Origin of the sequence: Virgibacillus chiguensis, assembly GCF_900129865.1 — a bacterium.
In the GTDB taxonomy this organism is placed as follows: Bacteria; Bacillota; Bacilli; order Bacillales; family Amphibacillaceae; genus Virgibacillus; species Virgibacillus chiguensis.
The window spans coordinates 229670-287340 of record NZ_FQXD01000004.1; the positions used below are offsets into that span (position 1 = coordinate 229670).

Genomic DNA, 57671 nt, shown 5'->3' on the forward strand with positions numbered 1-57671 from the left:
AATATTTCAATCCACGCACCTATACAAGGTGCGACTGGAGGTAATGCATAATGTCAAGAAAATTTGTAAATTTCAATCCACGCACCTATACAAGGTGCGACAAAGAGTATCCTTTAGTAAGGATACTCTTTTAAAATTTCAATCCACGCACCTATACAAGGTGCGACTGCGATTTCTTCCTAAAAATTTACAAAAGTCGTATAAAAGTGCTTGTTTTAAAAGAGTAAATCAATAATAATGCTTAAATAATCGTTATTTTAATTCCATAATTTTCCATAAAGTGATTAAATAGAGGTGCGAATCCCCCGGGGTTTTCATGTGCACTTCAGGTTCGCACTAAAAATAAGCTAATTTTAATTATGCACCTCTATTATACGACAGTTTAAAATAAAGATCACTTAACTATGATAAAATTAACAAAAGAATCACTACCTAGTTAATCGTTCTTTTCTGAGATGAATTTAAAGGAGTATTTTTTCGGGTGGTAATATACTTTAGAATACTCAAAGGGCTTCCCATCTTCAAACACTGTAAAGGCTTTTAAAAATAGCAATGGTTGATTATCCTGCAATTGCAGGATTTTTTTTAGCTCTTCATTAGGAAGAATTGGTATTAATTCACCGTACCTCTTGTCAATGGTGTATCCTTTATTTTCAATATAATTGTATTTAGATTTTTTTATCACCTCAATAGAAAAATCAGGAAACAAATCAACGGGTAGAAAAGATTCCTCCAATAAAAACGGCTCATGATCTGCATAACGTAGTCGCTTCATATAGTAGACCTTTTCATTACTCGAGATATTTAAAATCTCTTGAACTTCATCTGTAGGATCCGTCAACTTAAATTCTAATACTTCATTTTTAGGGTTATTTTGCAATTTTTGCATCTCTTCAGTAAAGCCCTGTAAATGAAGAATATTATGCTCTACTTTGTTGTGGGCAACATACGTCCCGCTACCTTGTATGCTATAAAGTAATCCTTCTTCAACTAAAAGCTTTATCGCCTGCCTAACAGTTACACGACTAACTTCATAAGTCTTTGCTAACTTTGCTTCAGCTGGGATGGCGTCACCTTTAGCAAGTTTAGATCCGATAATATCTTCCTTAATTTTATTTGCTATTTGCCTATATAGTGGCAAAGAATTATTCCACATTCATTTTCCTACCTTTCATAATGCTACATTTAGTTTACCATTTGAATACGAATTCTCACAACTAAACAATATAGTTTATAAGTTGTATTTAAATTGTATTGTTTTTGTATTAGTTTAATGCTATTATGTATGCAATACATCTGAAAGGGGTTTCGCATATGAAGAAACAAAATTTAGTAATCGTCGGTGGCGGAAGTACTTATACCATTGGAATGATCATGAGTTTAATTGCAGAAAAGAAAAATTTTCCCTTAAATTCAATAACATTTTATGATAATGATGAAAAACGACAGGAAAAAGTTGCTAAAGCAACCTCCATTATTTTAGATGAATATTATCCAGAATTAGAATCTTTCCATTATACAACGGACAAAGAAACAGCTTTTACTGGAATTGATATTGCTTTTATACAAATCAGAACTGGTGGGCTTCAAATGCGGGAGATGGATGAGCAAATCCCATTAAAATATGGGGTAGTCGGACAGGAAACATGTGGTCCAGGTGGGATGGCATATGGGTTACGCTCTATTAGAGATATGATAGAGCTTGTTTACGATATTAAAAAGTACTCCAAGGATGCTTGGATTCTAAATTATACAAATCCAGCAGCCATTGTAGCAGAAGCGTTGAAAAGAGAATTCCCGCAAGTTCCTAAGCTAATAAACATTTGCGATATGCCAATTGCTATCATGCATAGCTTTGCAACGATGCTAAACAAAAACATATGGGATTTAGTACCATCTTACTTCGGTCTCAATCATTTTGGCTGGTTTACGAAAATCGAGGATAGTGAAGGGAATGATTTAACCCAAATCATCAAAGATACTATTATGGGTGAAGGATTTGTACCTACAGATCAGGAAATTGCTAATGATCAATCATGGCAGCAGACATTTGAACAAGCAAGAAAAATGCTGATTGATTTTCCGGAGTTTCTACCAAATACGTACTTGCAATACTATCTCTATCCAGACGATTTAGCTAAAAAAGAAAGCCTTACGAATACTCGTGCACGCCAAGTAATAAATGGGCGGGAAAAAAGAATAACCGAGCTTTGTAACCAAATTATTCAAGACAAATCTACTAAAAACGTTGAACTACATGTTGATATTCATGGAGTTTACATGGTCAAAGCAGCAGCTTCGTTAGTTTATAACTTAAAACAAACATATATTGTCATGGTAGAAAATAACGGAATTATTTCTAACATACCCGATGATGCTATGGTTGAAGTTCCGGCCTTGTTAACAGCTAGTGGTCCTAAGCCTTTCTCTGTTGGTAAAGTTCCAACTTTTTATAAAGGTTTAATTGAAAATCAGTTTGCTTACGAAAAGTTAGTCGCAGATGCATACTTTGAAAACAGTTATACCAAAGCTCTACAAGCATTAACCTTAAATAGAATGGTTGTTCACGTTCCTACTGCAAAAGCTATACTTGATGATTTAATTAAGGCTAATAAAGGCTATTGGCCAGAATTGCAATAAGAAAGACGGTAAGTTCTTGTAGCTTATGAATGTATAAACTAGAAATTTTTTAACGAATAAAAGTTAGGACATAAGGGGGTGGTTCTTGCTTTTGGGATAAAAATGGTCAACGTAATTGCTGTGGTAAAACGCGTTCATTTTTTTGATTAGAAACAGGTATTGTTAGTAAATTCAATTTTCTAACAATAAAATCACCAACATAAGGGAAGGGATTAAAAGTGAAAAAACTAATTATCAATGCTGATGATTTTGGATATTCACGCTCAGTCAACTATGGAATAATTGATGCGCATACAGAAGGCGTGCTAACGTCCACAACTTTAATGACAAATATGCCTGGTGCAGAACATGCTTATCAATTAGGAGAAAAACATAAAACACTAGGAATTGGCGTCCATTTGACACTTACATGTGGAAAACCAATCTTAAAGAATCACCACACATTAGTAGATGCGGATGGAAATTTTAAAAAGCTTTACCATTACCAAAAACTATTCCATATTGATACAAATGAATTATATGCAGAATGGAAAGCGCAAATTGGAGCATTTTTAGATTCCGGGCTTGCGCCTACTCACTTAGATAGTCACCATCATATTAACAACTTAGAACCTATATTGCCTGTATTCCTAGAATTAGCAAAGGAATATAAGTTACCAGTACGCCACAACTTTAAAATAAAACCCGAATTTGGAACACTAATCACAACAGATCATTTTGAATACAATCCCGAAATACTATTAGGAGATGTAAACACAATAGTAGAGGAGTATAAAGGAGCACAAACAATAGAAATCATGTGTCATCCAGCTTATTTAGATAAATCGTTAATGACAGGATCATCTTATGCGACACCACGGATTGAAGAATTAGCAATGCTTATACATCCAGATGTAAAGAAAAAATTGCAACAACACTTTCAATTAATGACGTATCGTGAGTTAGAAAAAGAGGAGGCTTAAAACGTTGAGAAAGTTTATGCAGAAGCTTGGTAAATCCATGCTTATTCCAATTGTTGCGATGCCGATAGCTGGTATTTTATTTAGACTAAGTGCAGGAGATTTATTAGATTGGAAGTTGTTTCAAGCTGCAGGGGTCATTTTTGCGAATATGGATATGCTAATTGCGATTGGTATCGCAATGGGACTAGCTAAAACAAAGGATCGTGGCATACCTGCGCTAACAGGCTTCTTAGCAATAACTGTTTTAAATGAAGGATTAACCCTAATGAATCCCGACTTAGATATGAGTGTTTTTGGAGGTGTTATAGCTGGTTTAATTGCAGCAGGCATCTATAACCGATTTAAAGATACAAAATTGCCAAGTATGTTTTCGTTTTTTGGTGGAGAAAAATTTCCAATTACAATGATTATTTTAACAATGATACCTGTCGCAGGAATTTTCTCTCTCATATGGCCCTATGCTCAACAAGGTATTGATTCATTTGCTCAAGCTCTCGTTGGTCTAGGTACAGTAGGGATATTTATTTTTGGATTTTTAAATCGCTTTCTTTTACCGTTTGGATTACATCATGTGCTGAATACGTATATTTATTTTGGTCTTGGAAGTTATGAAAATGCATCTGGGGAAGTTGTAACCGGAGAAATTACTAGATTTATGAATGGAGATCCAACTGCTGGATACTTTCTTGGCGGATTTTTTATCGTCATGATTTTTGGGGTTCCAGCAATAGCTTTAGCTATAGCGAGAGCCGCTCATAAGAAAAAGAAAGCGGAGACAAAAGCGTTAATGAGTTCTGGAGCATTGACGTCAGTTGTTGCCGGGTTGACAGAACCAATTGAATTTACCTTTATATTTACGTCACCATTATTATACTTTATTCATTCCGTATATACCGGCTTAGCAGGAGCGACTTTATATTTATTCGGCGTTAGGCACGGATTTTCGTGGGGAGGAAGCATCATTGATTATGGTCTAAATTTAAGTCTTTCTGACAGCGGTTTAATGATCATTCCTATTGGGTTAGTATTTGGATTACTCTATTATTTTACATTTTATACGATTATTGTTAAGAAAAATATAAAAGTTATCGGTAGAGAAGATGATGTGGAATTCGGTTTTCAGGCAGATGAAAAGGAGCAGTTCTTGAAGCTCTCGCACAATAAATTTGAATATATGGCAAAAAAGATATTGGAAAATATAGGGGGCAAGGAAAATGTAGTCGATTACGAAAACTGTATGACACGCCTAAGGTTGGTAGTTAAAGATGCCTCTCTTGTTGATGAAGATAAAATAAAACAGACGGGTGCACATGGCGTAGTTAAAGTCGATAATAAACATATCCAAATTATTATCGGTCCTGAGGCGGGAACAGTTTTGACTGAATTTAAAAAGCAGATAGAGAAGTAAGGTCGTATAAAAAATAAGTGTAAAATTGGGTGAGAACTATAATTTTACACTTATTTTTTGCTGTTATCTGAAAGGTATTGTAATAAAATGAGTAAAGCTTAAGAGCGCAATGAATCCGTGTAAGGATAAACGCGCATTGCATTGAGAAAGTTGGGCAATAAAGCAAGAAAGTCGCGTATTAAAATAGAAAAAACGCGTCAAGACAAGAAAATGAAAATGAATATGTACACCATAGATTGTGTATGTCGCCGTTCAATAATATGACGTTATAAATAAGAATAAAGTTAGACTTTTAGTCAACAAACAGGGATGTTAGACATATGTACTCTTCATGTCTGCTAGGGTTAACGAGTGCGTTTAGCACGGTTGTACAAGTTACGATCAGGGCGAACCGCAGGCAGAAAAATACATTTCAATCCACGCGCCTATATACAAGGTGCGACCTAACATGTCTGCGGCTGTAATCAAAAACAGAGTAATTTCAATCCACGCACCTATACAAGGTGCGACTTATGAAACCAATAAAAGTAGGCGTGGACGCTGGATTTCAATCCACGCACCTATACAAGGTGCGACTTACTTTACGCTTACAGATAAGAGTGAGTTATTCATTTCAATCCACGCACCTATACAAGGTGCGAAGATTATGGATGCAAGAAAATTTGTTAACAAAACGTATTTCAATCCACGCACCTATACAAGGTGCGACTTACGAATACAAGAGGCAGTCAGTTTGACGGAGATTTCAATCCACGCACCTATACAAGGTGCGACTATTTTATCCGCATAATCTATACGAAGTGACGGGAAAATTTCAATCCACGCACCTATACAAGGTGCGACCTAGTGCTGCCGTAACTGTCCCGACAAGCATCAAATTTCAATCCACGCACCTATACAAGGTGCGACATGTCCAAACCACAAAATGAGGAAATGAACAAACTATTTCAATCCACGCACCTATACAAGGTGCGACAAACAGAATATCAAGGAGAAAAGAAACGTCAACAATTTCAATCCACGCACCTATACAAGGTGCGACGAGTTTTATTAGATGATGTGATGAGTTGGTTTAAATTTCAATCCACGCACCTATACAAGGTGCGACGGAGTATCTCCACCTAAACTTTTGGGTTTTAAAAATTTCAATCCACGCACCTATACAAGGTGCGACCCAAATATGCAGGACTCTATGGCGTAAACACCAAATTTCAATCCACGCACCTATACAAGGTGCGACTTATTCCGTTGTTAATGTATATACCTCTTTTAGTATTTCAATCCACGCACCTATACAAGGTGCGACTGCGATTTCTTCCTAAAAATTAACAAAAACAATCAAAAACAGTCCATTTTTAGATTAGAAATCTCAAATATGATTAGTTACTCTCAACTTTATTATAAAAATCACCAAAAAAGCAAGTGATTTTTGGTGCGAATCTCCCGGGGTTTTCATGTGCACTTGGGGTTCGCACCTAATTTTTAATTTCGTTTCTTAAAAAAGTTCTCCAATAAACCATATTTTATCTAAAAATATTATATGATAGTTCAAATAATAAGTCATGCCAAGTAGTAATAGCCCTGCGCATGGAAGTTTCACTTTATAAAAAAAGCGTCATTTCATGCATGAAGATAGTACCATCTAATCTGCCACGCACTGCAAGCGAGTTTAGTGAACACAAAATTAGTTTGAACGTGTAAAAGAATGAATTGTACAATCTTTAGGCAAACATCTTCAAACAATGAAATCAAGTTACAGAAAAATAAAATATTTCTAAATATTTATTTCATCCGCCTTTTGTTTGTGATATGATGATAGTAATTGATAACCAGATGATGCAGTCATTTACTTTATCGTACCAAGGGAGAGAGGATAGATATGAAGATAAAGTTTGTTGGTGACGTAAGCGTTGTACATGATGGATTAAAAATACTTGCCACAGAATTAGGGTTTGTAATAGATGATATCAATGGTTTCCCAATTCACGTTCAACAGAGGAAAGGTTCTATTTATATTTCCAAAAACCAGTCTATCGGGCAAATCTGTTTTGAAAAGCCAATTCATTTTTTTAGAGCGTTAGGTTTGTGGCTGGAGCAATTCCAATTAAAGCATGAATTTGAATTGGAGGAGGAGCCACAATTCGATAACAGCGGAGCTATGCTAGACGCTTCACGAAATGCAGTAATGCGTGTATCAGAAATGAAAAACATGCTACGAAAAATGGCAGTAATGGGTTTAAATGTGCTGATGATTTATACAGAAGATACGTATGAAGTAGAAGAATACCCCTATTTTGGTTATATGCGTGGGAGGTATACAGAACAAGAGTTGAGAGCATGCGATCAATATGCTGCTGCCCTTGGGATAGAGATGATTCCATGTATTCAGACGCTAGCTCACTTAACAGAAGCGTTAAAGTGGAACTATGCTACAGAGATGAAAGATACAGCCGATATTTTACTTGTAGGGGAGGAGAAAACGTATGCCTTTATCGAGGCGATCATAAAGGCTGCTTCTAAGCCATTCAAATCGAATCGAATTCATATTGGAATGGATGAAGCACATCAATTAGGGCTCGGAAAATACTTAGAAAGAAATGGTTACGAACAGCGATTTGCCATTATGAATAAACATTTGCAAGCAGTCGTTGCAATAACCGAAAAACTTGGCTTAAAACCAATGCTTTGGAGTGATATGTATTTTCGACTTGGATCTAAAACTGGTGGATACTACGACCTCGAAGCCAATATACCGGATGATATAGTAGCTGCTATTCCTGATGTCCAGCTCGTTTATTGGGATTACTATCATACCGAACAAGCATTCTATCAAACGTTTATAAAAAAACATCAAGTTTTGAAACCAAATTCAGTATTTGCAGGTGGAGTTTGGACTTGGAATGGTATTGCTCCAAACTATGGCAAAGCTATACAAACGACAGAAGCAGCCTTAACAGCATGTAAAAAAGAAGGAGTAAAGGAAGTTTTTGCTACAATGTGGGGAGATAACGGGGCTGAAACGCCAATGACAACCGCATTGCCAATGCTACAACTTTTTGCAGAGCATACGTATCATCAAGTCATTCATGCTAAAACATGGCAAGTGAGATTCGCGTGCTGTGTAGGTGCTAATTATAACGATTTTATGGTTTTACATCAATTTGATGAAACGCCTGGTGTTTCGGAAAATAATTTACATGCGTCAAATCCTTCTAAATTTTTGTTGTGGCAAGATATTTTGCTCGGCTTATATGATGAAAATATTAAAGGGCTATCTTTAGGCAAACATTATGAACAAATGATCCCGCAATTAACACAAGCAAAAGAACGCAATCCAACGTTTTTTTCTCTATTTGCCTTTTATGAGCAGTTGGCGAGAGTGTTAAGTACGAAGGCAGAACTCGGGATACATATCAAACAGGCATACGACACCGTTCATAAAGAGAATATGCAAATTTATTTAAAGCAAATAAAAGTGTTACAGCAGGAACTCATTGATTTAAGAAATACACATAGAGATTTATGGTTTTCTATGAATAAGCCGTTTGGATGGGAAATCATTGAAATACGATATGGTGGAGTGATAACACGTTTGGATACAGTTCAATATCGTATCAAACAGTGGGTGGAAGGAAAAATGGTTGTAATAGAAGAGTTAGCAGAAGAGCGTCTTTATTTCGACGGGCCTTACCAAATGCCGGCAGAATCTTTAGGAAGGAACCTCTATCATAGAATTGTTAGCGCTAGTCCACTATAGAAAGATAACAGGATAGTCTCTGAAATAATAAATCGGAATATTTTATTCCTAATTAAAATTTAGTTTTGGTTAAACGGATATGTATGCTAGAATAAAAGAGAAGAAAAAATCTATTGCACAAGTGGTTTGTTAAAAAAGTACTACATCTAAGTTCGCATCATCAAGGTATACAGTTAACGTGTCTGAAAATCCGCATGCACACTAGAAAACAGCCTTTATAGTGTGGCTACATCTACAAGAAGCAAGAATGGTTTTAAATAATCAGAAGATCATTATCTAGAAACATCTCATAAACCTCTAAGAAATGAATAGCTAGTAATAATAAGAGCAGGTAATCATTCCTTTGAAGCGCAAGGTGGTGCCTCTTTTGAGAACAGCATAAGCTTGGCTGTTTGCAACTAGGGGTTTCAAGCAATGTCCGCCTCTAGTGAAAAGAGACAGGTTCAAACACGTATACAATCTCGATTAGGAAACAAAAATAATAGGCAAATAGGAGCGCCTAAATATACTATACGAGAGGGTGTCTTTAATGAAGTTAAGCCTTGCGAAAGAAGTAGGGAAATTATTGGTTATTGGTTTTCCTGGGAAGGAAGTTCCTGACTATATTAGGAGAATGATGCATCAATACCATATTGGCGGTATAATCCTTTTTAGTAGAAACATCGGTACACCGGAAGAGGTGCTTCGCCTTACGACAGATTTGCAAAAACAAGCAAAAAAAGCAGGCTATACCCATCCGTTACTTATATGTGTAGATCAAGAAAATGGGGTCGTTCGTCGTTTAGGTGAAGGAACCACCATTTTTCCGGGAGCAATGGCGTTAGGTGCCACGAATAATCCTAAGAATGCCTATCGCATCGGGCTAGCAACTGCCAAGGAACTAAAAGCACTGGGGATTAATTGGAATCTTGCACCTGTTTTGGATGTGAATAATAATCCAGATAACCCCGTTATTGGTGTCCGCTCTTTTGGAGAGTCAGCTGAAATGGTCGCAGATTTTGGTAGGCAAATGATGCAAGGAATGCAAGATGGTGGCGTGATAACGACATTAAAACATTTCCCTGGTCATGGCGATACAAATGTGGACTCCCATCTTGATTTACCCGTTATTTCTCATCGTAAGGAACGATTAAAAAGTGTTGAGCTTCTCCCATTTCAAGCAAGTATAGACGCTGGCGCTGATACGGTGATGTCCGCACATGTGTATTTTCCAGCTATTGAATCAAAGCAAGGTGTTCCAGCTACATTATCTAAAAAGGTCATTACTGAATTATTAAGAACGGAATTAGCATTTGACGGCGTTGTAACGACAGACTGTTTGGAGATGCGTGCAATTGCAAATGGAGTTGGGACAGAACAGAGTGCCGTGGAGGCTATCAAAGCTGGTGTTAATTTACTTATGATTTCTCATACAGCTAGTAAACAACAAGATGCGATTCAAAAAATCATCCAGTTAATAGAAACAAATGAGTTAGATCGAAGTTTTATTACGCAATCCATTAGACGAATAGACTCCCTAAAGGAAAGATACTTACATTGGGATGACATCCAGCTCGTGGGTAATGAGGCGATTCCGAAAGTTGTAAACTGTAAACGACATGAGGAGATAGCTTATCAAATGTATAAGGAAAGTATAACGGTTGTAAAAAATGAAAACGTTATCCCGGTTTCCTTGAAGGAAAAGGATCGTGTGCTTGTCCTTTGTCCTAACGATGGAGCGAAGGTGGAAGTGGAAGATAAACGGCATACAACACTTGCATTAGATGAAGCAGTAAAGAGCTATCATAAAAATGTTGATAAGATAGATGTCACGGAGGATTTGACAGAACTTGATATAGAAGAAATCGTTGCTAAAGCACATCATTATGACTTTATTTTTGTTGGTACGTTGACCATTACGAAAGGCAGTAAGCAGGTAACGCTAGTGGAGAAGTTAGCACAAACTCCGTTGCCATTTGTCATTATTGCGATGCGAAGCCCCTATGACTTGCGGTATATCCCGCAAGTGAAAGCATATATCAACACATATGAATTTACTTATCCTGCTTTACATGTAGCAGCAGGAGCAGTTTTGGGTAAGGAGAAAGTAAGTGGTACATCTCCTGTAACGATATAACCAAAATAAAAAAGGTAGATCGGATTGTTAAAAGTGTAGGAGAGTGAACGTGATTTTACTTTATCTTCCAGATAGGAGATGAAAGTGGGGGCACTTTATATGAAGCTCGGGTTGGAAGTGTTTTTAGAAACAGCATACAAGCAGTTTAAACATCAAAAAATTGGTCTAGTAACGAATATGACGGGGGTGAATCAACGGTTAATTCCTGCTATTGATTTATTTTACCATCACCCACATATTAAACTTACTGCACTCTATGCTCCTGAACATGGTATACGAGGGGACGCTAAAGAAGGGGAAAAGGTTACATCAACTGTTGATCCTTATACGGGGCTACCAGTGTATAGTCTTTATGGAACGACTAGAAAACCGACAAAAGAGATGCTTGAACCTGTAGATGTCATTGTTTTTGATTTACAAGATATTGGTTCGCGGTATTATACATTTATTTATACGATGGCATACGTGATGGAAGCGTGTATGGAAGAAGGGAAGCATGTTGTCGTATTGGATCGACCTAACCCAATTGGCGGTATAAAAATGGAAGGTAATGTAGTAGAAGAAGATGTTCGTTCTTTTGTTGGGCTCTTGCCCATTCCGAATAGGCATGGCATGACAGTTGGCGAACTTGCTGTTTTATTTAAACATGTATTTGGTTATTATTGTGAATTGACGGTGATTCATATGGTTGGCTGGAGGAGAACGATGTATTTTGATCAGACTGGTCTATTCTGGGTGCCACCTTCTCCCAACACGCCGACGCTTGAGATGAGCATGCTGTATCCGGGGACTTGTCTCGTTGAAGGGACGAATGTATCAGAAGGTAGAGGTACAACGAAACCATTTGAAGTTATTGGTGCTCCTTTTATAGATGGACAAATATTAGCTAGCGCCTTTAATCAAAGAAACATCCCTGGCGTGCTAGCTAGACCGACATCGTTTACACCTTTTTATCAAAAATATAAGAATCAATTATGTGGAGGCGTTCAACTTCATATAGAAGATCGTCATCTGTTAAACTCTGTAGTAACAGGTATCCTATTACTTGAAACTGTCGCTTCTCTTTACCCAGATGCATTTTCATTTATAACGAATGAAAACAATAAATACTTTTTCGATTTATTAGCCGGAACCAAATCGCTCAGACAATTTATTTTAGAAGAAAAGACAAATGTGTTTGTAAATGCTTGTGAAGAAGCATTGGAATCTTTTCGACAAGTAAGAGAACCGTATCTTTTATACCAATAAGTGGTATCAAGCTTGCATACACCAAATTTGCTTTCTATTATAATGTAGTCTCTGTTTATAGAACGTATGTTAGAAAAACCTTGGTTTATCGACGTCGTTTAGCTTGGACGGTAAAACTTCTATAGTGAAAAAAGAAATAAAATACAAAGTGAGTTGATGGTATGACAAATGGTGGTTTAATTATACTAACGGAGATGTTGGAGAAATTACCTCCTTCTGAAAAAAAGATTGCAGCTTATATTTTAGATCATCCGCATGAATCGATTTCGCTAACTGCAAATGAATTAGGAAAGCGGAGTTCTACGAGTGGGGCAGCAGTCATACGTTTATGCAAATCGCTTCATTTGAAAGGATTTCAGGATTTGAAATTAAGAATTGCTGGTGATTTACAAAAGCCGGATGATCATGTAGGCTACCAAGATATCCAACCGAATGAATCAACAAGTTCTATTATTAAAAAAATGACCGATAACTCCATTCAAACGATTAGGGAAACAGCTGATTTATTGAATACAGAGGAGCTCAAAAAGGCAGTCGATGCATTGAGAGAAGCTAGGCAGATCCATTTTATCGGGGTAGGTGCTTCCAGTATTGCTGCAGAAGATGCCCAGCATAAATTTTTACGCATTGATAAAACAGTATATGCTTTTAAAGATATGCATATGGCTGCAACGCTCGTGGCAAATACTTCAGCGGACGATGTGGTGGTAGGTATTTCTTTTTCAGGGGAAACGCAAGAGATCACGAAAATATTACAATTAGCAAACGAAAATCAAGCTACGACGATTAGTTTAACCAAGTATGGAAGTTCGAATGTAGGCGATCAAGCGAAGATCAATTTATATACGTCAGCGACAAATGAACCGACATTTCGAAGCGGAGCTACATCTTCTAGGGTTGCCCAATTGCAAGTTATTGATATACTCTTTATGTGTGTTGCTTCGTTACAATATGAGGATAGTGTCAAGCATTTAGGGGCAACGAGGGATGCGGTTGATTTCCTTAAATGGCAATGGTGAAAATATAAATTTGAATGGTAGATGGAGGGTTAGCTCATGAAGGGTTAATCCTTTCATTTTACTACAGGAAAGGGATGTACAGCTAGTCTTTTAAAAAGTGGATCCTGTCGTTGGGGCTGTTTTCACCGTCTTAAAGTAAAAAATGTCGCCATTGATGCGGTTGCATTTGTAGAGAATTACCATTAATCGAGAAAGAAGCTGATGAGATGAAAACAGTAGCTTGGGACGAAGTGTATGTTGAAAGGTTGGTAAATCTGTGGAATCGGGAGTTAGGGCTTGCATTCCCGATGCGTGATTCCCTTTTTAAACAAAATAGCGTTCTAGATAAAAATGTGTGTCGTGATAGTTCATTGATTGTTTTAAATAATGACAATGATGTTATCGGTTTCCTTATTGTGAAAGTGTGGCAGGAAAAGCTCCCCGTACAAATATCTAAAACAACAGGTTGGATTCAAGTGCTTCTCGTAGATCATCGATATAGAAATAAAGGGATTGGGACAAAGTTGCTAGCACATGGAGAAGGAGTTTTACGCCAGCAAGGGAAACAACAAATTTTGCTAGGGCGTGACCCTTGGCATTATTTTCCGGGTATTCCAATCCATAATGAACAAACAAAACGGTGGTTTTTGGCAAGAGGGTATGAAGCATATGGGACGGAGCATGATCTATTAAAAACGTACAATCAGACCACTGCAGTTACAAAGCCTAACTTTCCAGAGATTGATTTTTCTGTACTTCATAGAGAGGAAAAGGAGGAATTTTTAGCTTTTTTACATCGTTGTTTTCCAGGCAGATGGGAATATGAAGCAATAAAGTATTTTGCACTTGGCGGAGCAGGTCGTGAATTTGTCGTCATGAGAAAACGTGGACGACTCATTGGATTTTGTCGAATTAACGATGCCAATTCACCCATTATTGCGCAAAACGTCTATTGGGCTCCGTTATTTGAAGCGGCACTTGGTGGCGTAGGGCCATTAGGTATCGATGTTTTAGAACGTGGGCAAGGCTATGGTTTGGCAGTAGTGGAAGCGGGAATTGCTGAACTGCGAAAACGGGGCATACAAAAGATTGTTATTGATTGGACGGGACTAGTCAATTTTTATAAAAAGCTAGGTTATGAGGTTTGGAAAAGCTATACCTCATTTAAAAAGTCATTGGAATCAGGAAGCGATTCATCAGATAAATAGTTTTAGATGTTCTGCAAAAAGAAATGGACGTAAAGCATATATTTGGTGCTGTTATACAAGTTTCGGAATCATTTAATTAGAGCGCATTTAGTGAAGGTATAATGGTTGTTTTTAGGTAATGTTTGTCATCACGTAGGTCTGTTTCTACCTAAATAACAAATGACGAAAGTATGGAGTGCTCTCGTCATTTGTTATTACGCCCTATAAGAACGTATAGATTTTTTGAGGAATACCGTATAAGCAATGAACGTTTCATCCCCATAAAGGCGTAATGATAAGCCAAGTTCTTTTAATATAGAAAGTGGTTAAAATGCGCCTGATCCTCCGCCACTTCCGCCAGCTCCAGTACCGCTTCCTGCACCGATGGAAGCACTCGTGGTGTCTGCAGTTACAGTTGCCTGTGCGTTGTGAAATTGTGTGTTAATAGCAGTGGTAGCGAGTATAAGCATCATGACATCCGTATAATCATCCGAGCTGCCTTCACCTGATGTGGAATGATGCAATAGCTGCTTGTTAGAAGTCGTCCACTTAGTATGGATTGGTGTGCGGTTAACTCCTACCCCATAAATCAAACCACGTTTCTGCTCATCGTCAGTAAGATGCTCTACAAAAGTACTTTCAGGCTGTATGTTTTTTTCTTCAAATTCTTTCCACTGTTTATAAATTCGTGCTCCCTTTAACGTTCGTGGTCGATAAAGGATAGCAAATAAAGCAAGAAAAACAAATAGGAAGCCCGTCATCGCTGTACTAGCGTATAGTTCGTGAATGGCAAAGACGATAATGAATGGTGCGATCAGAAAGCTTAATACACCTGCCGTTATACGAGTGCCCGTTTTTTTATCAACGAGATGATGCTCTTTGATTTCCTTCTTTACAGTATAATAATAGCGGTAAAGTTCTTTTTGATATATGTCTTGATTTGCTGTATTTTCCGTAAATGCCTTTACATCGTTTGTGCAAAATACCCCATTATTTCCAACTGTATAAAACAACAAGTCAATCAGTATTTTCTCATGCTCATGATCTGTTTGTTCATGGATCACAGTAAACTTGTGCAAATCATCGTTATCTCGTTGAATGAATCCTTTTCGTTCTAAATCAAGTAAAGCAGCAGTCATTACTGTAGAACCGACTTTGCCATGCTTCATATAAGCGACCGTTGCTGGTAAACTCATTTCTTGTTTCGGTAAAAAGTGTACAGATTCTGACAAACGCGCTAATTCTAATTCTCGTACTTGCTTTTTCCTCCAGGCAACAAACAATAGGAACAAGCTAAGAAAGCTAAAAATACTTATCGCATAAGGTGATATTTCTTTTAACGTTGATTTTCTGTTTAGAAATGCTTGTTCTTTATCGAGCAATGCTTGTTTCGTTGCAAGCAATTCCTCGCGTATAGGCTTTTCTTCCGTAAGGGGAACCTTTGGAAAAAGAGACCGATCATAACCAACAGTAATAGCTCCATTTTCATAAGAATCCACATACCCCATGGCAAAATGAATCGTACCATCCTCTTTTTGTTTTTCTGTTTTAAAAGCTTCATCTTCACCGTAGGCAACGCTATTTTCTGTTTTTTGCGGTGGGTGGATAAATGCATCGAACTGCTCATAATCGGTTTCACTTTCACTATCAAAAAATGACCAAGAAAATACAACCAGATCAGAATAAGCTTGTAAGCCATTTTTAATGATATAGGACAGTTGAATCGTAACGGTTTCGTTCTTACCACTTCGATAAATCTTATAAACATTCTCTTCTTGCTTTACCTTTAAATCTTCTCCAGCTTCTGTTGCAGTTACGTTATGAATAGATGCATTCTCTGAAGGAATTAGGGTGCGAGTCATGCCATTAAATTCGCCGTCAAACTGATATGTATGCTGCTCGTTTACATGAACTTCCCCATCTTTCTGTAAATAGGCATCCACGTTGCTTTGATTAATGGAAAAATCAACAGCAAAAACGGTGTTGGGAATCAAACATAAGAATAGGATAATACCAAATACTAGGCCGAGTTTTTTTTGCATCGTTTTTCCTCCTTCTGTTTCAGTACGATTCATTGCTGTAAAAAGTTTCAAACGAGTGAAGGAAACATGGGAAAAGCGAACTCACTACATAGGTTTCAAAAAATAGTGTTCTATGAAACAACAAAACAACATAGCCATGTATAGACTGTTTTTTACTTAAGTAGTAGGAAGTATCATTATTTCAATGATTTAACAATAATTTAGTCAACCTACTTAGGAAAAAGCAGTACAGACTTCATAAAGAAAGGAAAATAGTATACCACATTACATGTATCCATGGTTCCTATTTATTTTTAAGGAGTGAGTAAATGAGTCAACACAAAAAACTATTTCTTGCAGGTCCATTTAAAAGTCTTGTAAACCGAAAAACGGGAGTAATGGATCATTATGAAAAGCAAAAGCTAATGCAGCTTATCTCTTATTTTGAGGATAAAGGCTTTGCTGTTCATAATGCGCACAAACGTGAGGGGTGGGGAAAAGATTTTATGACGCCTCATGAATGTACAGCAATTGATTTTGCAGAAATAAGCGCTTGTGATCTATTTGTCGCCTTTCCTGGATCTCCACCTTCTCCAGGTACCCATATTGAAATTGGCTGGGCATCCGCATTACAAAAACCAATTATTTTGTTATTAGAAGAAGGTAAAGACTATGCGTTTTTAATTCAAGGTTTAGAATCTATGGCTCCTGTTACTTATATGTATTATCAAGAAGAAGCAGACTATTTAACCAAACTAGAAGAAATGAACTTATAATTTAACTGGAGGATGACATACATGCGATTTAACAACTTCCATGAGGCGTATATTGAAACGCTTGACACGGTATATAATGAGCCACAGTTTTATAATGCGCCGCGTGGAAATAAAAGCCGTGAGAAACTAAGTTATCACTTGACTATTGAAAATCCGATAGAAAGAATCTGCTACTTGTCTAGCAGAAAAACAAATATAGTATTTAATTTTGCTGAAGCTTTATGGTACGCATCAGGTGATAACAGCTTGGCGTTTATCGGTTATTATAACAAGAAAATGCGTGCGTATTCTATGAATGGAAAATCATTGACAGGAACAGCATATGGTCCAAAAATTTTTGAGTTTGGCAATGCGAAAATAAATCAATGGAACCAAATTAAAGATTTATTAATGAATAACGACCCTGATTCCAAACGAGCATTTATTCAGATATTTGATGCAACAGAACTAGTAATAGCCAATAATTTGGACATCTCTTGTACTTTAGGATTGCAGTTTTTCGTAAGAGAGGGCAAATTGTATATGGCTTCGTTTATGCGCGCAAATGATGCATTTCGCGGCATGGTTAGTGATGTTTTTTCCTTTACTTGGATGCAAGAATTAATGGCAAGAGAACTTGATTTAGAAATAGGAGAATTCTTTCATCATGTTGGATCTATTCATATTTATCAGCCAGATGATTATTGGACGGAGAGGGTGCTTGCTGAAGCGAGTTCTGTATCCAAGCATAAAAAGGCGATGTTTGAATTTCCGCGTATGCCAAGCGGTAATAACTGGCCTTTCATAGAAATGGTGTTAAAATATGAAGCCTTGTTAAGAAATGACCAAATAAGCATGACTGCCATTGAAATTGAACAGCTTGATTTACCAGAATATTGGAAGCAAGTTGTGTTACTTTTTAGTTTGTATCAATATATAGCTTATCAAAGGCCAATGGATGATTCCCTTTATCATCAGTTGTGGCCAGTATACCAGCATTTAGTAGTTAACAAATGGCCTATACTACAAAGCAAGTAAATTAAATAGATAGCGAGGTAGCGTATGAAAACGTCATTTAAGAAAAGTGATATCGCGAATAAGTTTGAAGCTTATAATGACATATTGGAACAAATATTAGGTTTTCGGTTTGTTTTTGAAATATTACAATTAAATCCCAAGGTAGCAAGTGTACTTGATTATGGTTGCGGTCCGGGAAAGGTGTCGTATCGATTAGCGGAAAAAATGGGAGTAAATGTTTACGCTGTAGATGAGTCCAAAGAGATGATGAACATTGCATCGGAAAAACGGAGCCATCCAAATATAAAATATCATTTAATAAATAATGATCATCTTTCTTTTCTGCAAGATAATTCAGTAGATGCAGCTATGGCATGTTATGTATTTATTAATACGGAGAAAAAAGAACAAATTTTAACAATTATGAAGGAGGTTTATCGCGTTTTAACTCCTCAAGCTTCTTTTGTTATCTTAGATACGAACCCGGATTCTACGGGGGTTGAGTTTTCTACGTTTCAAAATGGAAGGAAGGGAAAAACATATAGGAGCGGTGAAGCGCGGCAAGAATGGTTACATTTAGACCAGCAAGATGATCTGGTATTGCATGATTTTCACTGGCCGAAGTCTGTCTATGAGGAGCTTTTAACAGAAGCCGGTTTTCAAGAAATAGAAGTTATAGAGCCAACGTTAAAAGATATTCCTGAAGCAGAATTAAAAATGATCCAAGAAAAGCATCCTTTTCACCATTTTAAACAAGAATGGAAATATCCTCCGTTTGTTATATATAAATCGATGAAACCAGCGAAATAGTAGTGAAATTATGTCGCTTTTCTATTAGAATGGGTAATAACTAAGTTCTATTACCGATTCTAAGGAGAGGAAATAATGGCGATAGTTGATGAGTTTAATAGATTTTTGTTTGATTTGGATGGGGTTGTTTATATTGGGGATGAACCTCTTTACGGGGCAGTGGAATCAATTCACCGACTTCGGCAGGCGAATAAGGAGATTCGGTTTTTAACGAATGATCCATGTACAACAAGAGAAAAAACGGTGGAGAAATTATCGCGTCTTGGCATAGAAGTAACTAAAGAGGAAGTGATTACCTCCTCTTGGTTAACCGCACAATATTTACAAAGGGAAAGCATTCATACTGCATTTATTTTAGGCGATGAACATTTAAAATGGGAATGCAAGCAAGTTGGCATGGATATAGAAGCAGAAACAGATGTAGACGCTGTCGTTGTCGGATGGAGCAATGACCTCTCTTTTTATGATCTTCAACATGCTGCAGCATGTATTCATCAAGGAGCAAAATTTGTGGCAACGAACCCAGATAAAACATTCCCTACACCAAATGGACCTTTGCCAGCCGTTGGAGCAATTGTAGAAGCGCTTTATGCATCAACAGATCAAAGACCAGTTATTGTCGGGAAACCTTACCCGTATATGTTTGAAAAAGCGCTTGAGAATGTGGAAGCTACTGCAAAAGCAGTGATGATCGGTGATAATCCATCTACAGATATATTGGGTGCACATCAAGCCGGAATACCAGCTGTTTTAGTATCTGAAAAGCAGGTGAAGGCATTTCCATCAGCAAGGGACTTTCGTAATCCAGATGTTACGGTACCGAACTTAAAAGCGCTTTTTGACCAAAGTATCGTCATGAAAAACTGGACGCAGCCAGCTTTTGCATGGCCTGAAGCAATTAAAGCTGGCGTAGCAGGAATCATATTTGATCGTGATCAGCGTGTGTTATTAATGAAACGAGCAGATAATGGATTATGGGGGATACCGTCTGGACATGTTGAGCCGGGAGAAACAGTGGAGGAAGCGATTATTAGAGAGATTCGTGAAGAAACAGGCTTGGATGTCAAAGTAAACCGATTAATAGGCGTTTACTCTGATCCAGAGTCGCAAGTTTTTTCTTATCCGAATGGAAACGTAAGTCATTTCGTAACCAATTGTTTTGCATGTGAAGTAATTGGGGGAAATGTCGTTGGGAAAAATGATGAAACATTAGATGTGCGTTACTTTGATATAAACCAGCTACCAGATGACCTCCTTCCTATGCATCCAAAGTGGCTCAAAGATGCGATCGTAAAGCAAAATGTTTCTTATATTCGGTAGTTTTAGCTCATAAGTGCGTTTTCTAAACCAGCTTTTCCAAAAAAGAAACAGAATGTCGTTATATGGAAAGAATCAACAGACGAAGTGCCCCTTTTTAGGAGAGATGCTTCGTCTGTTTTGTGGAACGAAGTAATAATATTCGTTGTAAGAGTCTTGAAGCAATTTTGCATAGTGCTTGTTAGAAAATCTATTTTATAGAAGAGTAATATACGAAAATGACAGTAGGGGCAAAATGATGACGTCATTCAGTGGGAGATAGAATTAATTTCCTGCTGAATGACGTTTTACTTTATTACATAATCATTTTGTTGTTTATGATTTTCTCCTTCTTGCCTTTATACAGCAAATCGTCGCAAAGCATACAATGAAAAGACTTGTAATCACGGGCCTTTTTTTTAATCGGTTATTATCTGTGTAAAAGGCATCTTTTATAACCAAATTCAAGTTTTGCGGACGTTCTGCTAGGCGGCGCATAAAATACCCAAACCAGTCATCACCAAATGGAATGTAAGTACAAAAATGATAGCCTTCTTTAGCGAGTTTAGACTGTAAATCGTTTCGAAATCCATAAAGCATTTGAAACTCAAAATGGTCTTGATCCAAATTATTCTCTTTAACAAAATTTTTTAATTCATCAATAATGTGATGATCATGTGTAGCGAATGAGGTAAACGCCCCATCTAAAAGTCTTTTTTTGCAAAGTCGCAAAAAGTTATCGTCTATTTCTTGTTGGTTTTGAAAAGCTACTTTTGCATCTTCCTTGTAAGCGCCTTTTACCAAACGTATACGTACATCTTTAAGGTCCATTAAATCATCTTCTGACCGATATAAATAAGCTTGGATAACCGTACCTACATTTGTATAATTTTTACGTAGATATTTCAGAATCGTTAATGTCTGCTCATAATGGGCGTAATCTTCCATATCAATATTGACAAAAATGTTATATTTTTTTGCGAGATCAAGAATTTCTATCATATTTGAAATACAGTAGTCTTGGTCAATATCTAACCCAAGTTGTGTTAATTTAACGGATAAATGGCAATCCATGTTTTCTTGTTCAATGGCTTCCAGCAATGATAAAATTTTCTCCTTTGCTTTGTTAGCTTCTGTCTTATCTAATACAAATTCCCCTAAATTATCTAGTGTACAACTTATTCCAGTTGTATTCAGCTGTTTAACCGCTTTTGAAACATTTTGTATAGTAGTTCCGGCTATAAATTTATCTGCTCCAAGGAAAAAGCCCCACTTTTTCGCTTGCTTATTTAAGAATACGTTATTAGAGAGATGGATGAAAAAATTTCGCACCATGTTTACCATGTTTAAACCCCTTTACAATAAAATTAGATAGCTTTTCCCTTGAGATTATATTTACGTTTGTCTGTTCGGCTATATATAGAAAATAGATAACCAACGACTCCTCCAATAAATGCTGGTAGTATCCAGCCTCCTCCGTTTGAAAATAAAGGAAGGAATGAAAAAAAATCATTTAAAATATGTTCCGTGACAAGTCCCGTTTGTTTAATGGCATCCATGATAGCAATGCTACCTGCGCCTATCATTGAACCAATATATACAGGTTGATATCCTTTAAACCAGTTATTCATTAGCGCTAATATAATAAGTGTTATGGCCATAGGGTATAGAAAGAATAGTACAGGCGTTGCCATGTTTAAGATTTGGTTTAATCCAAAATTTGTAACTATTAAACCCAAGCAAGCATGCATGCATATCCAATTCTTATAACGGATCTTTGGGCATACGCGTTCAAAAAATTCAGCAGCGGCCGATAAGCATGCGATATTTGTCGTTAACCCAGTCAGAATAACGATTGTCCCAATCATCAATAGACCAGTGTTACCAAGTAAGTATCGGGAAGCTTCAGCAAGAACGACTCCACCATTATCTAAGATTCCAATTGCTTCAATACTTGTCGCTCCAAGCCATGCAAGTGAAATATGTAAAAGGGATAAGCCAACAACAGTAATGAAACCAGACTTAATAAAGATACGTGCAGTTTGTTTTGGATTTACTACACCTAAACCCTTTAGCGTTTTCATGAAAACGCCTCCAAAAACAAACGCTGCTAGCACGTCCATTGTAAGATAACCTTCTGTAAATCCTTTAAGAAATGCACCCTCTATATAGACCTGTTGTGGTTGTTGTATTACTCCCATTGGTGTAATAATCGATTTTATTACAATAATAAGAAGTAGAATGGAGAATATAGGAGTAATGACTTTTCCTAGTCGGTCAACAAACTTATTAGGATTAAGAGAGAGAATAGCTGTTATTGTTATAAATAGAAATGAAAATCCAAATAAAATAACGTTTGCTTCCATATTAACCATTGATAAATTAGGACGTATAGAAATCTCGTATACTACGGATGTGGTACGCGGTATAACATAAAATGGTCCCAAGGTTAAAAATAATAAAATACAAAAGTAGAAGCTGAACCTCGGGTGGACTCGTTCAGCTAGAGTTTCCACTCTTCCACCAGCCATTGCTAGCGCAATAATCGCTAAGAGAACAAGTCCTACTCCTGTTATTAAAAATCCAAACATGGGAACCCATGCATTACTGCCAGCTTGTTGCCCAACTATAGGGGAAAAAATAATATTTCCCGCACCAAGAAACATTGCAAACAGCATAAAGCTAACTGCTAATAATTGAAGCGCTGTCAATTTTGTGTTCATATTAAACTCCTTTTTGTATAACTATACCGAAAATCCGTGCTTAAAGGGGTCATCTTGGTCAATTACAAATTGATGGAATCCTGTTATCCATGCAGAACCAGATACCTGTGGAATAATAGCATTAAAATGACCGACTTTTGTTTGTTTTATAACGCTCGCAGAAAAGGAAGTACCAATTATACTTTCGTGTTTCATTTGCTCGCCAACTGGGAAATCAAGTAAAGCAAGTTTTGCCGAGGTGCCAGTTCCGCAAGGTGAACGGTCGATTTGACCATTTCCGAATACAACGACATTGCGATAATAATTGTCCTCAACTTTTTCACTGAATTCTACTAAATCTACTGTATTTATATGCGGATAATCTGGGTGTGAAATCGTTATCTGTTTATTAACCGCATCTTTTATTTTCATCCCTAAATCAATAAATTTTTCTGCATTATTTAGCGATATGTTTAAAGAAAGTTGGGTAGTATCTAATATGGCAAAAAAATTACCACCGTAGGAAATATCCAGCTTCAATTCTAGGTTTTCCTCTATTTTCACAGTAAGGTTTCGTTTGTACACAAAAGCAGGGGCGTTTTGAAATGAGACTCGTTTTACTTTTTCGTTTTCAAATGTTACATGGCATGAAATAATACCAGCAGGTGTATCAAGAAGAACTTTTTCTTTTTTTTCAATCATACCAAGTGAAATTCCCGCAGTAACTACAGCGATAGTACCGTGACCACACATATTCAAGTAGCCTTTCGTATTAGCGAAAACAACACCGAGATCACAATTCTTATTACAGGGTTCGGTAATAAATGCGCCAAACATATTGGAGTGTCCTCTTGGCTCATTCATTAAAACTGCTCTTAAATGGTCAAATTTCTCTTCTAGCTCTTGTTTCTTCTCCCACATCGTATTTGTTTCTAATTTAGGTATCCCTTTTAAAATAATTCTAGTAGGCTCACCCACTGTATGTGTATCGACTGCTTGTATGAGGCTTGAGATATTAATCAACAGGTCATCTTCCTTTCCAATAATATAAAGCTTTCGACGTTTATATAGCAAAAAATATGCCAATTTTTATGGGTACCACTAGTCTAACCCAGCTTTAAACGGCGTGATTTCATAATCATGAAACCTGAGTAATAAACTGCTTCCGTAATTGGGAGATGGGTACTGAACAAGAGGTGAGAGAGGACTTTGCAAGAATTTTTTAGAACATGCTAGTGACCTAAAAAATAGAGGGGATAAATAAAAGTTAACTATTTGATATACACCTTGATAAGGTGTTGCATTTTGTTTTGTGTATACTTTATTTACAAAAATGTAAGAAAAGTATACAATTGTTTACAGTTATCTGATAAAGGGGTAGGGTGAAATGAATAAGAATTACATATTAAATACAATTCTTGCAACAGAAGATGATGCTATAGTAGTTATTGCACCTGATTGTAAAGTTTTATTTTGGAATGATGCTGCAGTTCAAACGTATACGATTCACCAAGATGAAATCATTGGCAAGCCAATAACAGATTTTTTTAAAGACGAAGATTTATTGCTTTTATATGTTTTAAAAACGAAACAACCTGTTAAAAATGCGTATCATCGTCCTAGAGAGGATAAGCATGTTGTAATAAATTCCGCTCCGATTTACAACGATAACAACGAATTGATTGGTGTAGTGTCCATTGATCGTGATGTTTCTAACATTGTAAGATTAAATGAAAATTTGTTATCAACTTCTACAGAGTTAAACGAACTTAAGAGAAAAATATATATGAATAAAGAAGAAACCCCTTTTTCAAAAATGAAAGGGAGAAGTCCAGCTTTACAAAAAACCATACGTATTGCTAGAAAAGTCGCTAGTACAGATGCCACAACGCTTATCCTTGGGGAAAGTGGAACAGGAAAAGAAATATGTGCGCAAGCTATTCACGATGCAAGCGCTCGAAGGGATGGACCTTTTATACCTGTAAATTGTGGGGCTATTCCAGAAGCGCTGTTTGAAAGTGAGTTATTTGGATATGAAAGAGGGACATTCACAGGGGCGGAAAAACAAGGGAGAGCAGGAAAAATAGAAATGGCTGATGGAGGTACTTTATTTCTGGATGAAATTGGTGAGCTTCCTAAAAAAATGCAAGTGAAGCTTCTTCGAGTATTGCAAGAAAACCGGGTTTTTAGAATTGGTGATTCAAAGGGAAGAAGGTTAAATGTGCGGTTCATTGCAGCAACAAATCAAGATCTTGAGAAACTTATGAATGAAAATAAGTTCCGTTCGGATCTATATTATCGACTCGATGTTATTCAAGTGAAAATGCCATCATTGAGAGAGAGAACGGAGGATATCCCAGAGCTTGCTAACTATTTTTTGAAACAATTTGCAGCCCAATACCAAATGCCTGTCCCTTTATTAAAAGAAGAAGTTATAACGCAACTTGTAGCTTACAAATGGCCAGGAAATATACGAGAACTTCGTAATCTTATGGAGAGAATTACGGTATTGGCTGAAAATGGATATATCAACTGGGAAGAGCTGACGCAACATTTTAATTTGCTGAGAAAAAAAGTGGAACAGAAAAGAATAACTGATATGTCTTTATTGCAGGAAAAGGAAGAACTAGAAAAAGAAAGGATTATACAGTTGCTAGAAAAATATAATGGCAATAAATCAGTTGCTGCTAAAAAACTAGGTATCTCACGTGTGACTTTATATAAAAAAATACAGCAATTTAAAATTAATACTCGTTAAGGGCAGTATGGTCTCTTTTGATACGTATATTTTGGAAAGGTAGGAAGGCCATTGAAGTTCTTGTTTAATTTGCTTGATAAGCAAGTTATTATTTTTTATCTGCTGGCAAGTATAGAATCTTTAGATTATAGTATATGAAAGACCACAGTACCCTTATAAATTCAGATGAAAAACAAGTTTTCGACCAATACACACAAAATGATTAGGGAAGGAGAAATGAAAATGAAGTCTACCATTGAATTTTTGAAAATGAAACAAGTTGGAGAAAAAATAGCAATGGTAACTGCTTATGATTACCCACAAGCAAAGTTAGCAGAAAAAGCAGGTATCGATATGATTTTGGTTGGTGATTCATTAGGAATGGTCGTGCTTGGTTATGATTCGACTGTACCTGTTACGACAAGTGATATGATTCATCATACAAAGGCGGTTAAGCGGGGAGCGCAAGACACGTTTATTGTAACGGACTTGCCTTTTATGTCTTATCATATTAGTAAAGAGGAAGCGCTTCGAACAGCTGGGAAAATGATGCAAGAAGGTGGTGCTCATGCAGTCAAATTAGAAGGAGGGGGAGAAGTAATAGACATTATTCAAGCGTTAACGAAGGCAGGGGTTCCAGTAATGGGGCATCTTGGATTAACACCGCAGTCCGCCGGAGTACTAGGAGGATACAAGGTACAAGCAAAGACTGCTGAACAAGCGACAGAATTAATGAAAGATGCGCAGCAATGTGAAGCAGCAGGTGCATTTGCTCTTGTATTAGAGTGCATTCCGCACCAGCTTGCGCAAAAAGTTACTTCTCAATTACGTATACCTGTAATTGGAATCGGAGCTGGTTTGAAAACAGATGGACAAGTGCTTGTTTTTCATGATGTGATAACATTTGGTGTCGACCGTGTACCAAAATTTGTGAAAAGTTTTGCAAATGTAAATCGTGAAGTATTACATGGATTAAATGATTATGTACGAGAGGTAAAGGCAGGTCACTTTCCTAAAGGAAGTAAGCATACATTTAGCATGGAACAGGAAGAATTAACTTCCTTAAAGAGGGGGGAATAACGTGAGAACCATCACTCTAAAACAAGAAATGTATTTGTGGGCAAAACAAGTAAAAACAGCTGGTCATTCCATTGGTTTTGTTCCGACTATGGGGTTTTTGCATGAGGGGCATTTAGCATTAGTGGAAGAAGCAAAACGAGATAATGATTACGTTATTATGAGTATTTTTGTTAATCCGCTGCAATTTGGACAAGGTGAGGACTATACTACATATCCTCGAGATGAAAAGCGGGATAAGAAACTAGCTGAAGAAGCTGGTGTTGATATATTATTTATGCCTAGTGTTGATGACATGTACAAGCATAAGAAGTCTATAAAGTTGATGGTGACAGAAAAGACAGATAAGTTGTGTGGTGCAACACGTCCAGGACATTTTGATGGCGTGGTTACTGTACTAACAAAACTGTTTCATCTTACGACGCCTAACCGCGCTTATTTTGGATTAAAGGATGTGCAGCAGTTTGCAATTGTAACTGCTTTGGTCGAGGAATTTGATTTTCCTGTAGAAATTGTTCCAGTGGATACAGTGCGTGAACCTTCTGGACTAGCAATAAGCTCAAGGAATGTCAAGCTGACAAGAGAGGATAAACAAAAAGCGCCTGCTTTATTTAATAGTTTGCTATTAGGGAAAAAGCTAATTATCGAAGGAGAGACAGACGCAAACGTTATTATCAAAACAGTTCGTCATTATTTAGATCAGCAGTTAGGTGAAAATGTAGAAGTAGATTATGTGGAGATACTGACTTTTCCTTATTTAGAAGACCTCTCTGAAGTAAATGGAAAGGTGGTTATTGCGGTTGCAGTGCGTTTTTTTACGGCAAGACTAATTGATAATATTATAGTTGACTAATGATGGGGTATTGGTTATCTTTGTAGAATGGTTACATATCTTGAATATCATTTTGTTAAAATTAAATTTTAACGATTTGGCTTCTTCACAAAGTACTCTAAATGTATGAAGATGATGTAGTTTTTGAGTGGACATAGAAAAAGCTGGTGGTAACTTAACACTAGCTCCCACCAACTAATTATTCAATTGAAAGTTATGAACAAAGGCTCGGGGCGCCCGTTTAGCAACGTAGCGACTGGAACGAAACAACGAAAGTTTTTGAAAGCATGCTTCTGCAACAGGAGTATGGCAGCGCCCTCCGGCAAGCCCGTCTTTATTCGGCCTTCCTATTGAGGAACGAACCGATGATGACTTAGCGTAGGGCGATTTATTGAACTCGCCTAGTTGATAGAAGCTGAAGCCGGACGTGACTATTTCGTTTTCTTATCTTTTAAAAAATAGAAGTGGAGACTGAGCAAAGTTTAAGAAAATCCTCTTTTAAAACATAGATCTATTGTTGCGTAAACATTATTGTAATTCGGTTGGTCTTATGAAGAATATTGACTTAAATCTATATGTGCTTATTTATTTAAAATGACGTTATGAAGTATATAGTAAGAACAGCATACTTTCAATTAGAACTCGGTTTCAACTACTTCTTTGCTTTTCATATAGTCATCATCGCTAGTAGCATAATGAGTTTCTTCATTATCAACAATCCATTTTTCTTCATCACTGATGTACTCTAATTTAATCTCTAAATTCTCATATTCTTCTGTTGTTTCTTCGTCTTTGTTAAAAAAGTATCTTTCTACATAAGTTCTATGTAATTCAATAGGAATCGTTACATAATGTCTTCCGCCTTCTCCTTCTTCATAGAAAGCTTTTGAATAGTCAATCCTTGTACCCAAAACTTTTCCAGCATAAGTTCTTTCATTCTCTTTTGCCTGTGTAATTTCTTTAGAAATTGACTTTTTAAATGAATTAGATAGATTTTTTAAATGTTTATCATCTAAGTTAACCAATGCTGTCATTTTATCTTTATGATAATTATTTATTAGTTTTGTTACTTTTTTTTGTTCTTGTTTATCCAGCAATATTTTGGGAGTTAAGTCGTAGCTATTAGTATCTGCTGTTATTTTAACTTCCTCACCCTTTATTTTTCCCCAAGGCATTTTTGCTACTCCTTGTAAAGAAGTTCCTTTTGCTACCGGTCCAAAATTATGGTCTGGTAAGGAAGAACCGAATAGGCTTTCATTATTCATTTCTCCACCTTCTAAACTTGAAATATTTACGTTAGCATCTTTCCCATTAATAAATAGCTTCGTGTCTGGTATATTAGATGCAATACCAACATAATTTCCTTCTAAACCTAATTCAACAGTTTGATTAAAATCACTGAACCCTGATACATCAAAGTCACCTTTATTTTTTACATTTGAATAAGGATACTTTGCTGTTGCTTCGAAACTATATTTCCCTGGGCCAAAGAGTCCTAATTTTGGTTTATCGTTTTTATTTAATTTTATTTTTTTATCACCGTCAATTTTGACAGATAATTTTTCTACACCGTCTATAAGTTCTTGTCCGATTGCTACATCATATTTTCTTATCTTTAATTGCTTATCTTTATTAAAGTAAAGCATTCCTTCTTCGTTAATTAGAGCATTATTTTCTTTCAAAGCCATTGCTTGTTGTTGAAGTAATTCTAATTGAAAGGTATAATCTTCCCGATTATCGTGAAAGTCCTCAATAATACTTTGTGCTTGTTTTTCTGTCCAATAAACATCTTCATCTTTATCTACTAATTTATAAAAAGTAGCGTAATCACGATCTTCGACTGCCTGTTTGAAATTTTCTAGTGTTTTTTCTGGTGACTGCGTACATCCTGATAATAATAACATTGAAATAAATAAGAATAATGCAAAAGACGACCTCTTTATTACATGTTGCTTCATACTTAAAATCTCCTTACGTAATAGTTTGATATTTTTAGTACATTTGAATTAGTTCAAAAGACCCTATTTTCATATAATCTTAAGTTAACCAAATGTTAAGATGGTTGTCAAGTTGATTTTTGTAAGTATTTTCCTTGATATATAGTAGACTACCATTTTAATTATGAGAACAATAAAAAATATATAAGAGAGCAGCTTTTACATAAAATGGCTGGAGAGATTTACGGCAAACGTAAAATAGATGTAGAGCTAGTTTTCGTATTTTTGAAGGTTAATTTCGTAGTTTTTCCGTACGAGGCCAAGACGAAGGAGAAAATGAGTTGGGATTTGTGTTCTTAGCAATAAACTGGAGAAAGTACACCGCCATGAACGGAGATCAAATAATAAAAAGTAATAATTCCTGTGTATGGAAATAATACTTCTGTTCAAGATGTGGATTATAAGGAATTGAAAGGGGTATTGTTAGGAGAGAACCAAGTGTTGGAATGGGATGATGGGATCAAAGATGACCCAGTTGCACGAATGAAATCAACGTTTGGAAAAGGGGCGGAGTGAGCCTAATTTGTAAATACAACTGTTAAATACACAAAATCAAAAGATCTGTATGCCTGGTTATACGTCTTTTTTAATGGCAGGGAGAAGCATGAGTAACTTCAAAAAGAATAATTAGCCTGAATTTTTTGATGTAATCTTTGAAGTAACAAATAGTATCACGGGTGGCAAGAGGTGTTAAGTTAATATTTGCATTACTCAAATTAAACAAAGGGAAATCTATCGTTCCCCCTTTGTTGAGCATAAAAATTCTATATTCGCTCTAACCAAAAAATTAGTCTTCTCGACAAGAAACTTTATATGTTTAGCGAAAAAAAGACGAAGAATGAAGGCATCATTAATAAGATGCCTTCATTTATAAATCTTCATCAAAAATTTCAGGTTCAGAAGTGATTATAATCGTTTTTGTATCGATTTTTATTTTAAAAGCTACTTCCCAAGTAATATGTTTGATATCGACTTCTATGTTATCAATTGTGAAATGTAGAGCTATAGAATTATCTGGATCAACTACGATATAATTATTGCTGTCATTTGAGTATAACTGGTAATCTGGATGTGCTACAAGAGTCCAGTTTTTTACTAGTTTATGTTCTACTGTTTCTATGATCATCACCTCCTTTGAATGAGTATCCTCATGTTATTCCATTTATTAACAAAAAGCAATTAAAAATAGATGCAAACCCCGAAGTTTTTAAGTGCACTTCAGATTCCACCAACATGATTATGTGGACTAGTAGGAAAGACCTTCATAAACTTATCGTATGTATTCCCTTATTTTTTACAACTCCTCACTAATAAATCGCCAAAATTTCACTAGTTTTTCCACGTTTTCAGTAGGATTATCGCTCAATTGTTTTAGTAATTCTTTTTCTTTCATTTCTTTTACGATTTGCAATTCCAATTCAGTTAATGTGAAGTCATCTTCTATAGTAAAATTCACGGGATGTTTAGGTTGATCAATTAAACCCAATAAATAATCGGTAGATACGTCAAACAGCTTTGCTAGTGTTCTCATTGTTTCAATGGAAGGCTCATTCTTTCCTTGTTCGTAATAGCCGTACGCACTTGTAGTTATATTTAGTTTTTCAGCTATATCTTTTTGACCGTATCCGTTTTCTACTCGTACATCTGTTAATCGTTCACTAAAGCTGTACATTGCCAGCCCCCTTTAAAGGTGTTTTAACAGAATTATACAATTATATAGGGATTGTTTTTATATTTCCAATTAATAATTGGTTAAGTGTATATTCTACAAGGAAGAATTGTTAGTTGAGAAGATTATTGAAGAAGCAAATAGATGTTCAGGTAAGTTTATCTTTGTGCAAACGTTTATAAAAAGGGATCTTATTCAATGAAAACAACAGTATAGTTTTTAATTACAATAATACGTTGTGAAAAATAGAACATATGGTAAAAATGCTAGGCGAAAAGTCCATGAATAATTAGGAAAAAAGCCTTGTTGTGAATGGATAATTTTAGCATTATGATACTGATATAGCATAGAATGGCTGAATAATGCAGTTTTATAAACATGTAACCGCTTGGATAGTAGTTGTCATTAATTATAAAAACATTTGCAGGTGTGTTTTTACACTATTAGGATAGTTCTTTCTATGCAAAGATGACGTATATAAAGCAAATTAAAACAGAAGAAGATGGCCATTCCATTTGGACTGGGGGACGGACCCCATGTTGGGCGCGCCTTTACTAGACTGAGAGATACTGTTTTTAACAGGCAATTATGTTTCGTTTTTTAAACTATAGGAAAGTAAAAAAATGGCGTTTATAGTAAACAACAAAATTGTTTTTTCACGATAGGACTTTGCGATAAGCCAAGTTTTTCTAAGATTGGAGAGCAAGGTATTTCTTCTGCCAATAACGAAAGGAGATGTTGATAGTTATGACGGAAAGGATGCAAAAACAATTAACCACACTTGTTTTAAAGAAAGTAAATCAAATATTGGAAACATCGCGCACCGGTTTGGGTTTGGACCTAAAACAAAACGTTCGGGAATTTTTTCAATTATGTTTGCGTGAGGAGAAGGTGTTATACAATTTATTTTTAGCTGTTAAGAAAAAGGACTCTAACATAGATGTAGCGTGGAGCCATGGCATCATTTCATGTAAGCAAGTAGAAAGTTACTGCACAGTTATGTTTATAGATAAGCAGTTTACTTTGCATCATGATAAGTTATATCAACTTTTAACAAGTGCAATAGAAATAATGAGGGAAGTACTGCCACTTGGAACGGTTGTGGAGCTCGATCCTACTTATTTTAAACCGGACAAAAATACGACATCTCCTTCCAAAGTAGTAATTACAGAGCGGTTTGTAAGTCCAAAAAATTACCAAAGTTATTTTCCCTATGTTGGAATTTTATATCCAGTTGGTGAGATCAAAGCGGGTGCGAAAATCAATTTTACCGCACCACTGATAAAAAGAATCATTCACCGTGGGTATCAGGATGAGATGGAAGAAGCGTTTGTATATTTAATGAAACAAGAATTTATTGTTGAAAAAGGCATGAACTCCATTGAGTTTTCCAATCATGATATGGCTCAGTTAGAGCAGGAGATGGATTTGAAACAAAAAGTAGGTGATGTGTGATGGCATTATATGATCGCGATTTTTGCCATGGCTTGTTGTACGCGGGATGGGATGCAGGGATTATTAACAATTTGCAAGATGCACGAAAGGAAATTAAACAAAACTTTGCTGATATGGATTTAGAAAATGCATCTGTAGAGGAGCATATGGAAGCGATTGTGAACGAGATGGTGCATGAACTTCAACAATTAATTTCGGAAATCGAATCCATTCATTTTCGCTAGTTTTGGATGAAGGGAGGGGTTTTGTGGTATCTGGACAACAAATTAAAGTGAACTTTATAGCACTGCAAAAAATTATTGATGAGTTACGAGTAGCGATTGATGATTTTGAAGGGTATACAACAGACTTTCGCTCTAATACGAGGGACAGGCTTAAAACCTTTAATTCGGATTTTATCTCCAAAGTGGATGGTTTATTAGATAACATGAATAACGATGTCAATCAAGACTTGGTCAAACAGATGGAAGAAATTCATCAAGCAGGTGTAGCACTACTTAAAGGCATGAAAGAAGTTGACGAGGAGCTTGGAGCAGCCATTGGCGGTGAAGGTTCGTGAAACGTGACTTACAAATCAATTATGGGGTTTTAGATGATATTATAGGTGAACTTCGGACATATAAGCGTGCTTTAGAAAAAATGGACGATTCACTTAATAAAGTGAGTACCTTTGTGCAAACAAATGAGGGGAAAAGTGCTGAAGTCATGGGATCAGAACATTAACAGCTCGAAAGAAAAAATTGCTAATTATGAAACACAGATTAATGACCTTTTATCCCTATTTGAAAATTACGTAGCGGACACTACAAGATATATTTCACCGATTTCAAGAAATACGATGATGCGGGTGGATCGTAATGATATTTGGGCGAATTTGAAGCAAATAGAGGGCGGTATAACGAATAATCTGTTTAAGGCATTAAACAAAAGCTATCAGCAACCTGCTTCTTTTTTCGGTATGTTTGATGACCCGACGGATGCGGAAAAAGAAGCGAGTGAGATCAACAGACGCCATATGGAGCGTATCCAAACGAGTATTGAAGCAACGAGAAAAAAGTTGGAACGTAATATGGACGAGTTATGGGATTTATATAAATAAATATAAATATAGTTATATATTTAAATGTGCACGGCGCAGGTAGAATGCAACAGAAATGATGCAAATGTATAAATATATTAAAACAATTATTGTATAAAACGTTGCATTTACTAAGGGATTACAAGACAAGATACAAATTTCAAATTTTTTATATTTACATGCAATAGAAATCCTAGGAAGTATACAGATTATAAACCATTAACTGGAATTTTATATTCCACTATTGCTTTTTATTCTTGTCTAATTTTTTCAGCAATAGCATACGATATTGTCTGAACAAAAACCATTCCCATTAAAACCCAAAAAGCATTCCTAATACCAACAGTAACATTAAGAAATATCATAATTATATATACACAGAGAAATAAATATTTAACGTTTTTAGCGTACATATATAATTTTCCTCCAAATCAGTAGAGAGTGTAAAATATTGTTGTTGCTGTAAATATTAATTAAATACAAGAAATTAGTAATTTACTAAAATTTTTTATCTCCTCGCTATCTAATTATACAAAAATCTAAGTATATTAAGATTGACATGGAGACAGGCAGATGTGATAGATGAAATTTGAAAGTTTTATTGGCTTCCTCTAAAAAATACTATAAAAATAAAAATACTTTATACACTTATATCAAATGATTGTAAAAACTGTGCTAATAGGAATTTTTATGATTCTTGCTTGCACAGTTTTTATCTGCAACGTTATTCTTTAACACTGCTAGTTACTTATTGATGAAACAATGGTATTGTGGTAAATTAAGTTCTAACTAAGTTATGGTAAGATGATTTGAAGTTGATCCTTAATCAGAAATAACAAACAATATTCAATCTGCTTTGGGGGAAGTAGTACTTGCCGGTTGAATGTAGTATTTCTATGGGCGATAGTATTTATAATAAAAGAAATTTTAAACTTATTTTACTACTGAATGAATAGTGCAGTTAATGATTTTATTATAATATTGATGCAATAAACAAGTAATAAGTGGGAATATGAAAGTGCGGAGGAGTTGCCTAGCATGCTCGATAACGTCATTATTAAACAACTAACATCTCTAGAAGAATTATATGAAATGCAAACATTGGAAAAATCCGTATGGAGTATTACACCAACTCCAATCCCTCAAACGTATACAACATTAAATCATGGTGGTATTTTACTTGGTGCCTATATGGAAAAACAAATGGTTGGTTTTATTTACAGTTTTCCAGGGTTTGATGGGAAGGACAATTATCTTTGCTCGCATATGCTCGGAATTTTACCTGCATATCGAAAATCAGGATTGGGAGTAAAAATGAAGCTTCGCCAAGCTGAAATTGCTAAGGAACATGGCTATACGATGATGACGTGGACGTTTGACCCTTTAGAAAGTGTCAATGCTTATTTGAACCTTCATAAACTTGGTGCTAGAGGTATGAAATATAAAGAAAATCATTATGGAGATATTGGTGGCAAGTTAAACAACGGATTACCAACAGATCGTATTCAAGTAGAATGGCATTTTAATGAACAACGAGCTACTTGTACCCCATCTCTCAAAGAAGAATACGTACTTCTGCAATCTTCACAAGATGCTGAACCGCTTGTGACGAAGCCTTTGTCCCAAATTGAAAAAAGTAGAAAGCGTGGTTACTTTGTTGCTGTACCAGCAAATTTTCAAACTCTGAAACAAAAAGAATACCCACTTGCTTTAAAGTGGCGCTTACAATCGAGAAAGGTTTTTCAATCCTTGTTTGCAAATGGCTTTGTAGCAAAAGATTTGCTTCGTTTTAATGACACTATCAATTATTATTACTTTGCGAAAGGTGGAGCGCTATAAGACGATGAAGCGTCATTTTATTTGAGTTAGATTTACTCGAATGTTTATTTTAAACTGATGTAGGAGGCTTGGTGTGGTAGTTATTTCTTGCAGGGGTCTAATATGCTATAAGTATGCTTCATATTGAGAAATCTTTCATTGGTATAAACAAGTGATAGAAACAAATGGAGAAGTATGGAGAGGTGAACAAAAATAATCGTTACTAGCTTTGCTTGACGAAGTCTCTACTTTTTGTCATAATAAAGCTAATCAAATATGGTACCTTTAATTCAGTCCTGTGAGGCTGACAAGGAAAGCGGATCTGTTGATAGAGTTATGAACAAGTGGCAATACAACCCCTTTATGGGACAGCTTGTATTAAACCTATTAACGGAAAAGGCTTCTTGTCACATTGACAGGGAGCCTTTTTTTAGTTCCTTTCTGTTCTTGGTACCAAACCAGGAGGAAAAGAGAATGAAAAACATCGACACAGAATTTTCACTAACAGCAGTACCTTCATCTTATCGCAATGGTTTTTGGAAAACACTTGTTGTTATGCTAGGACTTACTTTTTTCTCGGCAAGCATGTGGTCTGGTGGAGAATTAGGTCAAGGTCTTTCTTTCATACAGTTTATGGCAATTGTTCTTACGGGGAATTTTATTCTTGGAGCATATACTGGGTTACTAGCTTATATGGCAGCAAAAACAGGCTTATCTACACATTTGCTGGCTCGCTATGCCTTTGGAGAGAAAGGATCTTATCTTGCTTCTTTTTTACTAGCCTTTACACAAATTGGTTGGTTCGGTGTTGGAACAGCGATGTTTGCCATACCTGTACAAAAAGTGACAGGAATTGATATTTATATTCTTATTGGTATTGCGGGTATATTGATGACTTTTACTGCTTTTTTCGGCATGAAGGCTTTGGCTATTATTAGCTTTATTGCGGTACCGCTAATCGCTCTTCTCGGAGGAACTTCCGTATTAAAGGCAACAGAAAGTTTAGGTGGAGTACAAGTTTTATTGCAATACGAACCAGCTGAAACGATGAGTTTGGCTGTCGCACTTACAATCTGCATTGGTTCTTTTATAAGCGCAGGAACATTAACACCTGATTTCACCAGATTTGCGCGAAAAAAACGTTCGGCAGTAGTTGCGACTGTGGTTGCTTTTTTCATCGGGAACACATTCATGTTTTTATTTGGAGCTGTAGGTTCTGTGGCAACGGGGCAAGCAGATATTTCTGAAGTTATGTTTATGCAAAATCTTATTTTACCTGCCATTATTGTTTTAGGGTTAAATATATGGACAACGAATGATAATGCCTTGTATGCATCAGGGCTTGGACTTTCTAACATTACGAAAATAGCAAAGCATAAAATTGTCATTTTTAATGGAATTATTGGTACATTAGGGGCCATGTGGTTATACAACAATTTTGTTGGCTTCTTAACGATTCTCGGTTCTGCTTTACCACCAATTGGAGCCATTTTGTTAGCTGATTTTTTCATTCTTCGCCGCGGCCATTATCGAGCTTTCCATGAAATGACATTTACCGCTATCAATTGGATTGCCCTTTTTGCTTGGGGAACAGGGATTGCTGCAGCAACTTTATTACCAGGTATCCCACCAATGAATGCGTTAATAGGTGCTGCAGTTACCCATGTTGTTGTTACGAAGCTTGTTGCTAGTGCAAAGGAAAAAGAAGTTATTCTAACCAATACAGAAAAGGTGGGGCAGTAAAAGTGATTATAAAAAATGCTAGATTACGCAATAAATCTGGGTTATGGGATATTAGTGTGACAGAAAAAACAATTACGTCTATTTCCCCTGCTAATCAGCAGCATATAGGGGAAGTTCTTGACGTTACTGGTTCCTTAGTATTGCCTCCATTTATTGAACCTCATATTCATCTTGATACAACACTAACCGCAGGAGAGCCAAAATGGAATGAGAGTGGCACGTTATTTGAAGGCATTCAACGTTGGTCAGAGAGGAAGCAATCGTTAACGTATGAAGATGTGAAAGATAGAGCTACGCAAGCTTTGAAATGGCAAATTGCCCAAGGTATTCAGCATGTTCGCACCCATGTCGATGTAACTGATCCAAAGCTAACAGCACTACGAGCACTGCTAGAATTGAAGGAAGAAATGGCGGATTTTGTGAGCTTGCAACTAGTTGCTTTCCCACAAGAAGGTATTTTATCCTATCCGAATGGAAAAGAATTGTTGGAAGAAGCTTTGAAGTTAGGTGCAGATGTAGTCGGAGGAATTCCGCATTTTGAATTCACCAGGGAATATGGTGTGGAGTCGTTAAAAATTGCCTTCGATCTTGCTGAAAAATATGATCGATTGATTGACATTCATTGTGATGAAATCGATGATGAGCAATCTCGATTTGTAGAAGTAGTGGCGAAAGAAGCATATGAGCGGGGGCTAGGGCCCAGAGTAACTGCCAGTCATACAACAGCAATGGGATCTTATAATGATGCGTATGCTTATAAATTGTTTCGTTTATTAGAGATGTCAGAGATCAACTTTGTATCCAACCCACTTGTTAATATCCATTTGCAAGGGCGATTTGACTCTTATCCAAAACGTCGTGGTTTAACGAGAGTGAAGGAGTTATTAGAAGCAGGTATGAACGTATGTTTCGGTCATGATGATATCTTTGATCCTTGGTATCCGCTTGGCACAGGAAATATGCTTCAAGTACTTCATATGGGAGTTCACGTCGCTCAATTATTAGGGTACGAGCAAATTGTTGACTCAATGGATCTAATTACAACAAACAGTGCTAAAACAATGCATGTTGAACAAGAGTATGGTATAGAAGTTGGAAAACCAGCTAACTTCATCGTTTTGGGCGCAGAAAATACGTATGAAGCGATTCGTAAACAAGCTGTTGTCATGTATTCCATTCGCAATGGCAAGGTTGTTGCAAAAACGAAACCAAGTGAAACAAAGATACATGTAGGAACAGAGGAATATGTGGATTTTACTAGAAAATAAATAAGTGAAATGGAAAAACCTGCTGGATTCGTCCAGCAGGTTTTTAAAAGATAAGAAAGCATAAAAATTTGATGCTATGGCGTAACCTAATAACCGAATGGCCCCGTCATACTCCTGTTGCAGGAGCATGATTACTAAAACTTTCGTTGATTCGTTCCAGTCACTACGTTGCTAACAAGTCGCCCGGAGCCTTTGTTCATGAACATTGCTAAAAAACTTGACACTTGCACGTGCCAACCGATATATTATCTATACAATTAAAAATGAAAATAGTTCACTAGGGGTGCCGTATTTGTGGCTGAGATCAACGTGTGACGTTGGGACTCTTTGAACCTGATCTGGCGTTATAAACCAGCGGAGGGAAGTGGCAGAAACTTTGATTCTAATAATGGTTTGGAGCAAATTGATTAGCTTAGAATTCGAATGCGATGTCACTTTTCCTCAGGGAAGAAAGTGGCATTTTTTATTGCGCAAAAATTTTAGGCTTTAAGGTCTAAGCAAAATGTAATCCTTTGCTATAGAAATTTGTGGATAACTAAGCTTTCTATTCATGAGAACGTCTTAGCTCCTATTGAGCAAAACTCGTCATCTCATGAAATTCACTTTTACCATTGGTAGATAAAAAAGTAATTGCTACTGTTATGGAAGTCAGCTAGGGGGAAGTTACCATGTTACATACGTTATCGATGTTGTACATGCAATGAGATATTGGCATGGGGGGAGAAATAATGTCTGTTTTACAGTGGTTTGTTGACTTGGGAGCTAGTGTTATGCTTCCATTTGTAATTTTTATTTTTGCATTGGTTTTGCGCACAAAGGTGAGCAAAGCTGTTCGCTCTGGATTAATCGTTGGCATTGGTTTTATTGGTATTAATCTTGTTATCGGACTATTAGGTGACAGCTTAGGACCTGCAATTGAAGCTATGGTTGACAAATATGGTTTAGAGCTCACCATTATTGATGTTGGTTGGCCAGCAGCTGCAGCTATATCATATGGAACCGTTCTAGGCAGTTTGACGATTCCGATAGGTATTGCTATCAATTTACTTCTATTATCGATTGGATTTACTCGGACACTAAATATTGATATATGGAATTTTTGGCATACTTCTTTTACAGCCTCATTAGTTTTGGCGTTGACCAATCATTTCGCTATGGCTGTTGGAGTAATGATTGTTCATCATATAGTATTGCTTTTGCTTGGTGACTGGATTCAGAGGGATATCCAATCCTTTTATGGATTTAAACAGATTACTTTCCCGCATGGGGCTTCTGCTCCATCTTATATCGTAGCCAAACCTTTAAATTACGTATTTGATCGGATTCCTAAATTTAATAAGCTACAGGCAAATCAAGCGTCCATTCAAAAACATCTGGGTGTGTTTGGTGATACGACAGTAATGGGGGTGGTCATCGGTTTATTTATTGGTGTACTGGCAGGATATGACCTTAAAAATACGTTAACTTTAGCAATGCAGACAGGGGCAGTGCTTGTCTTATTACCACGTATGGTCGCTTTATTAATGGAAGGACTTGCACCTGTTTCAGAAGCCGCTGGAAATTATATGAAGCAACGTTTTCCAAAGAGAAATTTATATATTGGAATGGATAGTGCTTTAGCGGTGGGACATCCAGCCGTTTTATCAGCTTCTTTGTTATTAGTGCCCATTACACTGTTGTTAGCTGTGATATTACCAGGTAATAAAGTGTTACCTTTTACAGACTTAGCGACGATCCCTTTTCTTATCGCTTTAATGGTACCTGTTTTTAAAGGTAATATAATTCGGACAGTTATTGGTGGAGCTTTTTATATTGGCATTGGTCTTTATATTGCAACTTGGGTTGCTCCTTTAGTAACAGCGACAGCGATAAGTGCCGATTTTAATATGGAAAATTACGCGACGATTTCTTCGCTTGTAGATGGTGCAGTGTGGACAACTTTTCCTTTCATTTGGTTACCGGGAAGAATGCAGTGGTTTAGCTTTATAGTTTTTGGGGCATTTATTATGGTTTTATTCATCTATGTTAACAGACGAAGTAGACACAAACATAAAAATAATTCCTATTGGAGGAAATAAAATGATTAAAATACTCGTAATTTGTGGTACTGGGGTCGCAACTTCTACAATGGTGAAAGAAAAAATACGTGAGTGGCTAGAAAAAGAAAAGCTCATACATCAAGTATCGCTTTTTCAATCTAGTGTAGCAGAAGCAGTAAATCAATATGATATGTATGATATTGTTATCTCAACGACTATTGTACCTGATGAAATGAAAGATTACGTGATTGACGGCACGCCATTTATATCGGGATTAGGGGGAGAGGAAATGTATCAAATAATTCGTGAAAAAGTATTTAGTTGAGAATAGAATTAGATATAACCTGCTGAACAAATCGTACAGTTTATTGTACAAGCAGAACTACAGCTTACGTTTTGAGAATGGGCGATCAGTCTTGTCTTTTTTAAGCTTAAACAAACGATGCGGTTGGAAGGAAGTCTCACGTATGGAATACTCCCTTCCAAAAATATATCATCGTTTGGCGATAAAAACACCCACTACTATCACTATTGTAGAAGTGGGTATTTTGTTGCTCTTATTACGCAAGTAACTCAGTTACAACTTAGGAGCCTTACGATTTTTTGTCTTTTGTTCATAAGCGTAGCCAATTTGAAATAGATCTTGTTCTAGAAATGGTTTGGTGATAAAAGTAGCTCCAACTGGTTCACCATTATCGTCGTACCCTGCAGGAACAGTTAATTCAGGATATCCTGCAATTGCGGATAGTAATACATGCTCATTATTTATCATAACGAGAGCGTTTAGTCCTTTTTCCACTAAATATTTGTCTAATTGCTTTTTGGAATTATTTTGGCTAGACTGTAAAATAGCTTCAAAGTCTTTTTTGGTTAAAGAGGAGTCTTCAGATTGCTTTAATAATCCTTGTCCATATTTTATTCTCCGTTCCTTGTCTTTTTCATTGTATTGAATGATATCCTGTAACGATTTAACAGGTGTTGTTTTCTGTTGTTCAAGATAATCATTCAAGTCCTTTTTAAAGTCATATTTTATGATCGAAACATTTTCAATTCCTTCATAATCCATTTTTATATTGTCTACTAAAGTTGCTCCAGCAGCTTTTAAGTCCTGCTTGATTTTTTTAGCTACCGCTTGTTTTCTCTTATCTTGGTCTTCTACAGAATAAAGTATTCCAATTTTCTTTCCTTTTAGCCCATCTACTGATAAGGATTTTACGTCGAAGCTAGCTTCTTGGATTTTCTTCTCTTTAGTTAAAGAATCTTTGCTATCATAACCAATCATAGCGTTAAATAAAATGGCAGTATCTTTTACCGTTCTTGCCATTGGCCCAGCCGTATCCAGTGTTTCAGACAAGGGGATAATTCCATGCCGACTTATTAGCCCTAGAGAAGGACGTAAACCTACAATAGATTGTTTGGCAGCAGGCGCAATAATGGAGCCTGTCGTTTCTGTTCCAATAGCAAGAGGTGTAAAATTAGCTGCAGTTACCGTTGCAGATCCAGAACTGGAACCGTCGGTATTAAATTCAAGTGGTCCATATGGATTCAAATTTTGTCCTTTTTTGCCACTGTATCCATTAGGCGCTTTCTGCGAGGTGAAATTTGCCCATTCTGACATGTTTCCTTTTCCTAGGATAAATGCACCTTGTTCTTTTAATTGATCTATAATATGTGCATCGGTATCTGCTATCCAGTCTTTAAGGACGTAGGAACCAGCGCTTGTCGGCATTTCATGAGCAGTTTGGATATTATCTTTTACGATAATTGGGATGCCATATAAATCAGATTGTTTATGTTGGGCTCGATTTTGATCTAATTTTCTTGCTTCTTTAATGGCATGTGGGTTAATTTCTGTCACTGCATTTAAAGCAATACCATTCTGGTCATGTTGTTTAATGCGAAACAGGTAAATAGCGGTTAATTGTTCATAAGTTAACTCTCCATTTTCAATCATACTTTGGATATCTTCTATGCTTGCATCAACTACCTTTGCTTCTTTTTGTTTAAGGATATTTCTATCAATATCTTGCAATTGTTTATCTATTGGTTCTATTACTCGCTCTTTATCGTAAATTATCCGTTCAGGATTTGCAGGGATAAATGTATGATACACGTAATATGCGCCTCCCCCTATGAAAAGTAGTACAATTCCTATTATGACATGGGCTATTTTTTTCCATTTTTTCATAAACTTCCTCCTGTTGTGAATTAGTTGTTTTGTTTAGTATTGCTCATTCGAGAATTTTTCATTTCAAAGTAAAAAATATTTACTTATGTCTTGTTTTAAGAAAAAATTCTTATTCATTTCCTCTTGTTGAAACAAACGGATTTTTTGATTATATCATAAAAATAAGAAAATAAAGGAATGTGAGGATATTGAAAGTGGAAGTATGGTTTTCTGTTGCCTTTTTGTCTAATTAATGATAAAATTCTTTCAATTAAAATTTATTAAACCTATATTAGATTATAATATTATAATTTAAAGGAGTTAAAGATGTTAATAGATAAAGAATTATCAATCCCTTTATATAAACAAATAAAAGATTACATAGAAAGAAAAATAGAACAAGGTGAATGGAGTGCAGGCTATCAGCTTCCCACAGAGAAAGAACTGGCGGAACAATTTCATGTTAGTACCATTACTGTAAAGCGTGCCATACTAGATTTAGTAAATGATGGATCGTTATACAGGCAAAGCGGCAAGGGAACATTTGTAAGCACTCATATGGAATACGATTTGGCAAAATTAGTTACGATGCAAGATGGAAGTGCGAGAAACAATCATCCGCATAAGACGGTTGCGTTTTCCGTTACTCAAGTTGATAACAATATAGCTAAAATCCTACATTTACATAAAGGAAATAAAGTAATTAAAATTCACCGCCTTAAATTACAAAATAAAAAGCCAATAGTCATTGAATACTCCTATATAAATGAAAAGCTAGTTCCAATGCTAAAACAAGCAGAAATTGAGAACGATTTATTATATAATGTATTTTCCAAAAAGTATGGTCTCCAACTGGATAAAGCAAAAGTATACATATCTACTATGAAAGCGGCTGAAGAAGAAGCCCAATTATTAAATGTTGAAAAAGGCCACCCTTTATTTGTATTAGAACGTCATACAACTGTGAAAGAAAAAGAAGTTATCGAATATTCAAAAATGATTATGCTGTTTGAAGAAGCCCATTACTATTTAGAGGTTAAATTATGATATTGAATCGTAGAATATATGCTGCTATTGACTCCAAATTCGTTTAACAAGTTAGAGGTATATACAGGGAAAAATTAAAATACAGAATACAAGTGAAGATAACACCTATTACGTAATGTACAAACGTTTAGTAGGGGGAGAAAGCATCTCCTACTCCTTATAGATTTATTATAAAAAACAGCAGCTTTTTTCCATAAGAAATAAGGTAATAACTTTTAATTATGAGTTAACCATGGGCAAAAGGGGGTAAGCGTGGGTGTAAGGTAAATGAATCATTGGCAATATACAGAAGGAAAGAATGCTTCAATATAAAGATATAATATTATAATATTATATCTTTATATATATAAATTTTCACGCGATTATTTTTTTGAAAAGTTAAAACTTTTTTAGAGATGGAGGTATTATTATGCAATTAGAAAAACATCCAATTACAGGTAGGAAAGCAGGCAAAGAAATTCAATTTCTATTTAATGGAGAGCTTTTAAAAGCTAAAGAAGGTCAAACAGTGGCGGCAGCTTTAATGGCAAACGGAATCAAAGAATTTGGTAAAAGTAGAAAGTTATTACAGTCTAGAGGGCTATATTGTGCAACAGGACGCTGTACGAATTGTTTTGTAACCATTAATGGATTAGAGCATTCCATAAGTTGTACGACTGTATTAGAGGATGGTATGAAGGTGGAATCGAATAATGCGGATCCAACAAGGAGGGAACCAAATGAAAACTGATTTATTGATTGTTGGGGGTGGTCCGGCCGGATTGAGTGCGGCAATTCGTGGGGCAGCAAGTAATATAGATGTTACGCTGATTGACGAATCCTTTACTGTAGGTGGGCAATTGCGACAACAAATTCAACAAGTAGATTCCTTACCTAAAGGCTATTCGCCTTCACGAGGAGTAGAAATATTAGCAAAGTTAGAAAAAGAAGTTTTACATTCTGATGTAAAAATTTTGAATAATCATACTATGGTAGGCACTTATGAAAATGGTGAAGTTGGTGTAACGAATGGAACAGATACGTTTCCTATTAGGGCTAAAAAATATCTTTTTGCCCCGGGTGCTGCCGAAGAAGCAATTATCTTTCCGGGCTGGACACTTCCCGGGGTAATGACTGCAGGAGCTGTGCAAATTTTACTTCACCGGGAGCTCGTTTTGCCAGGTGAAGAAGCCCTTATCGTTGGTTCTAATGATTTTGCGCTGGAAACAGCGCAGCAGTTAATCGAATGTGGCATTAACATAAAAGGTATTGTGGAAAAGGGGGACAAGGTTATAAGCGAAAATGTTGGTTTACTTTCTTATTTGAATACATACCAAATCCCTATTTATTTACAAAGTGAAATTGAAATGGTTACAGGAAAAGGAGAGATAGAGTCAGTTATTGTCCAAACAAATGAGACACAATTAAAAATGAAGGTTGATCTTATTTGTACAGCAAGTACTTTTTCGCCAATTGTAGAGACCTTTCAACTCATGAATTGCCATTTAATATACAAACATGAGCTTGGTGGATGGATCCCTATATATAATCAAGGGTTTCAGACGACGAATGACTCTGTATATGTAGCAGGCAATGCTGCAGGTGTTACTCATTTAGGGGCAATACTTTTGACAGGAGAAATTGCTGCTGTTCATGCTTTAGCGACTATGGGGAAAATTTCAAATGTGGATGATGTGTTAGATGAACTGTGGGAAGCATTATCATCTTTAGAGCAGGCAGAAAATATGCAGCGAAGATATGAAAATATTCAAGCGTATTATAAATTAAAGGGCTTGCCTCTGCCAAAAATTTAGAAGGAAAAAAGGGAGGAGCATTTTATGGATAATTCAACCATTGTTTGCCGATGTGAAGAAATCAATAAAGATGAAATCATTACTGCTATACAGTTAGGAGCGGAAACATTTGATGACGTAAAGCGTTTGACGAGATGTGGGATGGGGCCTTGTCAGTCAAAAATATGCTCAAATCTTGTTCGTGAAATCATTCATGAACAGACGGGGATAAGCTTATGTCAGTTAAAGCCGTCTAGAATGCGTGCACCACTTCGATTAATAAGGATGAAGACATTAGCTGATCATAGAACAGCTAACAAAGTGGCTTCCGTTCTTCAAGATTCTGAAGAAGGAGGAGTTTAGCAAATGAACAATAATTATGATGTAATCATAGTTGGTTGTGGGGTGATTGGTAGTAGTATTGCTTACCATTTGTCCGAACGTCAAAAGCATCGTGTGTTAGTAATTGATAAAGGGTTTCCACTGTCAGGAACGTCAGGTGCAACACAGGCATGGGTGTGGGTGCATAGCAAGACACCTTCTTGGTATGGAGAGTTGAGCATGTATAGTGCAGAACTATATCCGTTTTTAGAGCGGAAAATAGGGGATGTAGAATACAAGCGAACAGGTGGAATCGCCCCATTTTTTCATGAAGAGGACAGAAAAAATGCTGAACAGTTAGCGGAAAGTCAGGCTGAGGTTGGAATAGATATTGACGTGCTCAGCAGAGAAGCAGCGTTAAAAAAAGAACCGGCGCTTTCACCGGAAATTGTAGGAGCAACATTTAGCTCAATAGATGGGAATGTAAATCCTTTTCGTTTAGTGGAACTGTATATTAAAGCAGCCAAAAAACTTGGAGTGGATTTTTCTTTTTACAACCCAGTAGTCAATATGAAAAAACAAACAGACCAATATATTATAGAAACTAAAAAGGGAGAGTTTCGAGCACATAAAGTTATTATTGCCGCTGGTCCATGGTCTAAAGAACTTGGAGACATGCTTGATATACAAGTACCGATAAAGCAAGTTCGTGGACAAATATTAGTGACTGAACCATTAGCACCATTTTTAAAACATACCATTGGCGGTCTGAGACAGGCGGATAATGGGGAGGTGCTAATTGGCTATTCCAAAGAAGAAGTAGGGTATGATAAACGATCAACTGTAGATGTTTTGCAAGAAACCGCTAATATGGCCATTCATATGGTTCCATCTTTAGCCAATGTCAATGTCGTACGCTGTTTTGCTGGTATACGGGTAATGCCTTTGGATGAATATCCAATTATTGGTGAAATCCCTCAATTAGACAATGCTTACATAGCCGTTATGCATAGCGGTATTACGCTCTCTCCACTGGTGGGGACGCTGATGACTGAACTTATAGTTGATGGTGAAACTTCTATTGATTTGAATAGATACCATATGGGAAGATTTAGTCATTTACTAAGAAATAAGATGCTGTAAAACTCCCACTTTAACAATTGATGGTATAACAGCAAGTGGAAGAGGGATAAAACAGCGCTAGATTTTAAGATTAAATGTTAGGGATATAAGGGGAATAAATGGTTCGATTAATCTGTTTCAATGAAACGTTGATGGAGTTCATAAAAGGGGGAGAATTATGGAAGCGACATGGGCGATCATTATCGGATCGTTAATTATTTTAGGGATCGGATCAGCCATTTCGGTTTATGTGGGTAGAAAACAAAGTGGAAGTGAAAATTGGCTTGTTGGTGGTAGGTCTTTGCCAGTTTATGTTGTAGCTGGAAGTCAATTTGCTACAGGAATGGGAGGTGGGGTATTAGTCGCTCACATCGGAATAGGATATAGCGCAGGTTGGTCGGCTATTACGTACAATTTATTATATTCAATTGGGATTATTTTACTTGTGTTGCTTGCGGGATGGTTAAAAAAGCAAAAGTTCTCCACCTTACCAGATATTTTTAAAAAGCTGTATGGTAATAACAAAAAAATGTTAACAACAGTCACTTTATTGGCAGTTGTTGTACCATTTGGGTGGTTATGTACGCAATTAGTAGCATTTGCTAATTTATTTACAGAAATTACAGGAATCTCTTTTACTCTCTTAATTATTATTTTTGGGATCATTAGCCTTTGTTTTGTCTTACCAGGTGGACTTACGTCTGTTGCTTGGACGGATTTTATTTTTGGTTGTTTGATGTTGGCGGTTTCAATTGTGAGTGCGATTTATATGCTAAATATGAGTGGGGGATGGAGTAATATTGTTTCAAATGTACCACAAGAGATGATTGCTTTTCCAGAAGGGATGGGAGCTATAGGTGCATCAACTATTTTGCTTTGGACATTCGCTATTTTTCCTGGTGCACTAACGAATCAGATGTCTTACCAGCGTATTTACGCAGCGAAAAATATTAAAGTAGCTAAACAAGGATTTATAATCGCAGCTATAGTAGGGGTTGTATCAGGAGCTTGGGCGTCATTTATGGGCATCGCCATTTTGTCCCAGCAACCAGGGCTAGCTAATTCAGAGTTAGCGGCTGGGTGGTTTTTAACCCAAATTCCGACTTGGTTTTTAGCCATTTATGCCTCCTTTATTATTGCTACTATTATGTCTACAGTAAGTAGCGCTGTACAATCGGTAGTTGTAAATATTTCAAAGGATATCTATCAATCCTATGTAAACCCAGAAGTAAGTGAGCGAAAGCTTCTTTATATATCGCGATTGTTGTCTATATCAGTAGTTATTATAGCTGTTATGCTAGCAATATATTATCCGAGAGCTTTAGGATGGTTACAAGCTACATATGCTTATTCAGCCGCGGGTTTGTTGGTACCAATTTTTCTTGGTTTTATGTTAAGAAATAAGTTTTCTCTTACTGCTAAAGGAGCTTTAGGTGGTATTTTATTTGGAATTATTGGAGCCGCTTCTGCGCAAATCATGGATACAGTTGTTCCGTATGCAGTTTATGGTATTGGTAGTTCGTTGATCGGTTTTATTGTAGCGCATTTTTTATTTAGAGGCGGTCAAGAAGTTGGAGAAGAACAAAAAGAGGTCTTTGCAGAATGAAATTTCTGAATTGAAATAATTATCATTCTAAATTTCATGAAAATTTTCTACTCGTTCATTTATTTGCAACATATTTTTCAAAAGAATATAGTAGTGTACGGTTTTAGAACTGGATTCGGCAGATGTAGTATGAAAAGAAGAAGCGATAATTGAGAGAGCCTAATCATATTATAAACTAGGCTCTTCTCTCTTTTTATATTATAAACCTAATTCTTTTAGATCATTAACCATGGTGTCGATACTATCAGCTTGCACACCATTGTATTTTTTAATGACTTCCCCTTCAGGGTTAACTAAGAAAAAGCTCGTACCATGTGTTACTTGATCGTTGCCTTCGGGAGGGGGAGCGACCATGCTCTTAAATGATTTGATAGAAAACTCTTTGATCTTCTCAAAATCATAGCCTGTTAGAAAGGTCCAATTATCTAAATTTGCTTGGTATTCTTTAGCGTATTCTTTTAATACGTCAGGTGTATCATATTCTGGATCGACACTGAAAGATACAAATTGAATATCCATATTTGCTTCATTTGTCTTTTGTTGTAACTTTGCTAGATTAGATGTCATCGGTAAGCATACGGTTGTACAATTTGTAAAAATAAAATCAGCAATCCAATAGTTCCCCTTCAAGTCCTCTAAAGAAAGTTTTTCGTTATCTTGCGTAGTATACGTAAAGTCCATAACTTCTTCTGACATATTTGGTTCAATCTTTTCTTCTGCTCCACCACAAGCTGTTAGAAAAGCAGCTAATACTAGCAAAGCAACCCCTATAAACTTTTTCATCATCAACTTCCTTCCCATCTTGTTACCCCACGTATATTTGATGTTTAAAAGGTTATTTTAGAGCTTCAAATTGAAGTGGTTTGTCTCTCCGTTCAAGAGTTGGAGGTCCGCTGAGCATGAGTGTAATCAGATAATAGCAGCACCTACATCCCCTTTATTCAAAGGCTTTGGTTCTATCATACCTTTGTAGTACGAACGATCCTAAAGTGATGAAAGAAAACTTCCAATAATAAAGATCATGCCATTTCTTTCCCACATTTAACGCTTCAAAAAACCTTCTAACATCTGTTCACAATTTAAAACATAGTTTAACAAAATTGTACCAAGTAAACACTTCCATCGCAATATGGATATGTGAAGGAAAAATGACAACTTGTAATCGATGTTGATATGGAAAGCTCGGTTCATTTGTAACGTATATTTCAGTTATCTATTATTTCGATACAGCAATTCCTACGGTATTTTTACACCGATTTTTGTGCAGTGAGTAGATCGCAGACTTCTACTAAACTATCTACTACTCGATACGTTTTGATGTACATTTCTTCATCAGGTTCAACTAAATCAGGTACTACTATACAATTTATGCCAGCTTGATAAGCAGCTCTTAAACCATTTGGTGAGTCTTCTAACACCATTGCCAATTCTGGGGTTACATTTGCGCGCTTACATGCTTCAAGGAAAATATCAGGATGAGGTTTTCCGCGCGTTACTTCATCCCCACTCATATAAAAGTCAAATCTAGCTTTCAAATTTGTCATCGTCAAATAGCGATCAATCGTTTCTAATGAACTAGAAGAGGCAACACATTTTTTAATCTTTTGTTCATCTAATATATCAAGAAGTTCTGGAACACCTTTCATTATTTTTAAGCCATCGTTTTTTAATATTTTCTCAGATTCATAGAGATAGTCTTCCTCTATAAGGTTAAAGGAAAATTTTTCTCCGTATACGCTTTTTAACATTTTCTCATCTTCCTGGTTTCCAGCACCAATAATCTTACGGTATATGTCTAGCGTTAGGTTATACCCAGCATTTTTCATCGCCTTTTTTAAGGCTTGGAAGGCAATCCGTTCCGTGTCAAATAGTAAACCGTCCATATCAAAGATCATTAATTTTAATTGACTCATTGCATATCCTCCTAAATGAATGTAATATGTTTGTACTTTATTAGTACTGTTCTTAGTTAGTAACGAAAATATACAATCGGAACTTCTGTTGAAAGTAGCGTGTATTATTCTTTCAGCTTGATTATTAACGCACTTCAAGTATAGAAACCATGTTCATTATAGCAGTCATAAGAGCAACTAGCTAACATTTGGGTGAAAGGGAGGGGAAGAATAGTAGTATAATAAACTTAGCTAACATAGAAACGATATCACAAAGCTGTGAATTAGGAGGTATACACAAGTGAAAAGAATTGCGAAGGAAACCTATGTTTTGTCAATGTCACCAAAGAACAAGCCCGTAGAAACAGTTTTTTCAGGAGAAACAATTCTATTTGAAACGTACGATTGTTTTAGTAACGAAATGAAAAGTGAAGATGATTTATTCCACACCGTCGGGTGGGATAAAATTAATCCAGCGACAGGACCGTTGTTTGTGGAAGACGCCAGACTAGGAGATACATTAAAAGTGGATATATTGGATATTCAAATTGCTAACCAAGGCGTAATGTCCATCACACCAAAAATGGGGGCTTTAGCAGGTAGTTTTACTGATGAAAAAACAAAAATTATTTCTATACATGATGGGAAAGCTATTTTTAATGAAACTCTACAATTACCGATAAAACCTATGATTGGAGTTATTGGAACTGCTCCACTTGATGAAGATGTGCCAACAGGAACGCCAAAAGATCACGGTGGAAATATGGATTGTAAACGAATTGGAATAGGATCTTCCCTTTATTTACCGGTAAATGTAGAAGGGGCTCTTTTGGCAATGGGAGATGTACACGCAGTTATGGGAGATGGTGAGGTAGTTATTTGTGGATTAGAAATTGCTGCTGAAATTACAGTTAAAGTTAGCGTAATTAAAGGACAACCTTATCCACTTCCCTTTTTAGCTGATGACAAACACGTAATGACGATAGCGTCTCGTGAAACGCTAGATGAAGCTTCTAAGCAAGCAACGAAACATATGCATACTTTTCTTGTGAATGTACTGAAAATGGAAGCGCATGAAGCAGCAATGTTTCTATCTGTGGGAGCAGATTTAAAAATTTGTCAAATTGTTGATCCGTTCATGACATCGCGAATGGAACTTCCAATGTGGGTACTGGATAAATACGGTTATCAACTACTGTAGAGAACAAGTTTTACGATTTCTATGTGAAGAAGAGGTGGAGTGAAGGAAAAATAAGCATATAAAAATGAATGGTCTTTATTGAGAGAAATGGTAGGGGGAAAACTCCCCTATCCCCCTACAAGTGCAAGTCATTTTCTTTTTGCAGCGATTAAATGAATTGTATGTATCTGACCAGTATGATGTGCTTCATGGAATGTAGCAACTTTTGCTAGTCCGCCGATTGTATCTTGCCCTAGAAAAGGTTTTTCCAATGGCGTAGCAAAATATTCCGCGTCCAGTTTCATAGCACGCTCCATTTGTTGTTGTAGTTTTTCTCTTAATTCTGTAAGGGATGGCACATTATTTGGCCAATCAGCAGGTTTTGTACCGTTTCCAAATAGAGAAATAAATTCCTCTGGTAAATGCTTTGTTTGGTTCGGGAAACCAAATAGAAATTGCTCCGCAACAGTTAAAATATGTCCGATATGCCAATGTACCGTATTATTTAGTTCGTCTAATTGTTCGTCAATTAGTGATTCATCTAGCTTATCTAGTTCCATAAACAGCATGTTACGATTCAACGCAAATTGTTCAATTAAATCTTTACTCATTTTTCATCCCCCTATTTGCTCAATTTGAGATTAGTATAACAGAGAAGTTATAAGATGAATAGTTTTATACCTATATATGTATAAGAAATGTTGTTTTGATTTTTTACATTGATTTCATTGTTACTGATACTACCGAAAGCGAATTGCGGATTTGACACTTAGAGTTATTAGACATGTTCCCAGTCTGGAGGCGAAGTTTTAAGTACCTTAAAGGTAATGGAAGGAAAATGCTGGACATATGGTTTTATGTGCTGTAAGGTAGAAGGTAATAAAAATGATGAATATTTGAAATCGCTAGGGGTGCCATTTTTAATGGCTGAGATCAACGTGCAACGTTGGGACTCTTTGAACCTGAACTGGCTAACAAACCAGCGGAGGAAAGTGACTGTAAGACTATTTACTGTACATAGTCTTGCTTCTATATATGTGTATACATGTCACTTTTTCCGACGTTGGAGAAAGTGACATTTTTTGTTCCGGTCTAGGAAATTATAAAATTTTAGCAGCTGTGGTAAACTAACTAAGTTATTTAGCCACGTCCGGCTCCAGCGCCTTCAACTAGGCGACTTCGCGAAATTGCCCTACGGGATAAGTCATCATCGGTTCGTTCTAAATAGGAAGGCCGACTAAAGACGGGCTTGCCGGAGGGCGCCGACATACTCCTGTTGCAGGAGCATGCTTCCTAAAACTTTCGTTGATTCGTTCCAGTCGTTACGTTGCTAGCCGAGCGCTCCGAGCCTTTGTTCCACTATAAGAAAACCCTTGGAACGCATAAGGTAGTCTCTATCATCATGAAAAGCATTCGCTTTTCATGTCAAGATGTGTTGTATAAAAAGCCTTCCATTTTTCCACAAATCTGGATTAAACGAATAGGAGGGGACCTAATGCAATTATATGCGGTAACGAATGGAGAAACGGAAGAGACAAAATTAATCAGTACAATACTAGCAATTGCTCCTTTCGTAGATCACATCATTTTAAGAGAAAAACAGAAATCGAGATTAGAATATTTGCAATTTGTGCAGGTATTAATAAACAGCGGTGTTCCAAAAGAAGTACTTTGTATTCATACGCATGTTAAAATTCCGTTTTTAACGGGAGTAAATCAATTGCATTTACCTGAATACCGCACAAATATAGGGGAGATAAAGCGCTTCTTTCCCTCTTTAAGGGTGGGGAGTTCTGTTCACTCTTTGGAAGCGGCAAAATATGCTGAAGATAATGGGGCTGACTATGTGATGTTTGGACATATTTATCAAACAAACAGTAAACCAGGCATAAAACCAAGAGGATTATACCAATTGGAACAAGTCATTCATGCACTTACAATCCCAGTCATTGCAATTGGTGGGATAACAGGAGATAGAATATCCCATTTTAAAGATATTGGGGTAACAGGTGTTGCTGTCATGTCGGGGATTTTTAGTGCAACTTGTCCAAAGACAGCTGCCATGAGCCTACGTAAGGAGGTAGAGAAAATTGAAGGATTATTATGAAGTTGTCGTTGTTGGTGGTGGAATTATTGGTCATGCTGTTTCGTATCAATTAAATAAAAATAATGTAACTACCCTTGTTGTTGAAAAACAGCAAAGTGGAAGAAAGGCGACAAAAGCAGCTGCCGGAATGTTAGGTGTACATACGGAAAATAGTAATGCAAATGAGTTTTATAAATTATGTCAATCTAGTAGAGATATGTATCAGGAATTAAATTGGGAATTGTATGAACTAACATCCATCGATATTCAGTTAGCTTCTGGAGGCATGGTGGAACTTGCTTTTCATGAACAGGAAAAACAAGCAATAGAATTAAAGCGACAAGCTTTCCCAAATTTAGAATGGGTGGACCAAAGGCAACTGAAAGCATGGTATCCCATGTTAGGCAAAGAAGCGATTGCTGGCATTTACATGGAGACGGATGGGCACGTGGAACCCTCACGAGTTTGTGAAGCTTTTAAACAAGGGGCTATTGCAAAAGGTGGCAAGGTGAAAGAGGATTGTCATGTATGGAACATAAACCACGTTGGCAAAACTTTTCACTTGGATACAGATGAAGGTTTGATAACAGCTGAGCGCGTAGTAATTGCCACAGGGGCTGAGAGTGGGCGATGGTTTACGGCAATGGGGCTAGTTAATCCAATGATACCAGTAAAGGGGGAATGTTTATCCATTATTTCTAGTGGTATTCAGTTAAAACAGACACTCTTTTGTAAGGATTTTTACCTTGTACCAAAACGAGATGGTCGCTATGTTATTGGCGCAACTTCCGAACGTTATAATCAATCGTCCTATGTTTCTGTGGGAGGAATTGAATCTTTGCTAACACATTTTAATACTATTTTTCCATCTTTTCGTGATGCTAGGATAGATTCCTTTTTAACAGGTGTGCGACCTGGAACAGAAGATGGGATACCTGTTATTGGAGAGCATCCTTATTTACCAGGTCTTTATTATGCTACTGGGCATTATCGAAATGGGGTATTGTTGGCACCTGCAACGGCGCAATTAATTGGTGACCTAATAATGAATCAAAGCCAAAAAGCTATTGGAACCCTAGTGTCACCCCAGCGTTTAGCGATGGTTAATAGCTAAAACTAGAAAGATATTTCCGAAGATACGCACTATTAAGGCGAAGATGTATTTTATAAAAAACTAGCTTCAGATCAAGTTTTTTTATGGGGAGCCTATGTTTTGCTAGGATGATGCATTCACATTTTTGGCTTTTTCTATATTGCTATAAAAGAGAGGAGGATATGGTGTGGAACTGCACGTGAATGGAGAGACATTGCATTTTGCCAAAGATACGATGACAATGCTTGATTTGTTAGAAGCTTATGACATCGAAGAAAAAGTAGCGGCAGTAGAAAAAAACAAAGAAATTATTCGCAAAACAGATTATTCACAGACGAATTTGGAAGACGGAGATAGAATTGAAATTGTACATTTTGTAGGGGGAGGTTAAACCAATGTTACAAATTGGAGATAAAACATTTGCATCTAGATTACTGTTAGGAACCGGAAAATACCCCAGTTTTCAAGTGCAAAAAGAAGCGGTAAATGTATCGGAAGCAGAAATTCTAACCTTTGCTGTTAGAAGAATGAATATTTTTGACGCAAAAGAACCAAATTTATTGGAAGAATTAGATTTAAAGAAATATACCTTATTACCGAATACAGCTGGAGCTAAAACGGCTGAAGAAGCAGTGCGGATCGCACGTTTAGCGAAAGCATCTGAACTCTGTGATATGATTAAGGTAGAGATAATTGGATGTGATAAAACATTATTACCAGACCCATTTGAAACAATGAAAGCATCTAAGCTGTTACTTGAGGAAGGTTTTACCGTTTTAACGTACACATCGGATGATGTCGTGTTAGCAAGACAGTTAGAAGAAGCTGGTGTACATGCAGTCATGCCGGGCGCTTCTCCAATTGGCTCTGGGCAAGGAGTTGTAAATCCGCTAAATTTGCAATTTATTATTGAGCAATCGAATGTTCCTGTTATTGTTGATGCGGGGATTGGAGCAGCAAGTGATGCTAGTTATGCCATGGAATTAGGCGCTGACGGAATATTATTAAATACGGCTGTATCTGGAGCGGGTGATCCGGTTAAAATGGCAAAGGCGATGAAACTTGCGGTTGAATCAGGGCGATTGAGTTATGAAGCGGGAAGAATACCGAAAAAAACATATGCAACCAAAAGCAGTCCAGATACGGCGATGATAGAATGATAAAACAGCGTTACTCACGACAGGAGTTATTTGCTCCCATTGGAACAGAGGGTCAACAAAAACTAGCTAATAAGCATGTAGTTATTGTTGGAGCTGGTGCATTAGGAAGTGCAAATGGGGAAATGTTAGCTCGTGCTGGTGTTGGGAAAATCACCATCATTGACCGCGATTATGTGGAGTGGAGTAATTTAAGTAGACAACAGTTGTTTACAGAAGAAGATGCAGCGCACGCTCATACGAAAGCTAAAGCGGCATCTAGGCGGTTGCAAGCAATCAACACGTCCATTACAATTGAAGGAGTTGTTGAAGAATTTGCAGCCGAAACCGCAGAAGTATTTATGGAGGATGCTGATTTTGTAATTGATGGAACGGATAATTTCAATACGCGGTTTATTATTAATGATGCTTGTGCCAAATGGCGCGTACCTTGGGTATATGGAGGTTGTTTAACGAGTTATGGCATTGTTTTAGCCATTATGCCTGGAAAATCGCCTTGTCTACAATGTTTAATTGATCAAATTCCGCAGCAAGGGAGAACTTGTGATACGGTTGGAGTGATTGCTCCGGCTGTTCAAATTACCGCAGCATATCAAACGGCAGAATGCTTGAAATATTTAACCGGATACGAAATGTCGCAAGAACTGCTTAATTTTGATGTTTGGGAACGAAAGCATGTAGCAGTGAATGTAAGTCCGTTAATCAATCCATATTGTCCGTCTTGCTCCGCGAAGGCAACGTACCCATTTTTAATGAAACAACAAGGAATACAGACAGCCGTTCTTTGCGGAAGGGACACGGTGCAAGTACGTCCTGCACAAACCAATACATTGTCTATTCCTGCCTTAGCAAAACAGTTAAAACCGTTTTCAGATTCGATGAAAGATAATGGGGAATTATTAATTTTCACGATTAAAAAAAACCGTTTTGTTGTGTTTCAAGATGGTAGAACTTTAATTCACGGTGTAAGTGACGTAGAACAAGCAAAAAAGTTATATCAGCGTTATATTGGAGCTTAAACGATAAGCCGATAAGCCCCCTGACTTGTGGCTTCAGGGGGCTTATTGTTCATTTTACATAAAAATCACTTTTGTTAAGGTCGCGCAGGGAAACAACTCGCTTGCACGGATGAACGCCCGATTCTCTTCTAAACGGTTTGTGCTAAATGAAAATATAAAATGTTAAGTTGATATAGTATAAGTCCGAGTTTTGCTAATATTATGGATAACTATTTAGCTAGGAGGAGCTTAGGTGGAAAATGTAATTGAATTGACAGATGTCTCGTGGAAAAGAAAAGGGGAGCATGTTTTAGAACAAATAAACTGGCGCGTCGTCAAGGGGGAGCATTGGGCTATTTTAGGATTAAATGGGTCTGGAAAGACAACACTGTTACAAATGATTACTGGCTATATTTGGCCAACTACTGGAAGTGTTTCTGTTTTGGGAAAACCGTTTGGAATGACAGATTTACGACTGTTACGAAAAAATATCGGTTGGATAAGTTCTGCACTAAAAGAAAAACTAAAGGCCACGGATTTGGCTGAGGCAATTATTTTAAGTGGAAAACACGCTTCCATCGGTTTATATGAACAAATAGA

At 36.6% G+C, this 57671-nt stretch carries 51 protein-coding genes, 1 pseudogene, 1 CRISPR repeat array and 2 riboswitches (1 of these 55 cut by a window edge); of the genes and pseudogenes, 40 read left to right on the forward strand and 12 right to left on the reverse strand.

Going from position 1 to position 57671, the window contains the following annotated elements; translation table 11 throughout:
* Window positions 1–436: 436 nt before the first annotated feature.
* Window positions 437–1156, reverse strand: coding sequence for a GntR family transcriptional regulator (locus BUB45_RS06800; protein WP_073006609.1), 720 nt, complete (start codon window positions 1154–1156; stop codon window positions 437–439).
* A gap of 158 nt (window positions 1157–1314) precedes the next feature.
* Here BUB45_RS06800 and BUB45_RS06805 point away from each other — a divergent pair, with 158 nt between their 5' ends.
* The 8 genes from BUB45_RS06805 to BUB45_RS06840 all read left to right on the forward strand — a co-directional run bounded on the left by BUB45_RS06805 (window position 1315) and on the right by BUB45_RS06840 (window position 14337).
* On the forward strand, window positions 1315–2640 hold the full coding sequence (locus BUB45_RS06805) for a 6-phospho-alpha-glucosidase (protein ID WP_073006611.1): 1326 nt from the start codon (window positions 1315–1317) through the stop codon (window positions 2638–2640).
* A gap of 218 nt (window positions 2641–2858) precedes the next feature.
* Window positions 2859–3602 carry a chitin disaccharide deacetylase gene (chbG, locus tag BUB45_RS06810; RefSeq protein WP_073006613.1) on the forward strand — a complete coding sequence of 248 codons (744 nt, stop codon included), beginning with the start codon at window positions 2859–2861 and terminating at the stop codon, window positions 3600–3602.
* Window positions 3603–3618: 16 nt separating this feature from the next.
* Complete coding sequence (locus BUB45_RS06815; RefSeq protein WP_425303959.1) at window positions 3619–5010, forward strand: PTS transporter subunit EIIC; 1392 nt, start codon at window positions 3619–3621, stop codon at window positions 5008–5010.
* Window positions 5011–5486: 476 nt separating this feature from the next.
* Window positions 5487–6316: a CRISPR direct-repeat array (repeat unit 34 nt; unit sequence AAATTTCAATCCACGCACCTATACAAGGTGCGAC).
* 573 nt (window positions 6317–6889) lie between these two features.
* A complete protein-coding gene (locus tag BUB45_RS06820; RefSeq protein ID WP_073006624.1) occupies window positions 6890–8767 on the forward strand; it encodes a beta-N-acetylhexosaminidase in 1878 nt (625 codons plus the stop codon).
* 529 nt (window positions 8768–9296) lie between these two features.
* Window positions 9297–10883: a beta-N-acetylhexosaminidase gene (gene nagZ / locus BUB45_RS06825; protein ID WP_073006626.1), complete on the forward strand. Its 1587-nt coding sequence runs from the start codon at window positions 9297–9299 to the stop codon at window positions 10881–10883.
* 99 nt (window positions 10884–10982) lie between these two features.
* Window positions 10983–12131, forward strand: a complete 1149-nt coding sequence (locus BUB45_RS06830; protein ID WP_073006627.1) for an exo-beta-N-acetylmuramidase NamZ family protein — start codon at window positions 10983–10985, stop codon at window positions 12129–12131.
* Window positions 12132–12292: 161 nt separating this feature from the next.
* A complete protein-coding gene (locus BUB45_RS06835; RefSeq protein WP_073006629.1) occupies window positions 12293–13150 on the forward strand; it encodes a MurR/RpiR family transcriptional regulator in 858 nt (285 codons plus the stop codon).
* A 206-nt stretch (window positions 13151–13356) separates the two neighbouring features.
* A complete protein-coding gene (locus BUB45_RS06840; RefSeq protein WP_073006630.1) occupies window positions 13357–14337 on the forward strand; it encodes a GNAT family N-acetyltransferase in 981 nt (326 codons plus the stop codon).
* A 305-nt stretch (window positions 14338–14642) separates the two neighbouring features.
* Here BUB45_RS06840 and BUB45_RS06845 read toward each other — a convergent pair whose 3' ends face one another.
* Window positions 14643–16358 (reverse strand): DUF2207 domain-containing protein, encoded by a 1716-nt coding sequence (locus BUB45_RS06845; protein ID WP_073006632.1) that lies wholly within the window; start codon window positions 16356–16358, stop codon window positions 14643–14645.
* A 308-nt stretch (window positions 16359–16666) separates the two neighbouring features.
* Between BUB45_RS06845 and BUB45_RS06850 the strand changes: the two genes are divergently transcribed.
* The 4 genes from BUB45_RS06850 to BUB45_RS06865 all read left to right on the forward strand — a co-directional run bounded on the left by BUB45_RS06850 (window position 16667) and on the right by BUB45_RS06865 (window position 20239).
* Entirely contained in the window at window positions 16667–17113 is a 447-nt protein-coding gene (locus tag BUB45_RS06850) for a nucleoside 2-deoxyribosyltransferase (RefSeq protein WP_073006633.1), read from the forward strand.
* A 21-nt stretch (window positions 17114–17134) separates the two neighbouring features.
* Entirely contained in the window at window positions 17135–18130 is a 996-nt protein-coding gene (locus BUB45_RS06855; RefSeq protein ID WP_073006635.1) for a thymidylate synthase, read from the forward strand.
* Window positions 18131–18154: 24 nt separating this feature from the next.
* A complete protein-coding gene (locus BUB45_RS06860; protein ID WP_073006637.1) occupies window positions 18155–18919 on the forward strand; it encodes a class I SAM-dependent methyltransferase in 765 nt (254 codons plus the stop codon).
* A 75-nt stretch (window positions 18920–18994) separates the two neighbouring features.
* Window positions 18995–20239, forward strand: a complete 1245-nt coding sequence (locus BUB45_RS06865) for an HAD-IIA family hydrolase (protein WP_073006639.1) — start codon at window positions 18995–18997, stop codon at window positions 20237–20239.
* Between the two features lie 312 nt (window positions 20240–20551).
* On the opposite strand, the gene BUB45_RS06870 is transcribed toward BUB45_RS06865, so the two are convergent.
* The 3 genes from BUB45_RS06870 to BUB45_RS06880 are packed head-to-tail and all read right to left on the reverse strand — an operon-like array spanning window position 20552 to window position 23940.
* Window positions 20552–21559: a proline dehydrogenase family protein gene (locus BUB45_RS06870; protein ID WP_073006640.1), complete on the reverse strand. Its 1008-nt coding sequence runs from the start codon at window positions 21557–21559 to the stop codon at window positions 20552–20554.
* A 23-nt stretch (window positions 21560–21582) separates the two neighbouring features.
* Window positions 21583–22938, reverse strand: coding sequence for a branched-chain amino acid transport system II carrier protein (gene brnQ / locus BUB45_RS06875; protein ID WP_073006642.1), 1356 nt, complete (start codon window positions 22936–22938; stop codon window positions 21583–21585).
* Between the two features lie 21 nt (window positions 22939–22959).
* Entirely contained in the window at window positions 22960–23940 is a 981-nt protein-coding gene (locus BUB45_RS06880) for a proline racemase family protein (RefSeq protein WP_084723563.1), read from the reverse strand.
* Window positions 23941–24304: 364 nt separating this feature from the next.
* Here BUB45_RS06880 and BUB45_RS06885 point away from each other — a divergent pair, with 364 nt between their 5' ends.
* The 3 genes from BUB45_RS06885 (at window position 24305) to panC (ending at window position 27584) form a co-directional block, all read left to right on the forward strand.
* Window positions 24305–25675 carry a sigma-54 interaction domain-containing protein gene (locus BUB45_RS06885; protein ID WP_073006644.1) on the forward strand — a complete coding sequence of 457 codons (1371 nt, stop codon included), beginning with the start codon at window positions 24305–24307 and terminating at the stop codon, window positions 25673–25675.
* Window positions 25676–25897: 222 nt separating this feature from the next.
* Window positions 25898–26734 carry a 3-methyl-2-oxobutanoate hydroxymethyltransferase gene (gene panB, locus BUB45_RS06890; protein ID WP_073006646.1) on the forward strand — a complete coding sequence of 279 codons (837 nt, stop codon included), beginning with the start codon at window positions 25898–25900 and terminating at the stop codon, window positions 26732–26734.
* A gap of 1 nt (window position 26735) precedes the next feature.
* The gene (gene panC / locus BUB45_RS06895; protein WP_073006648.1) at window positions 26736–27584 is read left to right on the forward strand and encodes a pantoate--beta-alanine ligase; all 849 of its coding nucleotides are present in this window, start codon (window positions 26736–26738) and stop codon (window positions 27582–27584) included.
* A gap of 614 nt (window positions 27585–28198) precedes the next feature.
* Here the strand turns inward: panC and BUB45_RS06900 are convergent.
* Window positions 28199–29521 (reverse strand): TcaA 3rd/4th domain-containing protein, encoded by a 1323-nt coding sequence (locus BUB45_RS06900; RefSeq protein WP_073006650.1) that lies wholly within the window; start codon window positions 29519–29521, stop codon window positions 28199–28201.
* A gap of 162 nt (window positions 29522–29683) precedes the next feature.
* Here BUB45_RS06900 and BUB45_RS20760 point away from each other — a divergent pair.
* Together BUB45_RS20760 and BUB45_RS19785 are read left to right on the forward strand one after the other, a co-directional pair.
* Window positions 29684–29922, forward strand: a pseudogene (locus tag BUB45_RS20760) (IS5/IS1182 family transposase); the annotation flags it as partial.
* 1 nt (window position 29923) lies between these two features.
* The gene (locus tag BUB45_RS19785; RefSeq protein WP_170861721.1) at window positions 29924–30076 is read left to right on the forward strand and encodes a hypothetical protein; all 153 of its coding nucleotides are present in this window, start codon (window positions 29924–29926) and stop codon (window positions 30074–30076) included.
* A 352-nt stretch (window positions 30077–30428) separates the two neighbouring features.
* Here the strand turns inward: BUB45_RS19785 and BUB45_RS06905 are convergent, their stop codons facing one another.
* Both BUB45_RS06905 and BUB45_RS06910 read right to left on the reverse strand, forming a co-directional pair.
* Complete coding sequence (locus BUB45_RS06905) at window positions 30429–30686, reverse strand: hypothetical protein (RefSeq protein WP_073006651.1); 258 nt, start codon at window positions 30684–30686, stop codon at window positions 30429–30431.
* 168 nt (window positions 30687–30854) lie between these two features.
* Window positions 30855–31232 carry a helix-turn-helix domain-containing protein gene (locus BUB45_RS06910; RefSeq protein ID WP_073006653.1) on the reverse strand — a complete coding sequence of 126 codons (378 nt, stop codon included), beginning with the start codon at window positions 31230–31232 and terminating at the stop codon, window positions 30855–30857.
* Window positions 31233–31964: 732 nt separating this feature from the next.
* Here BUB45_RS06910 and BUB45_RS06915 point away from each other — a divergent pair.
* The 10 genes from BUB45_RS06915 to BUB45_RS06955 all read left to right on the forward strand — a co-directional run bounded on the left by BUB45_RS06915 (window position 31965) and on the right by BUB45_RS06955 (window position 40955).
* The gene (locus tag BUB45_RS06915) at window positions 31965–32684 is read left to right on the forward strand and encodes a DUF4176 domain-containing protein (RefSeq protein WP_084723564.1); all 720 of its coding nucleotides are present in this window, start codon (window positions 31965–31967) and stop codon (window positions 32682–32684) included.
* Window positions 32684–32908, forward strand: a complete 225-nt coding sequence (locus BUB45_RS06920; protein ID WP_073006657.1) for a hypothetical protein — start codon at window positions 32684–32686, stop codon at window positions 32906–32908. The genes BUB45_RS06915 and BUB45_RS06920 overlap by 1 nt, the downstream gene beginning before the upstream one ends.
* A 23-nt stretch (window positions 32909–32931) precedes the next feature.
* On the forward strand, window positions 32932–33243 hold the full coding sequence (locus BUB45_RS06925) for a hypothetical protein (protein WP_073006659.1): 312 nt from the start codon (window positions 32932–32934) through the stop codon (window positions 33241–33243).
* The gene (locus BUB45_RS19790; RefSeq protein WP_170861722.1) at window positions 33240–33407 is read left to right on the forward strand and encodes a hypothetical protein; all 168 of its coding nucleotides are present in this window, start codon (window positions 33240–33242) and stop codon (window positions 33405–33407) included. The genes BUB45_RS06925 and BUB45_RS19790 overlap by 4 nt, the downstream gene beginning before the upstream one ends.
* Entirely contained in the window at window positions 33379–33783 is a 405-nt protein-coding gene (locus tag BUB45_RS06930) for a hypothetical protein (protein ID WP_073006660.1), read from the forward strand. The genes BUB45_RS19790 and BUB45_RS06930 overlap by 29 nt, the downstream gene beginning before the upstream one ends.
* Window positions 33784–34800: 1017 nt before the next feature.
* Window positions 34801–35601, forward strand: coding sequence for a GNAT family N-acetyltransferase (locus BUB45_RS06935; protein ID WP_073006662.1), 801 nt, complete (start codon window positions 34801–34803; stop codon window positions 35599–35601).
* A 453-nt stretch (window positions 35602–36054) separates the two neighbouring features.
* Window positions 36055–37323, forward strand: a complete 1269-nt coding sequence (codB, locus tag BUB45_RS06940) for a cytosine permease (RefSeq protein WP_073006664.1) — start codon at window positions 36055–36057, stop codon at window positions 37321–37323.
* A gap of 2 nt (window positions 37324–37325) precedes the next feature.
* Window positions 37326–38591, forward strand: coding sequence for a cytosine deaminase (locus tag BUB45_RS06945; protein ID WP_073006666.1), 1266 nt, complete (start codon window positions 37326–37328; stop codon window positions 38589–38591).
* Window positions 38592–38860: 269 nt separating this feature from the next.
* Window positions 38861–38971: riboswitch (TPP riboswitch) on the forward strand.
* A 348-nt stretch (window positions 38972–39319) separates the two neighbouring features.
* Complete coding sequence (locus BUB45_RS06950; protein WP_212590749.1) at window positions 39320–40669, forward strand: PTS galactitol transporter subunit IIC; 1350 nt, start codon at window positions 39320–39322, stop codon at window positions 40667–40669.
* A gap of 1 nt (window position 40670) precedes the next feature.
* Window positions 40671–40955 carry a PTS sugar transporter subunit IIB gene (locus BUB45_RS06955; protein WP_073006668.1) on the forward strand — a complete coding sequence of 95 codons (285 nt, stop codon included), beginning with the start codon at window positions 40671–40673 and terminating at the stop codon, window positions 40953–40955.
* A gap of 252 nt (window positions 40956–41207) precedes the next feature.
* Here BUB45_RS06955 and BUB45_RS06960 read toward each other — a convergent pair whose 3' ends face one another.
* Window positions 41208–42818, reverse strand: a complete 1611-nt coding sequence (locus BUB45_RS06960; RefSeq protein WP_073006669.1) for an amidase family protein — start codon at window positions 42816–42818, stop codon at window positions 41208–41210.
* A gap of 306 nt (window positions 42819–43124) precedes the next feature.
* On the opposite strand from BUB45_RS06960, the gene BUB45_RS06965 reads away from it, so the two are divergent.
* The 6 genes from BUB45_RS06965 to BUB45_RS06990 all read left to right on the forward strand — a co-directional run bounded on the left by BUB45_RS06965 (window position 43125) and on the right by BUB45_RS06990 (window position 48665).
* Window positions 43125–43844 carry a GntR family transcriptional regulator gene (locus tag BUB45_RS06965; RefSeq protein WP_073006671.1) on the forward strand — a complete coding sequence of 240 codons (720 nt, stop codon included), beginning with the start codon at window positions 43125–43127 and terminating at the stop codon, window positions 43842–43844.
* Window positions 43845–44253: 409 nt separating this feature from the next.
* Window positions 44254–44574: a (2Fe-2S)-binding protein gene (locus BUB45_RS06970; RefSeq protein WP_073006673.1), complete on the forward strand. Its 321-nt coding sequence runs from the start codon at window positions 44254–44256 to the stop codon at window positions 44572–44574.
* Window positions 44564–45637 (forward strand): NAD(P)/FAD-dependent oxidoreductase, encoded by a 1074-nt coding sequence (locus BUB45_RS06975; protein WP_073006675.1) that lies wholly within the window; start codon window positions 44564–44566, stop codon window positions 45635–45637. Before BUB45_RS06970 ends, BUB45_RS06975 begins: the two co-directional genes overlap by 11 nt.
* A 24-nt stretch (window positions 45638–45661) precedes the next feature.
* Entirely contained in the window at window positions 45662–45979 is a 318-nt protein-coding gene (locus tag BUB45_RS06980; RefSeq protein ID WP_073006677.1) for a (2Fe-2S)-binding protein, read from the forward strand.
* A gap of 3 nt (window positions 45980–45982) precedes the next feature.
* Window positions 45983–47080 carry an NAD(P)/FAD-dependent oxidoreductase gene (locus tag BUB45_RS06985; RefSeq protein WP_073006679.1) on the forward strand — a complete coding sequence of 366 codons (1098 nt, stop codon included), beginning with the start codon at window positions 45983–45985 and terminating at the stop codon, window positions 47078–47080.
* A gap of 157 nt (window positions 47081–47237) precedes the next feature.
* Window positions 47238–48665, forward strand: a complete 1428-nt coding sequence (locus tag BUB45_RS06990; protein WP_073006681.1) for a sodium:solute symporter family protein — start codon at window positions 47238–47240, stop codon at window positions 48663–48665.
* 198 nt (window positions 48666–48863) lie between these two features.
* Here the strand turns inward: BUB45_RS06990 and BUB45_RS06995 are convergent, their stop codons facing one another.
* The gene (locus BUB45_RS06995; protein ID WP_073006682.1) at window positions 48864–49448 is read right to left on the reverse strand and encodes an SCO family protein; all 585 of its coding nucleotides are present in this window, start codon (window positions 49446–49448) and stop codon (window positions 48864–48866) included.
* 464 nt (window positions 49449–49912) lie between these two features.
* Window positions 49913–50578, reverse strand: a complete 666-nt coding sequence (locus tag BUB45_RS07000; RefSeq protein WP_073006684.1) for an HAD family hydrolase — start codon at window positions 50576–50578, stop codon at window positions 49913–49915.
* A 280-nt stretch (window positions 50579–50858) separates the two neighbouring features.
* Here BUB45_RS07000 and BUB45_RS07005 point away from each other — a divergent pair, with 280 nt between their 5' ends.
* Window positions 50859–51758 (forward strand): acetamidase/formamidase family protein, encoded by a 900-nt coding sequence (locus BUB45_RS07005; protein WP_073006686.1) that lies wholly within the window; start codon window positions 50859–50861, stop codon window positions 51756–51758.
* Window positions 51759–51886: 128 nt separating this feature from the next.
* Here the strand turns inward: BUB45_RS07005 and BUB45_RS07010 are convergent, their stop codons facing one another.
* On the reverse strand, window positions 51887–52348 hold the full coding sequence (locus tag BUB45_RS07010; RefSeq protein ID WP_073006687.1) for a DinB family protein: 462 nt from the start codon (window positions 52346–52348) through the stop codon (window positions 51887–51889).
* 286 nt (window positions 52349–52634) lie between these two features.
* Window positions 52635–52745: riboswitch (TPP riboswitch) on the forward strand.
* A 487-nt stretch (window positions 52746–53232) separates the two neighbouring features.
* Here BUB45_RS07010 and BUB45_RS07015 point away from each other — a divergent pair.
* The 6 genes from BUB45_RS07015 to BUB45_RS07040 all read left to right on the forward strand — a co-directional run.
* Window positions 53233–53844 carry a thiamine phosphate synthase gene (locus tag BUB45_RS07015; protein WP_073006689.1) on the forward strand — a complete coding sequence of 204 codons (612 nt, stop codon included), beginning with the start codon at window positions 53233–53235 and terminating at the stop codon, window positions 53842–53844.
* Window positions 53828–54937: a glycine oxidase ThiO gene (gene thiO / locus BUB45_RS07020; protein ID WP_073006690.1), complete on the forward strand. Its 1110-nt coding sequence runs from the start codon at window positions 53828–53830 to the stop codon at window positions 54935–54937. Before BUB45_RS07015 ends, thiO begins: the two co-directional genes overlap by 17 nt.
* A gap of 166 nt (window positions 54938–55103) precedes the next feature.
* Complete coding sequence (thiS, locus tag BUB45_RS07025; protein WP_073006692.1) at window positions 55104–55307, forward strand: sulfur carrier protein ThiS; 204 nt, start codon at window positions 55104–55106, stop codon at window positions 55305–55307.
* Between the two features lie 4 nt (window positions 55308–55311).
* Window positions 55312–56076, forward strand: a complete 765-nt coding sequence (locus BUB45_RS07030) for a thiazole synthase (protein WP_073006694.1) — start codon at window positions 55312–55314, stop codon at window positions 56074–56076.
* Window positions 56073–57092: a ThiF family adenylyltransferase gene (locus BUB45_RS07035; protein ID WP_342068341.1), complete on the forward strand. Its 1020-nt coding sequence runs from the start codon at window positions 56073–56075 to the stop codon at window positions 57090–57092. Before BUB45_RS07030 ends, BUB45_RS07035 begins: the two co-directional genes overlap by 4 nt.
* Window positions 57093–57324: 232 nt before the next feature.
* Window positions 57325–57671, forward strand: the 5' end (the start) of a protein-coding gene (locus BUB45_RS07040; RefSeq protein ID WP_073006696.1) for an ABC transporter ATP-binding protein. Its footprint extends 469 nt past the window's final position; only the first 347 of its 816 coding nucleotides appear in the window; the start codon lies at window positions 57325–57327; its stop codon lies beyond the right edge, outside the window.

Bases quoted from the DNA above. Each gene is read 5' to 3' on its own strand.
- BUB45_RS06800 (WP_073006609.1), bottom strand. From the start codon at position 1,156: ATGTGGAATAATTCTTTGCCACTATATAGGCAAATAGCAAATAAAATT.
- BUB45_RS06805 (WP_073006611.1), top strand. From the start codon at position 1,315: ATGAAGAAACAAAATTTAGTAATCGTCGGTGGCGGAAGTACTTATACC.
- BUB45_RS06815 (WP_425303959.1), top strand. From the start codon at position 3,619: ATGCAGAAGCTTGGTAAATCCATGCTTATTCCAATTGTTGCGATGCCG.
- BUB45_RS06820 (WP_073006624.1), top strand. From the start codon at position 6,890: ATGAAGATAAAGTTTGTTGGTGACGTAAGCGTTGTACATGATGGATTA.
- nagZ (WP_073006626.1), top strand. From the start codon at position 9,297: ATGAAGTTAAGCCTTGCGAAAGAAGTAGGGAAATTATTGGTTATTGGT.
- BUB45_RS06830 (WP_073006627.1), top strand. From the start codon at position 10,983: ATGAAGCTCGGGTTGGAAGTGTTTTTAGAAACAGCATACAAGCAGTTT.
- BUB45_RS06835 (WP_073006629.1), top strand. From the start codon at position 12,293: ATGACAAATGGTGGTTTAATTATACTAACGGAGATGTTGGAGAAATTA.
- BUB45_RS06840 (WP_073006630.1), top strand. From the start codon at position 13,357: ATGAAAACAGTAGCTTGGGACGAAGTGTATGTTGAAAGGTTGGTAAAT.
- BUB45_RS06845 (WP_073006632.1), bottom strand. From the start codon at position 16,358: ATGCAAAAAAAACTCGGCCTAGTATTTGGTATTATCCTATTCTTATGT.
- BUB45_RS06850 (WP_073006633.1), top strand. From the start codon at position 16,667: ATGAGTCAACACAAAAAACTATTTCTTGCAGGTCCATTTAAAAGTCTT.
- BUB45_RS06855 (WP_073006635.1), top strand. From the start codon at position 17,135: ATGCGATTTAACAACTTCCATGAGGCGTATATTGAAACGCTTGACACG.
- BUB45_RS06860 (WP_073006637.1), top strand. From the start codon at position 18,155: ATGAAAACGTCATTTAAGAAAAGTGATATCGCGAATAAGTTTGAAGCT.
- BUB45_RS06865 (WP_073006639.1), top strand. From the start codon at position 18,995: ATGGCGATAGTTGATGAGTTTAATAGATTTTTGTTTGATTTGGATGGG.
- BUB45_RS06870 (WP_073006640.1), bottom strand. From the start codon at position 21,559: ATGGTAAACATGGTGCGAAATTTTTTCATCCATCTCTCTAATAACGTA.
- brnQ (WP_073006642.1), bottom strand. From the start codon at position 22,938: ATGAACACAAAATTGACAGCGCTTCAATTATTAGCAGTTAGCTTTATG.
- BUB45_RS06885 (WP_073006644.1), top strand. From the start codon at position 24,305: ATGAATAAGAATTACATATTAAATACAATTCTTGCAACAGAAGATGAT.
- panB (WP_073006646.1), top strand. From the start codon at position 25,898: ATGAAGTCTACCATTGAATTTTTGAAAATGAAACAAGTTGGAGAAAAA.
- BUB45_RS06900 (WP_073006650.1), bottom strand. From the start codon at position 29,521: ATGAAGCAACATGTAATAAAGAGGTCGTCTTTTGCATTATTCTTATTT.
- BUB45_RS06905 (WP_073006651.1), bottom strand. From the start codon at position 30,686: ATGATCATAGAAACAGTAGAACATAAACTAGTAAAAAACTGGACTCTT.
- BUB45_RS06910 (WP_073006653.1), bottom strand. From the start codon at position 31,232: ATGTACAGCTTTAGTGAACGATTAACAGATGTACGAGTAGAAAACGGA.
- BUB45_RS06915 (WP_084723564.1), top strand. From the start codon at position 31,965: ATGTTGATAGTTATGACGGAAAGGATGCAAAAACAATTAACCACACTT.
- BUB45_RS06920 (WP_073006657.1), top strand. From the start codon at position 32,684: ATGGCATTATATGATCGCGATTTTTGCCATGGCTTGTTGTACGCGGGA.
- BUB45_RS06935 (WP_073006662.1), top strand. From the start codon at position 34,801: ATGCTCGATAACGTCATTATTAAACAACTAACATCTCTAGAAGAATTA.
- codB (WP_073006664.1), top strand. From the start codon at position 36,055: ATGAAAAACATCGACACAGAATTTTCACTAACAGCAGTACCTTCATCT.
- BUB45_RS06950 (WP_212590749.1), top strand. From the start codon at position 39,320: ATGTCTGTTTTACAGTGGTTTGTTGACTTGGGAGCTAGTGTTATGCTT.
- BUB45_RS06955 (WP_073006668.1), top strand. From the start codon at position 40,671: ATGATTAAAATACTCGTAATTTGTGGTACTGGGGTCGCAACTTCTACA.
- BUB45_RS06960 (WP_073006669.1), bottom strand. From the start codon at position 42,818: ATGAAAAAATGGAAAAAAATAGCCCATGTCATAATAGGAATTGTACTA.
- BUB45_RS06965 (WP_073006671.1), top strand. From the start codon at position 43,125: ATGTTAATAGATAAAGAATTATCAATCCCTTTATATAAACAAATAAAA.
- BUB45_RS06970 (WP_073006673.1), top strand. From the start codon at position 44,254: ATGCAATTAGAAAAACATCCAATTACAGGTAGGAAAGCAGGCAAAGAA.
- BUB45_RS06975 (WP_073006675.1), top strand. From the start codon at position 44,564: ATGAAAACTGATTTATTGATTGTTGGGGGTGGTCCGGCCGGATTGAGT.
- BUB45_RS06980 (WP_073006677.1), top strand. From the start codon at position 45,662: ATGGATAATTCAACCATTGTTTGCCGATGTGAAGAAATCAATAAAGAT.
- BUB45_RS06985 (WP_073006679.1), top strand. From the start codon at position 45,983: ATGAACAATAATTATGATGTAATCATAGTTGGTTGTGGGGTGATTGGT.
- BUB45_RS06990 (WP_073006681.1), top strand. From the start codon at position 47,238: ATGGAAGCGACATGGGCGATCATTATCGGATCGTTAATTATTTTAGGG.
- BUB45_RS06995 (WP_073006682.1), bottom strand. From the start codon at position 49,448: ATGAAAAAGTTTATAGGGGTTGCTTTGCTAGTATTAGCTGCTTTTCTA.
- BUB45_RS07000 (WP_073006684.1), bottom strand. From the start codon at position 50,578: ATGAGTCAATTAAAATTAATGATCTTTGATATGGACGGTTTACTATTT.
- BUB45_RS07010 (WP_073006687.1), bottom strand. From the start codon at position 52,348: ATGAGTAAAGATTTAATTGAACAATTTGCGTTGAATCGTAACATGCTG.
- BUB45_RS07015 (WP_073006689.1), top strand. From the start codon at position 53,233: ATGCAATTATATGCGGTAACGAATGGAGAAACGGAAGAGACAAAATTA.
- BUB45_RS07030 (WP_073006694.1), top strand. From the start codon at position 55,312: ATGTTACAAATTGGAGATAAAACATTTGCATCTAGATTACTGTTAGGA.
- BUB45_RS07035 (WP_342068341.1), top strand. From the start codon at position 56,073: ATGATAAAACAGCGTTACTCACGACAGGAGTTATTTGCTCCCATTGGA.